The 57,671-nt window shown below is 53.1% G+C and carries 52 protein-coding genes (2 of these 52 running past the window's edge); 25 read left to right on the plus strand and 27 right to left on the minus strand.

Annotated features, from left to right (window positions below; all coding sequences use genetic code 11):
* The 5 genes from rpoN to npr form a co-directional block, all read left to right on the plus strand.
* Positions 1–664, plus strand: the end of a protein-coding gene (gene rpoN / locus IMQ48_RS12990; protein ID WP_196209413.1) for an RNA polymerase factor sigma-54. 770 nt of this gene lie to the left of the window's left edge; 664 of the gene's 1,434 nt are visible here — the last part of the coding sequence; its start codon lies off the left edge, out of view; it ends in the stop codon at positions 662–664.
* Positions 665–686: 22 nt separating this feature from the next.
* Positions 687–974 carry a ribosome hibernation promoting factor gene (hpf, locus tag IMQ48_RS12995; protein ID WP_003025078.1) on the plus strand — a complete coding sequence of 96 codons (288 nt, stop codon included), beginning with the start codon at positions 687–689 and terminating at the stop codon, positions 972–974.
* An 83-nt stretch (positions 975–1,057) separates the two neighbouring features.
* Positions 1,058–1,549: a PTS IIA-like nitrogen regulatory protein PtsN gene (ptsN, locus tag IMQ48_RS13000; protein WP_196209368.1), complete on the plus strand. Its 492-nt coding sequence runs from the start codon at positions 1,058–1,060 to the stop codon at positions 1,547–1,549.
* A 45-nt stretch (positions 1,550–1,594) separates the two neighbouring features.
* Positions 1,595–2,449 carry an RNase adapter RapZ gene (gene rapZ / locus IMQ48_RS13005; RefSeq protein WP_096755499.1) on the plus strand — a complete coding sequence of 285 codons (855 nt, stop codon included), beginning with the start codon at positions 1,595–1,597 and terminating at the stop codon, positions 2,447–2,449.
* A complete protein-coding gene (gene npr, locus IMQ48_RS13010) occupies positions 2,446–2,718 on the plus strand; it encodes a PTS phosphocarrier protein NPr (RefSeq protein WP_196209369.1) in 273 nt (90 codons plus the stop codon). The genes rapZ and npr overlap by 4 nt, the downstream gene beginning before the upstream one ends.
* 137 nt (positions 2,719–2,855) lie before the next feature.
* On the opposite strand, the gene mtgA is transcribed toward npr, so the two are convergent.
* From mtgA to IMQ48_RS13030, 4 genes are all read right to left on the minus strand, one after another.
* Complete coding sequence (gene mtgA, locus IMQ48_RS13015; protein ID WP_196209370.1) at positions 2,856–3,575, minus strand: monofunctional biosynthetic peptidoglycan transglycosylase; 720 nt, start codon at positions 3,573–3,575, stop codon at positions 2,856–2,858.
* Positions 3,572–4,225: an isoprenoid biosynthesis glyoxalase ElbB gene (gene elbB, locus IMQ48_RS13020; protein ID WP_196209371.1), complete on the minus strand. Its 654-nt coding sequence runs from the start codon at positions 4,223–4,225 to the stop codon at positions 3,572–3,574. The genes mtgA and elbB overlap by 4 nt, the downstream gene beginning before the upstream one ends.
* Before the next feature lie 229 nt (positions 4,226–4,454).
* Complete coding sequence (gene arcB / locus IMQ48_RS13025) at positions 4,455–6,791, minus strand: aerobic respiration two-component sensor histidine kinase ArcB (RefSeq protein ID WP_196209372.1); 2,337 nt, start codon at positions 6,789–6,791, stop codon at positions 4,455–4,457.
* 195 nt (positions 6,792–6,986) lie between these two features.
* On the minus strand, positions 6,987–7,916 hold the full coding sequence (locus IMQ48_RS13030; protein WP_196209373.1) for a TIGR01212 family radical SAM protein: 930 nt from the start codon (positions 7,914–7,916) through the stop codon (positions 6,987–6,989).
* 686 nt (positions 7,917–8,602) lie between these two features.
* On the opposite strand from IMQ48_RS13030, the gene gltB reads away from it, so the two are divergent.
* From gltB to IMQ48_RS13050, 4 genes are all read left to right on the plus strand, one after another.
* Entirely contained in the window at positions 8,603–13,063 is a 4,461-nt protein-coding gene (gene gltB, locus IMQ48_RS13035) for a glutamate synthase large subunit (RefSeq protein ID WP_196209374.1), read from the plus strand.
* Between the two features lie 12 nt (positions 13,064–13,075).
* Complete coding sequence (locus IMQ48_RS13040) at positions 13,076–14,494, plus strand: glutamate synthase small subunit (RefSeq protein ID WP_196209375.1); 1,419 nt, start codon at positions 13,076–13,078, stop codon at positions 14,492–14,494.
* Between the two features lie 197 nt (positions 14,495–14,691).
* The gene (gene codB / locus IMQ48_RS13045; protein WP_196209376.1) at positions 14,692–15,942 is read left to right on the plus strand and encodes a cytosine permease; all 1,251 of its coding nucleotides are present in this window, start codon (positions 14,692–14,694) and stop codon (positions 15,940–15,942) included.
* Positions 15,932–17,212 (plus strand): cytosine deaminase, encoded by a 1,281-nt coding sequence (locus IMQ48_RS13050; RefSeq protein ID WP_196209377.1) that lies wholly within the window; start codon positions 15,932–15,934, stop codon positions 17,210–17,212. Before codB ends, IMQ48_RS13050 begins: the two co-directional genes overlap by 11 nt.
* Positions 17,213–17,277: 65 nt before the next feature.
* Here the strand turns inward: IMQ48_RS13050 and nanQ are convergent, their stop codons facing one another.
* From nanQ to nanR, 5 genes are all read right to left on the minus strand, one after another.
* Positions 17,278–17,745, minus strand: a complete 468-nt coding sequence (gene nanQ, locus IMQ48_RS13055; RefSeq protein ID WP_196209378.1) for an N-acetylneuraminate anomerase — start codon at positions 17,743–17,745, stop codon at positions 17,278–17,280.
* Complete coding sequence (locus IMQ48_RS13060; protein ID WP_196209379.1) at positions 17,742–18,617, minus strand: N-acetylmannosamine kinase; 876 nt, start codon at positions 18,615–18,617, stop codon at positions 17,742–17,744. The genes nanQ and IMQ48_RS13060 overlap by 4 nt, the downstream gene beginning before the upstream one ends.
* A gap of 88 nt (positions 18,618–18,705) precedes the next feature.
* Positions 18,706–20,196 (minus strand): sialic acid transporter NanT, encoded by a 1,491-nt coding sequence (nanT, locus tag IMQ48_RS13065; RefSeq protein ID WP_196209380.1) that lies wholly within the window; start codon positions 20,194–20,196, stop codon positions 18,706–18,708.
* 110 nt (positions 20,197–20,306) lie between these two features.
* Positions 20,307–21,200, minus strand: a complete 894-nt coding sequence (gene nanA / locus IMQ48_RS13070; RefSeq protein WP_196209381.1) for an N-acetylneuraminate lyase — start codon at positions 21,198–21,200, stop codon at positions 20,307–20,309.
* 167 nt (positions 21,201–21,367) lie between these two features.
* Positions 21,368–22,159, minus strand: coding sequence for a transcriptional regulator NanR (nanR, locus tag IMQ48_RS13075; protein WP_196209382.1), 792 nt, complete (start codon positions 22,157–22,159; stop codon positions 21,368–21,370).
* Between the two features lie 359 nt (positions 22,160–22,518).
* On the opposite strand from nanR, the gene dcuC reads away from it, so the two are divergent.
* Positions 22,519–23,886: an anaerobic C4-dicarboxylate transporter DcuC gene (dcuC, locus tag IMQ48_RS13080; protein WP_196209383.1), complete on the plus strand. Its 1,368-nt coding sequence runs from the start codon at positions 22,519–22,521 to the stop codon at positions 23,884–23,886.
* Between the two features lie 46 nt (positions 23,887–23,932).
* Here dcuC and sspB read toward each other — a convergent pair whose 3' ends face one another.
* The 5 genes from sspB to zapE all read right to left on the minus strand — a co-directional run bounded on the left by sspB (position 23,933) and on the right by zapE (position 27,579).
* The gene (gene sspB, locus IMQ48_RS13085) at positions 23,933–24,436 is read right to left on the minus strand and encodes a ClpXP protease specificity-enhancing factor (RefSeq protein WP_196209384.1); all 504 of its coding nucleotides are present in this window, start codon (positions 24,434–24,436) and stop codon (positions 23,933–23,935) included.
* Between the two features lie 5 nt (positions 24,437–24,441).
* A complete protein-coding gene (gene sspA / locus IMQ48_RS13090; protein WP_135324142.1) occupies positions 24,442–25,080 on the minus strand; it encodes a stringent starvation protein SspA in 639 nt (212 codons plus the stop codon).
* Positions 25,081–25,396: 316 nt separating this feature from the next.
* Complete coding sequence (rpsI, locus tag IMQ48_RS13095) at positions 25,397–25,789, minus strand: 30S ribosomal protein S9 (protein ID WP_062774136.1); 393 nt, start codon at positions 25,787–25,789, stop codon at positions 25,397–25,399.
* 15 nt (positions 25,790–25,804) lie between these two features.
* Positions 25,805–26,233 (minus strand): 50S ribosomal protein L13, encoded by a 429-nt coding sequence (rplM, locus tag IMQ48_RS13100; protein ID WP_052284015.1) that lies wholly within the window; start codon positions 26,231–26,233, stop codon positions 25,805–25,807.
* 218 nt (positions 26,234–26,451) lie between these two features.
* Complete coding sequence (gene zapE, locus IMQ48_RS13105; RefSeq protein ID WP_196209385.1) at positions 26,452–27,579, minus strand: cell division protein ZapE; 1,128 nt, start codon at positions 27,577–27,579, stop codon at positions 26,452–26,454.
* Between the two features lie 192 nt (positions 27,580–27,771).
* Here zapE and zapG point away from each other — a divergent pair, with 192 nt between their 5' ends.
* The 3 genes from zapG to degS all read left to right on the plus strand — a co-directional run bounded on the left by zapG (position 27,772) and on the right by degS (position 30,863).
* Positions 27,772–28,170 (plus strand): Z-ring associated protein ZapG, encoded by a 399-nt coding sequence (gene zapG / locus IMQ48_RS13110; RefSeq protein ID WP_045448139.1) that lies wholly within the window; start codon positions 27,772–27,774, stop codon positions 28,168–28,170.
* A 168-nt stretch (positions 28,171–28,338) separates the two neighbouring features.
* Positions 28,339–29,706 carry a serine endoprotease DegQ gene (gene degQ / locus IMQ48_RS13115; protein WP_196209386.1) on the plus strand — a complete coding sequence of 456 codons (1,368 nt, stop codon included), beginning with the start codon at positions 28,339–28,341 and terminating at the stop codon, positions 29,704–29,706.
* An 89-nt stretch (positions 29,707–29,795) separates the two neighbouring features.
* Positions 29,796–30,863: an outer membrane-stress sensor serine endopeptidase DegS gene (degS, locus tag IMQ48_RS13120; protein WP_196209387.1), complete on the plus strand. Its 1,068-nt coding sequence runs from the start codon at positions 29,796–29,798 to the stop codon at positions 30,861–30,863.
* Between the two features lie 189 nt (positions 30,864–31,052).
* Here degS and mdh read toward each other — a convergent pair whose 3' ends face one another.
* A complete protein-coding gene (gene mdh, locus IMQ48_RS13125; RefSeq protein ID WP_115257361.1) occupies positions 31,053–31,988 on the minus strand; it encodes a malate dehydrogenase in 936 nt (311 codons plus the stop codon).
* A 436-nt stretch (positions 31,989–32,424) separates the two neighbouring features.
* On the opposite strand from mdh, the gene argR reads away from it, so the two are divergent.
* Positions 32,425–32,895, plus strand: a complete 471-nt coding sequence (gene argR, locus IMQ48_RS13130) for a transcriptional regulator ArgR (protein WP_096755477.1) — start codon at positions 32,425–32,427, stop codon at positions 32,893–32,895.
* A 376-nt stretch (positions 32,896–33,271) separates the two neighbouring features.
* Complete coding sequence (yhcN-B, locus tag IMQ48_RS13135) at positions 33,272–33,538, plus strand: DUF1471 family stress response protein YhcN-B (RefSeq protein ID WP_096755476.1); 267 nt, start codon at positions 33,272–33,274, stop codon at positions 33,536–33,538.
* A gap of 58 nt (positions 33,539–33,596) precedes the next feature.
* Here the strand turns inward: yhcN-B and IMQ48_RS13140 are convergent, their stop codons facing one another.
* The 4 genes from IMQ48_RS13140 to aaeX form a co-directional block, all read right to left on the minus strand.
* On the minus strand, positions 33,597–33,875 hold the full coding sequence (locus tag IMQ48_RS13140) for a hypothetical protein (protein ID WP_196209388.1): 279 nt from the start codon (positions 33,873–33,875) through the stop codon (positions 33,597–33,599).
* A gap of 116 nt (positions 33,876–33,991) precedes the next feature.
* The gene (gene aaeB / locus IMQ48_RS13145) at positions 33,992–35,959 is read right to left on the minus strand and encodes a p-hydroxybenzoic acid efflux pump subunit AaeB (RefSeq protein ID WP_196209389.1); all 1,968 of its coding nucleotides are present in this window, start codon (positions 35,957–35,959) and stop codon (positions 33,992–33,994) included.
* Between the two features lie 5 nt (positions 35,960–35,964).
* Positions 35,965–36,897 (minus strand): p-hydroxybenzoic acid efflux pump subunit AaeA, encoded by a 933-nt coding sequence (gene aaeA, locus IMQ48_RS13150; RefSeq protein WP_196209390.1) that lies wholly within the window; start codon positions 36,895–36,897, stop codon positions 35,965–35,967.
* 7 nt (positions 36,898–36,904) lie between these two features.
* Positions 36,905–37,108: a p-hydroxybenzoic acid efflux pump operon protein AaeX gene (aaeX, locus tag IMQ48_RS13155; protein ID WP_003025177.1), complete on the minus strand. Its 204-nt coding sequence runs from the start codon at positions 37,106–37,108 to the stop codon at positions 36,905–36,907.
* Positions 37,109–37,292: 184 nt separating this feature from the next.
* On the opposite strand from aaeX, the gene aaeR reads away from it, so the two are divergent.
* Positions 37,293–38,222 (plus strand): HTH-type transcriptional activator AaeR, encoded by a 930-nt coding sequence (aaeR, locus tag IMQ48_RS13160; protein WP_196209391.1) that lies wholly within the window; start codon positions 37,293–37,295, stop codon positions 38,220–38,222.
* A 96-nt stretch (positions 38,223–38,318) separates the two neighbouring features.
* Here aaeR and tldD read toward each other — a convergent pair whose 3' ends face one another.
* The 7 genes from tldD to mreB all read right to left on the minus strand — a co-directional run bounded on the left by tldD (position 38,319) and on the right by mreB (position 48,437).
* A complete protein-coding gene (gene tldD / locus IMQ48_RS13165; protein WP_196209414.1) occupies positions 38,319–39,764 on the minus strand; it encodes a metalloprotease TldD in 1,446 nt (481 codons plus the stop codon).
* 88 nt (positions 39,765–39,852) lie between these two features.
* Entirely contained in the window at positions 39,853–43,653 is a 3,801-nt protein-coding gene (gene yhdP, locus IMQ48_RS13170) for an AsmA2 domain-containing protein YhdP (protein WP_196209392.1), read from the minus strand.
* Between the two features lie 105 nt (positions 43,654–43,758).
* Entirely contained in the window at positions 43,759–45,228 is a 1,470-nt protein-coding gene (gene rng, locus IMQ48_RS13175) for a ribonuclease G (protein ID WP_096755470.1), read from the minus strand.
* Positions 45,218–45,811 (minus strand): nucleoside triphosphate pyrophosphatase, encoded by a 594-nt coding sequence (locus IMQ48_RS13180; protein WP_196209393.1) that lies wholly within the window; start codon positions 45,809–45,811, stop codon positions 45,218–45,220. The genes rng and IMQ48_RS13180 overlap by 11 nt, the downstream gene beginning before the upstream one ends.
* 7 nt (positions 45,812–45,818) lie before the next feature.
* Positions 45,819–46,307, minus strand: coding sequence for a rod shape-determining protein MreD (gene mreD / locus IMQ48_RS13185; protein ID WP_103928680.1), 489 nt, complete (start codon positions 46,305–46,307; stop codon positions 45,819–45,821).
* Positions 46,308–47,330 carry a rod shape-determining protein MreC gene (mreC, locus tag IMQ48_RS13190; RefSeq protein ID WP_196209394.1) on the minus strand — a complete coding sequence of 341 codons (1,023 nt, stop codon included), beginning with the start codon at positions 47,328–47,330 and terminating at the stop codon, positions 46,308–46,310. It lies immediately after the preceding gene.
* Between the two features lie 63 nt (positions 47,331–47,393).
* Complete coding sequence (gene mreB, locus IMQ48_RS13195) at positions 47,394–48,437, minus strand: rod shape-determining protein MreB (RefSeq protein WP_000913396.1); 1,044 nt, start codon at positions 48,435–48,437, stop codon at positions 47,394–47,396.
* Between mreB and IMQ48_RS13200 the strand changes: the two genes are divergently transcribed.
* Positions 48,415–48,735: a hypothetical protein gene (locus IMQ48_RS13200; protein ID WP_153880057.1), complete on the plus strand. Its 321-nt coding sequence runs from the start codon at positions 48,415–48,417 to the stop codon at positions 48,733–48,735. The two genes, mreB and IMQ48_RS13200, sit on opposite strands and share 23 nt — an antisense overlap.
* Before the next feature lie 8 nt (positions 48,736–48,743).
* On the opposite strand, the gene csrD is transcribed toward IMQ48_RS13200, so the two are convergent.
* Positions 48,744–50,684: an RNase E specificity factor CsrD gene (gene csrD, locus IMQ48_RS13205; protein WP_196209395.1), complete on the minus strand. Its 1,941-nt coding sequence runs from the start codon at positions 50,682–50,684 to the stop codon at positions 48,744–48,746.
* 225 nt (positions 50,685–50,909) lie between these two features.
* Here csrD and IMQ48_RS13210 point away from each other — a divergent pair, with 225 nt between their 5' ends.
* From IMQ48_RS13210 to prmA, 8 genes are all read left to right on the plus strand, one after another.
* Positions 50,910–51,884 carry an MDR family oxidoreductase gene (locus tag IMQ48_RS13210; RefSeq protein ID WP_196209396.1) on the plus strand — a complete coding sequence of 325 codons (975 nt, stop codon included), beginning with the start codon at positions 50,910–50,912 and terminating at the stop codon, positions 51,882–51,884.
* A gap of 77 nt (positions 51,885–51,961) precedes the next feature.
* Positions 51,962–52,963, plus strand: coding sequence for a protein-methionine-sulfoxide reductase catalytic subunit MsrP (msrP, locus tag IMQ48_RS13215; RefSeq protein ID WP_196209397.1), 1,002 nt, complete (start codon positions 51,962–51,964; stop codon positions 52,961–52,963).
* The gene (gene msrQ / locus IMQ48_RS13220; protein WP_196209398.1) at positions 52,964–53,563 is read left to right on the plus strand and encodes a protein-methionine-sulfoxide reductase heme-binding subunit MsrQ; all 600 of its coding nucleotides are present in this window, start codon (positions 52,964–52,966) and stop codon (positions 53,561–53,563) included. It begins immediately after the preceding gene.
* A gap of 392 nt (positions 53,564–53,955) precedes the next feature.
* On the plus strand, positions 53,956–54,426 hold the full coding sequence (gene accB, locus IMQ48_RS13225) for an acetyl-CoA carboxylase biotin carboxyl carrier protein (protein ID WP_196209399.1): 471 nt from the start codon (positions 53,956–53,958) through the stop codon (positions 54,424–54,426).
* 10 nt (positions 54,427–54,436) lie between these two features.
* A complete protein-coding gene (accC, locus tag IMQ48_RS13230; RefSeq protein ID WP_196209400.1) occupies positions 54,437–55,786 on the plus strand; it encodes an acetyl-CoA carboxylase biotin carboxylase subunit in 1,350 nt (449 codons plus the stop codon).
* A gap of 107 nt (positions 55,787–55,893) precedes the next feature.
* A complete protein-coding gene (locus IMQ48_RS13235) occupies positions 55,894–56,136 on the plus strand; it encodes a YhdT family protein (protein WP_096755460.1) in 243 nt (80 codons plus the stop codon).
* The gene (panF, locus tag IMQ48_RS13240; protein ID WP_196209401.1) at positions 56,126–57,577 is read left to right on the plus strand and encodes a sodium/pantothenate symporter; all 1,452 of its coding nucleotides are present in this window, start codon (positions 56,126–56,128) and stop codon (positions 57,575–57,577) included. The genes IMQ48_RS13235 and panF overlap by 11 nt, the downstream gene beginning before the upstream one ends.
* An 11-nt stretch (positions 57,578–57,588) precedes the next feature.
* Positions 57,589–57,671, plus strand: partial view of a 50S ribosomal protein L11 methyltransferase gene (gene prmA / locus IMQ48_RS13245; protein ID WP_196209402.1) — the start only. The gene runs 799 nt beyond the window's last position; 83 of the gene's 882 nt are visible here — the first part of the coding sequence; it begins with the start codon at positions 57,589–57,591; its stop codon lies beyond the right edge, outside the window.

The following is a 57,671-nucleotide window of genomic DNA, read 5'->3' on the forward strand; positions in this document are numbered from 1 at the left end:
TCCAAGACCCGGGCAGTCGATCCAAACCGGTGAGCCGGAATACGTGATCCCGGATGTGCTGGTACGTAAGCATAACGATCGTTGGATCGTCGAACTGAACAGCGATAGCATTCCACGCTTACAGATTAATCAGCACTATGCCGCCATGTGTAATGGTGCACGCAACGATGCCGACAGCCAGTTTATTCGTACGAATTTACAGGATGCGAAATGGCTGATTAAAAGTCTGGAAAGCCGCAACGACACGCTGTTGCGCGTCAGTCGCTGTATCGTTGAGCAGCAACAGGCCTTCTTTGAGCAAGGCGAAGAATTTATGAAACCGATGGTGCTGGCAGATATCGCCCAGGCCGTCGAGATGCACGAATCGACCATTTCCCGAGTGACCACGCAAAAGTATCTGCACAGTCCGCGCGGCATTTTTGAACTCAAGTATTTCTTTTCCAGCCATGTTAATACTGAAGGCGGAGGCGAAGCCTCTTCTACAGCGATACGCGCGCTGGTGAAGAAATTAATTGCGGCCGAGAACCCTGCGAAACCGCTGAGTGACAGCAAGTTAACCTCTATGCTGTCAGAACAAGGTATCATGGTGGCACGCCGCACCGTTGCGAAGTACCGAGAGTCTTTATCCATTCCGCCGTCTAACCAGCGCAAACAACTGGTCTGACCCAACCGATAAGGAAGACACTATGCAGCTCAACATCACTGGAAACAACGTCGAAATTACTGAAGCACTGCGTGACTTTGTGAACACAAAGTTCGCCAAACTTGAGCAATATTTCGACCGGATTAATCAGGTCTATATTGTGTTGAAAGTGGAGAAGGTGACACACATCTCGGATGCAACACTGCATGTGAACGGTGGCGAAATTCATGCCAGCGCGGAAGGTCAGGATATGTACGCCGCCATTGACGGTTTAATTGATAAACTGGCTCGGCAGTTAACAAAACATAAAGATAAACTGAAACAGCACTAACTTGTCCGGGCAGTTAGCGGGTGCAGGACGGCCTGTTGTGAAGCACAACAGGCCATTTGTACAGTTAGCGCTTAGGTGAAATTATGACAAATAACGATACGACTCTACAACTGAGCACTGTTCTTAACCAGGAATGTACGCGTGCGGCCGTTCACTGCCAAAGCAAAAAACGCGCATTGGAAATCATTAGTGAACTGGCAGCAAAGCAGCTGAGCTTGCCTTCTCAGGTGGTGTTTGAAGCCATTCTGACGCGTGAAAAAATGGGTAGTACCGGCATCGGCAATGGTATTGCCATTCCGCACGGAAAGCTGGAAGAAGACACGCTACGCGCGGTCGGCGTGTTTGTGCAACTCGAAACGCCTATTGCGTTCGACGCCATTGATAATCAACCGGTCGATTTGTTGTTCGCTCTGCTGGTTCCCGCCGATCAAACCAAGACGCACTTGCACACCTTGTCACTGGTTGCAAAACGGCTGGCAGATAAAACCATCTGTCGTCGCCTGCGCGCCGCGCAGAGCGATCAGGAGTTGTATCAAATCATCACGGACACCGAAGGTGGACAGGATGAAGCATAACAACCCAATGGCATCCTTTTTTGTCGTTGTGAGGAGAAACAGTACATGGTACTGATGATCGTCAGCGGTCGTTCAGGGTCAGGCAAATCTGTCGCCCTACGTGCGCTGGAAGATATGGGTTTTTACTGCGTGGATAACCTTCCCGTGGTGCTGTTGCCCGATCTGGCCCGTACATTGGCCGATAGCCAAATTTCTGCGGCCGTCAGCATTGATGTGCGCAACATGCCTGAGTCGCCAGAAATTTTCGAGCAGGCAATGAATAACCTGCCTGAAGGTTTCTCGCCGCAGTTGCTGTTCCTTGATGCTGACCGTAACACGCTGATCCGCCGCTACAGTGATACCCGTCGACTGCACCCACTCTCCAGCAAAAATCTGTCGCTGGAAAGCGCAATTGATAAAGAAAGCGACTTGCTGGAGCCGCTGCGTTCCCGCGCGGACCTGATCGTCGACACCTCTGAAATGTCCGTGCACGAACTGGCAGAAATGTTGCGTACCCGACTGCTGGGCAAGCGTGAACGTGAACTGACCATGGTGTTTGAGTCCTTCGGCTTCAAGCACGGCATCCCGATTGACGCGGATTACGTCTTTGACGTGCGCTTCCTGCCGAACCCACACTGGGATCCCAAACTGCGTCCAATGACCGGTCTGGACAGGCCCGTCGCCGCGTTTCTCGACCGTCACACAGAAGTACACAATTTTATCTACCAAACTCGCAGCTATCTTGAGCTATGGTTACCCATGCTGGAGACCAACAACCGCAGCTACCTCACCGTAGCCATCGGCTGTACCGGCGGGAAACACCGTTCGGTGTATATTGCAGAGCAGCTGGCAGACTACTTCCGCTCACGCGGTAAAAACGTACAGTCACGCCATCGTACGCTGGAAAAACGCAAATCATGACCGTGAAGCAGACTGTTGAAATCACCAATAAGCTGGGCATGCACGCCCGGCCAGCAATGAAGCTGTTTGAATTAATGCAGGGTTTTGAAGCGGAAGTACTGTTACGTAACGACGAAGGCACAGAGGCAGAAGCGAACAGCGTCATTGCCCTGCTGATGTTGGATTCCGCCAAAGGTCGCCAGATAGAGGTTGAAGCCTCTGGTCCACAGGAAGCAGAAGCCCTGGCAGCGGTGATTGCGCTGTTTAATTCGGGGTTTGACGAGGATTAGTCAGTACAGCACTACCATTTCAGTACGTAGCGAGTAGGTCGGATAAGGCGTTTACGCCGCATCCGGCAATGTCGTTGTGTCGTATTCTGCCTGATGCGCTGCGCTTATCAGGCCTACAAAAACAGCGTCAGCATCGACTAATACAGCTTATTTTCCCGCATAAACGACTCACCGCCTAACTGGCGCATTTGCCGCATGATCCAAGCCTGACGGTTACGTACATAGCCTGACGGAGCATTCGCCTTAAAACGCAGAGGATTGGGCAGCACCGCCGCCAGCAATGCGGCTTCTGACTGACTCAAGCGACTGGCCGGTTTATGAAAATAACGTTGTGATGCCGCTTCCACGCCAAATACGCCGTCGCCAAACTCGGCGATGTTCAGATAAATGGTCAGAATACGTTTCTTGCTCCACACCGTTTCCATACCCAGCGTGATTCCGGCTTCCAGGCCTTTACGCACCCAACTGCGTCCGTCCCACAGAAAGAGATTTTTTGCCGTCTGCTGCGAGAGCGTCGACGCCCCACGAATACGGCTTTCATTGCGCTCATTATGCGCCAGCGCTTTTTCTATTGCCGAGACATCAAACCCCCAGTGCTGAGGGAATTTTTGGTCTTCTGCGGCAATGACCGCCAGCCCCATCCACGGCGAGATCTCATCCATGCTGACCCAGTCAGAATGCGCCACATAGCCAAAATCACCGTGCAGCCAGGCACTAATTTGTCGTTCAGCCATCACCGCAGAAAAGGGAACCGGCAGCACGCTGAAGAGGGCTATGCCCCCGCCCCAAAACACAGCGAGGACAATGACTGCCCGCAGAAAAAACCGCCGCAAAAAGGCAGTCACCCCTTTTTTCATTCAGCTAGCACCAGCACACGTGATACCAGCTTGTCGATCCCGCTCGCGGCCTGGGCAATATCTTGCGCCAGCATATAAGCTGGCGTGGTCACGATTTTGTGGTCTTCATCGACCACAATATCATCGACCGGACACGGCACATGCTCTGCCCCCATATCTTCCAGCACTTCCGCAGTATCAATATCGGTGCCAATCGTCAGACGCAGCGGAAAATCGAATATTTTAGGCAACATCGCCGGGGCAATGCACATGAACCCCAACGGCTTACCGGATTGATGCATGGAGACTGCCAGCGCGGCTAAGTCGCTATCCACCCGACATTCGCTGCCCTGGCTAGCGAAATTACTCAGATTCTTCGCCGCACCGAATCCACCGGGTACAATCAGCGCATCCAGTTCAGCAGAGACCGCCTGGGCAAGCGGGCGAATATCACCACGGGTTATACGTGCAGCCTCGATCAGGACATTGCGGGTGTCCTGCATGGGCTCGCCGGTCAGATGATTAATCACATCTGTTTGTTGTTTATCCGGCGCAAAGCAGATGGCCTGAGCCCCATTACGGGCAATAGCCAGCAGCGTTAACACAGCTTCATGGATCTCTGAGCCGTCATACACGCCGCATCCGCCGAGCACTACGCCAATTTTTTTCATCGTGATACTCCTTTCGCAACTGGCTGTAGCATATTAATAATTCTTATTAAAATGCTACGCTTCACACATTTAACTGATTCATGTAACAAATTATTTAAGATTTGCTATCTTAACTGCGTGCGGCCTGAAAATTAGGGCTGTGCCCTTGTAAACAATGATAATAATTTACGGCGCAGCAACGATTTCCCTGGTGTTGGCGCAGTATTCGCGCACCCCGGCTAAGCCGGGGTCATTTTTTTTCAACACTCGCCACCCAGGCTCTTAATACTGCCACGTCGTGCTGCCACTCTTGCTTCATCTCTTCAATCCATTCCGCCACGTTATCTTCCCAGGCAGGAAGGTCCGGGGATTGAATTTGCTGACCCAACTGTTGCAGATGGCGCAGACCGACCGATCCCGCGGCACCTTTGATTTTGTGGCCCTCCTCAACAACGCCCTTTTTATCACGCGCGGTCAGATTGGACTCCAGCACGCTCAAATATCCCGGCATCATCTTCTCAAATACCGCCAATCCGTCGGTAATTAACTTCGGTCCCACCAGCTCGAGGTATTGTTCCAACATGGGAATATCTAACAGCGCTTGCGATTTACTGCTTTCTTCAGATGTCACAGTGCTCTCCTCTTTGTTTCGGCTATCCCAGTATTTTTTGATCATGGCGGTTAATGCCGGCACCGACAGCGGCTTACTCAGCACGTCATCCATACCTGCATCCAGATATTCTTTTTTATCTTTCAAAACATTGGCGGTAAGCGCTACCAGCGGCGGCAGATCTTCCCGCGCATATTTTTGCGTCAACTCTCTGGAGATATCCAGGCCCGTCATATCCGGCAGCTGGATATCCAACAGCACGAGGTCATACTCACCCGGTTGGAACATTTCCAGCGCGGCTTTCCCGGTCATAGCGACATCCACGCTGTTGCCCAGTTTTTCCAGCACCGAACGGGCAACAATCACGTTCAGTTCAATGTCTTCCACCAGCAGCACATTCAGCGCAGGCAACGGCATGTCGTCTTCTTCGAAGGCGTCTTCTATCTCTTCCGCAACGGCAGGGGCGTGAACGGTAAGGGTAAAGACAGAGCCTTTCCCCGGCTGGCTGGAAACCGTAATATCGCCGCCCATGTTTTTTGCCAGACGACGAGACACCGCCAGGCCAATCCCGGTCCCGGTTGCTGGTTTACCGCCATTACTATCCTTCACCTGATAATACATGGCGAAGATTTTATCCTGCTCATCCTGCGGAATACCGATACCGGAATCTTCCACTTCAAAATGCAGCATGCTTCCTTTGTCATAGCGCGCCCGCACGGTAACCTGCCCTTGCTGGGTAAACTTCACGGCATTGCTGATCAGATTCCACAGGATTTGACGCAGACGCGTCCCATCGGTAATGACCTTATGCGGCAGGGGCAATGTCGGATCAAGCACAAAGCGCAGCCCTTTTTGCTGCGCCTGAAGACCAGAGAGGTTTTCCAGATCTGCCATAAAGCTGGTGAAATCTATCGGCTGGTTATCGAGCTGAACTTTACGCCGCTCCATCTTATCCATGTCGATAATATCGTTGAAAATATTCCCCAGCGTAACGGCAGAAACATGGATGGTTTTCAGGTATTTTTCCTGCTCGGCGGTCAGATCCGTATCCAGCAGGATCCGACTTAAACCGACAATGCCGTTCAGCGGTGTACGTAGTTCGTGACTGATCGTCGAAATGAAAGTGGTCTTGTCGCGACTGGCCCGTTCGAGCGCATCCTGGTAGCGCTTACGCTCGGTAATATCGCGGCCAAAGCCCATCAAACCGTGTCGTTTACCAACGCGGTCGTAATAAGGCACTTTACGAATTTCAAAGCAGGCTTTACGTCCGTCCGGGTAATCCAGCCATTGTTCATAGGTTAACGAGACATTATGGCGGAACACTTTCTCGTCAGTCTCGATAACTTTTTCAGCCGCCTCTGGCGAGTAAACTTCAATCGGCTTTAAATTCACCAGCTGCTTTTCGCTCTTGCCGGTCAGTAATTCCATGGCGCGGTTACAGCCAGAGAACTCTTTATCTTCATTGCGATAAAACACCAGATCCGGCGAGGCATCGAGAAAAGATCGCAGAAAAGAGGACTGTTGCTCCAGCTGGATCTGCGCCTCTTCACGTTCTTTAATTTCGACTTTGAGCTGTTCAAACGTTTCCTGGCGCTCCGCCTCCGCCTTTTCACGTTCGACAATTTCCTGGTTAAGCTGCGAAATATTGTCCTTCAACTGCACGTTAAGCTTGAGATCGCGCTCACGCATCTCTTCCAGCTTCTGTACCAGCCGTGACAGGCGTTGCCGGGACTCCTCCAGTTGCTCCACGACTACCGACAGGAAATAGACCGCCCAGGGGGTAATTAACAGACCAAAAAAGATGGAGCGAATAACATCAATACTTTCTACCTGGCCATGCAGCACCATGGTGACAGCCATTTGCACCACAATCGCCAACACAACCAAAGCCAGCGCCAATAGCAGCGAAAAACGCACCAGACCTAACTTCATCATCAGGTCGACATAATACTGCGCCAGCATTCGAATTTGCTTCATAGAGGGTTCCTTCACGACAACTTGGCACAATAATACTCAATTCTCGGCGTGACGTTTGAGATTGTGCAATAAATGCGGGGGCTATCGGTGAAATGACTCAGGAGAGGTCATCGTAGGCCTGATAAGCGAAGCGCCATCAGGCAAGCAGGCGCAGAATGCCGGATGTCGGCTTTGCCTTATCCGGCCTACAGATGGTTAGCTCCCCGGCAAAAACCACGGCGTTCCAAGAGCCGAGCCTTGTACACCATGTTCATTGAGATAACGATCCAGTTCAACCATCCCCGTCCAGCGATTTTCACACCACAGCGGCGCCAGCAACGTCGGGCGACGGGCGCTGGCGGAAATACGATGATAGATGACCTCTGGCGGGGTATGGCGAATCATCTCACCCGCCGTTACCGTATAATCAGCCAGCTCAATACCACTCAGACGCCCTGCTTCCCAGGCCTTCGCCATAATGCTGCCCTGTACGATATGCAGCGGATGCAGCTTAATACCATCAACACCAGTCTCCACCACGCGATCCAGCGTTTGCAGGCATTCAACTTGCCCTTCTCCCGGTAGACCAACAATCAGGTGAGAGCACACTTTCAGCCCGCGCTCACGTGCCAATTGCGTGGTGCGCTGATAGCAGGCAAAGTCATGCCCACGGTTAATACGGTGCAGCGTTTTATCATGGGCGGTTTGTAGCCCCAACTCCAGCCACACTTCGTAGCCCTGGTCTTTATATTCGCACAGCAGATCGAGCACCGCCTCCGGCACGCAGTCAGGGCGTGTCCCGACACACAGCCCGACAATATTGGCCTGGCTGACCGCCTGCTGATACATCGAGCGCAGCACCTGAACTTCGGCAAACGTGCTGGTGTAGGCCTGAAAATAGGCCAGATAGCGTTTGGCGCGATTCACCAATTGCGCCTGATGCTCAAGCTGCTCGGCAATGGAATGATGCTGCTGCGCCTCATCAGCAAAGGATGCGACATTACAGAAGGTACAACCGCCACGTCCAATGGTGCCATCGCGATTTGGGCAGCTAAATCCACCGTGCAACGTGAGCTTATGAACCTTTTGCCCATAACGGCGAGAAAGATCCCCACCAAACATATTGACTAATTTCTGTAACTGCATAATCTGATAGACCGCGCCTTGAAAAGAGGCCAAAGCCTGCCATTTTTAGCCCCCGTCGGCGATGACCTGGATCAATCGCCCTGGCATGCCTTTACTTATTGCATAATCAAGCAAAATTACCGAAATTTCATTCAATAAAAATGTGATTACTTTTCCTTATGTTCGGTAATTTTTTTTATCTTCTGACGGCTCATGGATAAAAACAGTATCTTTAAGACGCGTAAACTCTACAAACCAGCATAAAATACCAAATATCGCGATAAACAAAGGGAGGACAAGCGATAACAGACCTCTCTGACAGTGAGACAGATCACACTTCCCCCTCCATTCACTGTGCGTTAAATCAATGTAAAAAAGTCATTATTTTCAATGGATTCATTTAGTTAATCGACCTATAGCACATTTTTGTATAAATAAGATTGCCATTTGACCTGTGTGTGGATTCCCGATAACGTGGAAATCCGCTGGAAGCTTTCTGGATGAGCAGCCTGCTCATCATATTTATGCAGTAATTGAGATTCCCTCTGAAGCAAGTCCTCAAACTTGTTTGACCTATGCGAAAAGGATTAAAGAGGGCGAATGCGAGGTGAGCGTTAACGCGCAACCCCCGTCGCCATGCTCTTGCTGTGCCTGTGCGCAAACGGTATCGGAGAGGCGTCCCGCAGAGCCTGGGGAGGTTCACTAATATGTTGTACGATAAATCCCTTGAGAAGGATAACTGTGGTTTCGGCCTGATCGCCCACATAGAAGGCGAACCTAGCCACAAGGTAGTGCGTACCGCCATACACGCACTGGCTCGTATGCAGCACCGTGGTGCCATCCTCGCTGACGGTAAAACCGGCGACGGCTGCGGCCTGTTATTACAAAAACCCGATCGTTTTTTTCGCATCGTTGCCGAAGAACGCGGCTGGCGTTTAGCCAAAAACTACGCGGTCGGCATGATCTTTTTAAATAAAGACCCTGAACTGGCGGCGGCATCTCGTCGCATCGTCGAAGAAGAGTTACAGCAGGAAACCCTGTCGATTGTGGGCTGGCGCGACGTGCCAACCAACGACGGTGTTCTCGGTGAAATCGCCCTCTCCTCCCTGCCCCGTATTGAGCAAATTTTTGTTAACGCCCCTGCGGGCTGGCGTCCACGCGATATGGAACGCCGTCTTTTCATCGCGCGTCGCCGCATCGAAAAACGTTTGCAGGACGATAAAGACTTCTACGTTTGTAGCTTGTCCAATCTGGTCAACATCTATAAAGGTCTGTGTATGCCGGCGGATCTGCCGCGCTTTTACCTGGACCTCGCAGACCTGCGTCTGGAATCAGCGATCTGCCTGTTCCACCAGCGCTTCTCCACCAATACCGTGCCACGCTGGCCGCTGGCCCAGCCGTTCCGCTATCTGGCGCACAACGGCGAAATCAACACCATTACTGGTAACCGCCAGTGGGCGCGCGCCCGTACCTATAAGTTCCAGACGCCGCTGATCCCGGATCTCCACGATGCCGCGCCGTTTGTCAACGAAACCGGCTCTGACTCCAGTTCGATGGATAACATGCTCGAACTGCTGCTGGCTGGCGGGATGGACATCATCCGCGCGATGCGCCTGCTGGTACCACCGGCCTGGCAGAACAACCCGGATATGGACCCGGAGCTGCGCGCATTCTTTGACTTTAACTCCATGCACATGGAACCGTGGGATGGCCCGGCCGGTATCGTCATGTCCGACGGTCGCTTTGCCGCCTGTAACCTTGACCGTAACGGCCTGCGCCCGGCGCGCTACGTCATAACCAAAGACAAGCTCATCACCTGCGCCTCTGAAGTCGGCATCTGGGACTACCAGCCTGATGAAGTGGTCGAGAAAGGTCGTGTCGGTCCGGGCGAATTGATGGTTATCGACACCCGAGGTGGACGTATTCTGCACTCGGCGGAAACCGATGATGACCTGAAAAGCCGCCATCCGTACAAAGAGTGGATGGAGAAGAACGTCCGCCGCCTGGTACCGTTTGAAGACCTGGCTGATGATCAAGTCGGCAGCCGTGAGCTGGACGATGACACCCTTGCCAGCTTCCAGAAACAATTTAACTACAGCGCCGAAGAACTGGATTCCGTAATCCGTGTGCTGGGCGAAAATGGCCAGGAAGCGGTCGGTTCAATGGGCGATGATACCCCATTTGCCGTGCTTTCCAGCCAGCCACGCATCATTTATGACTACTTCCGTCAGCAGTTCGCGCAGGTGACCAACCCACCTATCGATCCGCTGCGTGAGGCGCACGTGATGTCGCTGGCCACCAGCATTGGTCGTGAGATGAACGTCTTCTGTGAAGCCGAAGGCCAGGCGCATCGCCTGAGCTTTAAATCGCCGATCCTGCTGTACTCTGATTTCACCCAGCTCACCACCATGAAAGAGGAACATTATCGCGCCGACCGGCTCGATATCACTTTCGACGTGAGCGAAACCACGCTGGAAGAGACCGTCAAGGCGCTGTGCGATAAAGCCGAACAAATGGTGCGTAACGGCACGGTATTACTGGTGCTCTCTGACCGCAACATCGCCAAAAATCGCCTGCCGGTCCCGGCACCGATGGCGGTGGGCGCGGTGCAAACGCGTCTGGTGGAACAGAATCTGCGCTGCGACGCTAACATCATCGTCGAAACTGCCAGTACCCGCGATCCGCATCACTTCGCGGTACTCCTCGGCTTTGGTGCCACAGCCATCTATCCGTACCTGGCCTATGAAACGTTGGGGCGTCTGATCGACACTCAAGCGATTGCCAAAGATTACCGGACCGTGATGCTGAACTACCGTAACGGCATCAATAAAGGTCTGTACAAAATCATGTCCAAAATGGGCATTTCGACCATCGCCTCTTACCGTTGTTCGAAGCTGTTTGAAGCCGTTGGCCTGCACGATGACGTAGTTGCATTGTGCTTCCAGGGTGTGGTCAGTCGCATCAGCGGAGCGGGCTTTGCTGACTTCCAACAAGATCTGTTAAACCTCTCTAAACATGCCTGGCTGGCGCGCAAACCGATTAACCAGGGTGGCCTGCTGAAGTACGTCCACGGGGGTGAATACCACGCTTACAACCCGGACGTGGTACGCACGCTGCAACAGGCAGTACAAAGCGGCGAATACAGTGACTACCAGCAATACGCGAAGTTGGTCAACGAGCGTCCGGCGGCCACGCTGCGCGATCTGCTGGCTATCGCACCTGGTGATGAAGCGGTAAGTATTGGCGACGTCGAACCGGCAACTGAGTTGTTTAAACGTTTTGATACCGCAGCTATGTCCATCGGTGCGTTAAGCCCGGAAGCGCACGAGGCGCTGGCCGAAGCGATGAACAGCATTGGCGGCAACTCCAACTCCGGCGAAGGCGGTGAAGACCCTGCACGCTACGGCACGAATAAAGTGTCACGCATCAAGCAGGTAGCGTCCGGTCGCTTCGGCGTCACCCCGGCGTATCTGGTGAACGCTGACGTCATTCAGATTAAAGTCGCACAGGGTGCGAAGCCCGGCGAAGGCGGCCAGTTGCCAGGGGATAAAGTTACCCCATACATCGCCAAACTGCGTTATTCAGTACCGGGCGTGACGCTGATCTCCCCGCCACCGCACCACGATATTTACTCTATCGAGGACTTAGCGCAGCTGATTTTCGACTTAAAACAGGTTAACCCGAAGGCGATGATCTCTGTGAAGCTGGTTTCCGAACCGGGCGTCGGTACCATCGCCACCGGCGTGGCAAAAGCCTACGCGGATCTGATAACCATTGCCGGTTACGACGGCGGCACCGGCGCCAGCCCGCTCTCTTCGGTGAAATACGCAGGCTGTCCGTGGGAACTGGGGCTGGTAGAAACTCAGCAGGCGCTGGTGGCTAACGGTCTGCGCCATAAGATCCGTTTACAAGTTGATGGCGGTCTGAAAACCGGCGTCGACATCATCAAAGCAGCCATTCTCGGCGCGGAAAGCTTCGGCTTTGGTACCGGCCCGATGGTCGCGCTGGGCTGTAAATACCTGCGTATTTGCCACCTGAACAATTGCGCAACCGGTGTAGCAACCCAGGACGAAAAGCTGCGTAAGAACCACTACCACGGCCTGCCGTTCAAAGTGACCAACTACTTTGAGTTTGTCGCCCGTGAAACCCGCGAGCTGATGGCATCGCTTGGTGTAACACGTCTGGTGGATCTGATTGGCCGTACCGACCTGCTCAAAGAGCTGGACGGGTATACCGCCAAGCAGCAAAAGTTGGAGCTGTCTCACCTGCTGGAAACCGCACAACCTCACCCAGGCAAAGCGGTGTACTGTACTGAGAACAACCCACCGTTCGACAACGGCGTACTCAACGCGCAGTTGCTGCAACAGGCCAAACCATTTGTTGATGAGCGCCAGAGTAAAACTTTCTGGTTCGATATCCGCAACACTGACCGTTCCGTCGGCGCATCACTGTCGGGTTATATCGCTCAGACGCACGGCGATCAGGGGCTGGCTTCCGACCCGATCAAGGCGCATTTCAGCGGTACGGCGGGCCAGAGCTTTGGCGTGTGGAACGCGGGCGGCGTGGAGCTGTATCTGACCGGCGATGCCAACGACTATGTCGGTAAAGGCATGGCGGGCGGTCTGCTGGCGGTACGTCCTCCGGTCGGTTCTGCCTTCCGCAGCCATGAAGCGAGTATCATCGGCAACACCTGCCTGTATGGCGCAACCGGCGGTCGTCTGTTTGCCGCAGGCCGCGCGGGAGAACGCTTTGGGGTACGTAACTCAGGTGCCATCACCGTGGTCGAAGGCATCGGTGACAACGGCTGTGAATATATGACCGGCGGCATCGTCTGTATTCTCGGTAAAACAGGCGTCAACTTCGGCGCTGGCATGACGGGCGGGTTCGCCTACGTGCTGGACGAAGACGGCGAATTCCGCAAACGCGTGAATCCGGAGCTGGTCGAAGTCCTGAGCGTGGACTCGCTGGCTATCCACGAAGAGCATTTGCGTGGGCTGATCACCGAGCACGTACAGCATACCGGTTCGTCACGCGGAGAAGAGATCCTGGCTAACTGGCCGGCATTCTCGGCGAAATTCGCACTGGTTAAACCGAAGTCCAGTGATGTGAAAGCACTGTTGGGTCACCGTAGTCGTAGCGCAGCTGAGCTGCGCGTGCAGGCGCAGTAAGGGGTAGCAGCAATGAGCCAGAACGTATACCAATTTATCGACCTGCAGCGCGTTGATCCGCCGAAGAAACCGCTGAAGATCCGCAAGATCGAGTTTATCGAGATTTACGAGCCGTTTTCCGAAGGCCAGGCTAAGGCGCAGGCAGATCGCTGCCTGTCCTGCGGCAACCCGTACTGTGAGTGGAAATGCCCGGTGCACAACTACATCCCGAACTGGCTGAAGCTGGCTAACGAAGGGCGTATTTTTGAAGCAGCCGAGCTGTCGCACCAGACCAACACGCTGCCGGAAGTCTGTGGTCGAGTGTGTCCGCAGGACCGTCTGTGTGAGGGTTCTTGCACGCTGAACGATGAGTTCGGCGCGGTAACCATCGGCAATATTGAGCGCTATATCAACGATAAAGCGTTTGAGATGGGCTGGCGTCCGGATATGACCGGCGTACGCCAGACCGATAAACGCGTCGCCATTATCGGTGCCGGTCCGGCAGGGCTGGCCTGTGCCGACGTACTCACCCGTAACGGCGTGAAGGCGGTGGTGTTTGACCGTCATCCGGAGATTGGCGGTCTGCTGACCTTCGGTATTCCGGCCTTCAAACTGGAGAAAGAGGTGATGACCCGCCGTCGTGAAATCTTCACCGGCATGGGCATTGAATTCAAACTCAACGTCGAAATTGGTCGCGATGTACAGCTCGACGAACTGCTGAAAGATTATGACGCCGTGTTCCTCGGCGTCGGGACCTATCAGTCGATGCGCGGTGGACTGGAAAATGAAGATGCCGATGGCGTGTTCGATGCGCTGCCGTTCCTGATTGCCAATACCAAACAGTTGATGGGCTTTGGCGAAAGCAGCGACGAGCCGTACATCAGCATGGAAGGCAAACGCGTAGTGGTGCTGGGTGGTGGTGATACCGCGATGGACTGCGTACGTACTTCTGTTCGTCAGAACGCCTCACACGTGATTTGCGCCTATCGTCGCGACGAAGAAAACATGCCGGGCTCGAAACGCGAAGTAAAAAACGCGCGTGAAGAAGGTGTGGAGTTCCAGTTCAACGTGCAGCCGCTGGGCGTGGAAATTAACGCCAACGGCAAAGTGTGCGGTGTGAAAATGGCGCATACTGAAATGGGTGCACCGGACGCACAAGGCCGCCGCCGCGCGGAGATCGTGCCCGGTTCTGAACACGTGGTGCCCGCCGATGCCGTGGTGATGGCGTTCGGTTTCCGTCCACACAGCATGGAATGGCTGGCAAAGCACAGCGTCGAGCTGGATTCGCAGGGCCGCATTATCGCCCCGGAACGCAGCGACAACGCGTTCCAGACCAGCAACCCGAAAATTTTCGCCGGTGGCGACATCGTGCGCGGTTCGGATCTGGTAGTGACGGCAATTGCCGAAGGCCGTAAAGCCGCTGACGGGATCCTGAATTACCTGGAAGTGTAAACATACCTTTTCTGGCATCTCATCCGTACATATGGATGAGATGCCAAATATCTGTCTTCTTTCCTAAAAATACATAGTTGCTACACAGCATAAATTTGCAACCAACCAGCTGAAAACCCCAGTACGTAAACGTTTGCATTCTTCTGAAAAGTGTATATTATGCGGCGGATTTTTTGGGCAAAATTCATGGAGGCATTGTGTCGCAAGATAACAATTATAGCCAGGGCCCCGTCCCTCTGGCGGCGCGGAAAGGCGTGGTTCCACTGACGTTTGTGATGTTGGGATTAACGTTTTTTTCCGCCAGTATGTGGACCGGTGGCACACTCGGTACCGGTCTTTCCTATGATGATTTCTTCCTGGCAGTTCTCTTCGGTAATCTTCTCCTCGGTATTTACACTGCATTTCTCGGTTTCATCGGCGCAAAAACAGGACTCTCTACCCACCTCCTGGCGCGTTACTCATTTGGCGTAAAAGGTTCATGGCTTCCCTCGTTGCTATTAGGTGGCACGCAGGTAGGCTGGTTTGGTGTTGGCGTGGCGATGTTCGCTATCCCGGTCAGTAAAGCGACGGGAATCGACGTTAATATCCTGATTGCAGTGTCTGGTCTGTTGATGACCATGACCATCTTTTTTGGCATCTCGGCGCTAACGGTTTTATCGATTATCGCCGTACCCGCTATCGTTATTCTTGGCAGCTACTCCGTCTGGCTGGCAGTGTCCGACGTGGGCGGTTTAGATCATTTAAAAACGATTGTGCCACAGACGCCGCTGGATTTTTCAACCGCTCTGGCACTGGTCGTGGGATCGTTTGTCAGCGCAGGTACCTTGACGGCAGACTTCGTTCGCTTTGGCCGTAATGCCAAAGCTGCGGTGCTGATTGCCATGGTGGCTTTTTTCCTCGGCAACTCTCTGATGTTTATCTTCGGTGCTGCTGGCGCTGCCGCTGTAGGACAGGCGGACATCTCCGACGTGATGATTGCCCAGGGACTGCTGCTGCCCGCAATTGTGGTTCTCGGCCTGAATATCTGGACAACCAACGACAACGCGCTGTATGCGTCGGGTCTGGGATTTGCCAATATTACCGGTTTTTCCAGCCGTACGTTGTCGGTGGTTAACGGTATTATTGGCACGCTGTGCGCGCTGTGGCTGTACAATAACTTTGTCGGCTGGCTGACATTTCTGTCGGCCGCAATCCCACCTATTGGCGGGGTGATTATCGCCGACTATCTGTTAAACCACCGCCGGTACGCCGATTTCAACAACGCACAATTTATACCTGTGAACTGGATAGCTATTCTGTCCGTTGCACTGGGCATCGCCGCCGGCCACTATATTCCCGGTATTGTGCCCGTCAACGCCGTACTCGGCGGCGTATTCAGCTATATCCTGCTGAATCCACTTTTTAATCGCAGTCTTGCTCAGTCCACGGAGGTCAGCCATGCAGACTAATACCATCACCATTCGTCAGGCACGTTTACAGGGACGCGAAGGGTTATGGCAACTCACGATTGAAAACGGGTGTTTTAGCCGTATTGAATCTCAGGAAGCCGCACCTTTACCGCTGGGTGAGGTCCTGGACGCTGAAGGTGGACTCGCCATCCCGCCATTCGTCGAGCCGCATATCCATCTGGACACCACGCAAACGGCAGGCGAGCCAAACTGGAATCAGTCGGGTACGCTGTTTGAAGGTATTGAGCGCTGGGCTGAACGTAAAGCGATGCTGACCCACGAAGACGTGAAGACGCGTGCCATGCAGACCCTGAAATGGCAGATGGCCAACGGCATCCAGTATGTCCGTACGCACGTTGACGTTTCCGATCCCACGTTAACGGCACTGAAAGCGATGCTGGAAGTGAAGCAAGAAATCGCGCCATGGGTGGATCTGCAAATTGTGGCGTTCCCACAAGAAGGAATTCTTTCTTACCCAAACGGTGAGGCGCTGTTAGAAGAAGCGATGCGTCTGGGGGCCGACGTCATTGGTGCGATTCCCCACTTTGAATTTACGCGTGAATATGGCGTGGAGTCGCTGCATAAAATTTTCGCCCTGGCCCAGAAGTACGACAGGCTTATCGACGTGCACTGTGACGAAATTGATGATGAGCAATCACGCTTTGTTGAAACCGTTGCAGCACTAGCGCATCGCGACGGAATGGGCGGGCGCGTCACTGGCAGTCATACCACAGCGATGCACTCCTATAATGGCGCGTATGCCTCCCGCCTTTTCCGTCTGCTAAAAATGTCAGGCATTAACTTTGTCGCTAATCCCCTGGTGAACATTCACCTGCAGGGACGTTTTGACACCTATCCCAAGCGTCGCGGTGTCACCCGCGTCAAAGAGATGCTGGAGGCGGACATCAACGTCTGCTTTGGCCATGATGATGTCTTTGATCCGTGGTATCCGCTGGGAACCGCGAATATGCTGCAGGTGCTGCATATGGGATTACACGTGTGCCAACTGATGGGATACGGGCAGATTAATGATGGTCTGAACCTGATAACCACTCACAGCGCAAAAACCCTGCACTTGCAAGACTACGGCCTGAGTGTTGGAAATTCCGCTAACCTGGTAATTTTACCGGCAGAAAATGGGTTTGACGCAGTGCGTCGCCAGACACCTGCCCGTTATTCCATTCGCCACGGACGGGTCATTGCCGAGACAGTTCCGAGCCAAACAACGCTGCATCTGTCGCAGCCAGAAACTGTGACATTTAAGCGGTAGGTTGTCTTTTGGATCATTGCCGCAGACACGCAGCTGCGGCAATGACCATGTTGGAGTATTTCCTGTCAGGCGTGTAGCAAGCTGGCACGTACCTTCACCACCACTTTCTTAATTTCCCCAGGCACACTCACCACACAGCCCGGTTTATGCGGCTCGCCAGGCATAAACACCGCGAACATCCCCGGTTTCAGGGTAACAACCTGTTCATCGACAATCTCGCTGCACAGCTGATAATCCTCTTCAACATGCACGTCTTCGCACTGACGTGCGGAACCTGCCAAACCGAAAAAAATACGCTCTTCACCTGCCAGCAGCAATTGGATATCAATATAACATTCATGCAGCTCCGCCTTTTTTTCTTGTGGCAGTTGCGTGGCGAACTGCATCACGTTCATAAACAGATCGTCGCCTTTCAGTACATAGCGTCCCGGCGCGTTATTCTGCACGTCTGCCGCCAGCGCAAGGGTCAGCGCATCAAGCAGAACAGGGGGTAATCCCGCAGAGGATAACGACTGTAACTCGCCTAATATCATGATAACTCTCCTTGTGCTAACAATGCTGCGCCCAGCAACCCGGCGTCATGTCGGTAATGTGCGGCGCGCAGTGGGACGTGATACACCGACGGTTCCTGCGCCAGTAACGTGCAGACCTGCGCCAGATACCCTTCCGCCAGCCCGACGCTGCCCCCAATAACCACACTCTGGCAGTCGGTAGATGCTTTGACGTCAGCAATCAGTCGCGCCAGCACCTGTGCAGAATGTGCAATCAACCGCGTGGCCTGCTCATGCCCTTGCACCGCACGCGTAAACACCGTTCTGGCATCGCAACCGGCAAGGTCGCCCTGTGCTGCGGCGGCAATTCCGCGACCAGATGCAATAGCCTCCACGCAGCCGGTTCGACCACAGCCGCAGACTGGTCCATTAGGGTCAGCCAACGTATGCCCTAAATGCCCCGCCAGACCACCAGACCCGGTGAGTAACTTGCCGTTGCTGACCACGCCGCCACCTACGCCGGTCGATACGGTGATAAACACCATGTCGCTTATCTCGTCAGCCATTACGTGGTATTCCGCCCAGGCCGCCGCCTGTGCATCATTGACCGCCATGGTCGGCAAGCCGGTCAACTCTCTTAAGGTTTGTACCAGCGGGAAGTGCATCAGCCCGCCAAGATTGAGCGGATTAATCGCCAGTAGTGTGCCCTCGCGGATAATACCGGTGGAGGCAATAGCGACGCGCTCTGCATGCGCCTGCAGCGGCTCAATGAGCGTTTGTAACGCGGCCCGCAGGGCATCCGGCGTTTTACTGGCAGGTGTCGGCAGTTCACGGCGTTCGCGGATCTGTAAATCGCGGTCTACCAGTGCAGCGGCCAGTTTGGTGCCGCCAATATCAATCGCCAGCGTGGTCATAGCACGACCTTTTTCAGCGTCAGTTGCTCAAGTAACGACATACTAATTCCCTTACCAAAATAGCCCGGTGCAGGACCGGGCAATCGGATTAACTTTTTGATTTCACCAGTGCGCTTTTATCGCTGCCAAACGGCACGGCTCCGCTAAACGGTTTACCATCGATGGCATCATGAGTACGCAGTGCTTCCGGACGCAGCCAGCGCTGCACGCGGGACGGCATATCAAGGCCAATCAACAGGATCACCACAAAGGTCAGGCTGAACGACAGCGATCCCAGCGCCGTACCCAGATCCAGACGCTGTGCAATCAACGCCCCGATGATCGGTGCCAGTGCCCCGCCCAGTGCACCCACGTTGTAGGTAAAACCCAGACCCGCTGCACGCTGGTCGGTATCGAAATAGCCGCCGATCAGTTTGGGTAAGATCCCAGAGATCCCCTGCCCGAGCATTTGCTGGAAAAACAGCAGCAATCCCAGTACCCAGACGTTGGCACCGCCAATCGCAAACACGGGAATAATCAGCAACTGTGAGGCCAGCAGGCTGTAGACATAGGCTTTGCGCGTACCCAGCCAATCACCCAGAAAACCACCGACACAACAGCCTACCGCCGCCCCAAAGCCGCTAAAGAACAGTACTCTGGCAACCGTCGACGGGTCATACATCAGTTCAGTTTTCAGGTAAGTCGGCAGCAGCGCCTGAATTGGCCACGAATAAAGGAAGGCGAACAGCACCACCACCATCAGCATCACGCCCGTTGGCCAGCGTTTACCGCTGCTTTGCACCATAAAGCTAATGAAGATAAACGCGCAGACCAGCCCGAGGGCAGCCACGATGGCCGCGTTTTGCAGGTTGCCAGCAAAACAGAACCACAGCGCGGTTGCGGCGGCGAGCGTCATCAGAATATTAATGACCCGATGTTCACCCCGATAGAGAATATCCACCATAGTGCGCACCGGCGCTTTGCCTTCGTGTTTTTCTTTCCAGTCTTCGGCTTCCGGAATATTTTTACGCAGCCAGAGGGCGAAGATAATCGGCACAATGCCGATGAAAAACAGCGCTCGCCACCCCCACACCGGTACCACCAGACTGTAGACCTGGGCGGCGATCACCGCGCCCACGGAGAAGCCCGAAATCAGGAAACCACTGGCTTTATTGCGCAACTGTTTAGGCCAACTTTCAATCACATAGGTCGCACTCGAACCGTACTCACCCGCCATCCCCATACCGATAACCAGGCGGGCGATAAACATTGTGGTGTAGCCCGGCGCAAAGCCGCAGGCCAGCGTCCCTAGCGAGAACAAAATGATGCTGGTGACCATTGCCAGGCGACGCCCATAGCGATCGCCCATCGCCCCCAGCATCAACCCGCCGAACCAGCGAGAAATAAAGGCGGCCGAGATCAGGCTGGCGGCCTGCACCGTCGTCAACCCGAACTCACCTTGTACTTCCGTCAGTACAAGGGCAATCAAGACAAAATCAAAACCATCCAGCAAATATCCCAGCCAGGCGGCGGAGAATGCGCGCCATTGTGCCCGGTTGAGATGGCGGTACCACGGAATGCTCTGGGTAGAAGTACTCATGTGACTCTCCCGACGATTTTCATTGTTGTACTGGTGGGCGACTGTGCCTCATCCGGCCTACGGTCTGCCTGTGTAGGCCGGGCAAGCGAAGCCCCCCCGGCAATCCGCTGTTACGCCTTTTCTGCCAGCAGTTGGTTAGCCAGCGCTTTCAGTTCTGGCAGATACTTTTCGTCAACAGGTGCAAATGGCTTACGGCACAGTGGGACGGAAACCACGTCCATATAGTGCAGAACCGTTTTCAGTCCACGGAACACGCCGACTTTAATCAGCAGGTCGATAACCTTATTGCACTCAGTTTGCAGTTTTTGTGCCGTCTGGATGTCGCCTTCTTTGAGTGCTTTCACTATTCCCTGATAGCGCCAGCCCATGATGTTGTAGGTGCTGCCGATACCACCGTCTGCCCCAGCCAGCAGACCAGACGCGAAAATTTCGTCATAACCGTTGTACAGCACCAAATCCGGATGGGCGCGGCGGATCTGCTCCATCTGATAGAGATCCCCAGAAGTCTGCTTCAGTGCGCCAACCCCAGGCAGCGTCACCAGCGTGTTGATCTGATCCAGCGTCAGTTTTACGCCGCTCAGCGCCGGGATGTTATAGACCACCATTGGCAAGCCATCAGAGGAATCAATAATTGCACGGTAGTGATCGCAGTGCTCTTCAAAGCTGAACGGATAGTAAAACGGTGTGACGGCGGAGACGGCATCAAAGCCGTAGCGGTGAGCTGCGCTCGCCAACTGCTGGCTCTCTTCGGTGCTCACCGTGCCCACATGCGCGATAAGCGTGATTTTACCCTTCGCTTCTTCCGCCACGATCTCCAGTACCTGCTCTCTTTCAGCCCGGTTCTGGACAAACGCTTCACCCGTTGAGCCACCGACGTACAGGCCATCAACACCCTGCCCAATGTTGAAACGTACCAGACGACGTAGGCTCTCAATGTCCAGTCGCTGTTGGTTGTCGAATGGGGTTAACAACGCTGGCATTACGCCTCTTAAATCTCTTGCCATAACTACCTCTGTCGATGATTAGTGTTGCCTAACTGCATACCTTTATACCTGTTATACCAGATCAAATAAGCAGCAATACAATACAGAACGCTTATATTGCGATCTGCCTCACTAAACACTTCATCCTGCAAGTCGCCTCTGTGTTTAAACGATCGTCAGGATCGGGATTATTTACGCAATTTTTTATTTTTACCGAAGGCGTGCCAGGTAGCGGAAACGCTGTTGAGATGTTGTTGTAGTGCGCGGTCTGCTTCATCAGGATCGTGCTGACGAATGGCGTCGACAATAGCAATATGCTGCTGATAACTCACGCTATTGTGTTCGTATAACTCACGTTCGGCGACGGTCGGACGTGCAGCAATCAACCAGTCCAGCAGCGCGACGTGGATCGCCATAAAGATGGGGTTGCCGGGGATCTCCGCCAGCACACGGTGAAAATCCACGTCCGAACGGATGAACAGTGCGTTGTCATCCAGCGACTGGCTGTTGATCTCCAGCGCCCTGGACAGCCTGTCAATTTGCTCGTCGGTTGCATGCTCAGCGGCGTAACGTACCAGGCTTGATTCAAAGAACAGCCGCAACTGTTCGAAGTGAGCGATGCCACCAGGATGCGAGAGAAAGTCTTTCGCCATACCCGACAGCTCGCCAATGATGGTGTCCGCAGACGGACGCGAAACGCGGGCACGTTCGCCATTGTTGATTTGGACCAGGCCTTTACGTTTTAACGCCGCCAGGGCTTCTCGCACGGAAGGACGGCCGACATTAAAGAAGGCCATCAGCTCCCGCTCGGACGGCAGCTGTTCACCCTCGCCAAATTCCCGGCGGCGAATCATCTGTTCCAGTTCTTCTTCAACCATTTCAGACAGTTTTTTACGTGCCAAAGGGCGGTTACGTAAACTACGGCCAATGGTGGATGGAGAGTCTTCAGCTTGCGAATCAAATGCGTTCATAGGGTCCATTCAGCTAAGTCGTGGTGAAAAACAACAGCAGGTTCATCGTAACACAGGATCGAAAGCAGGGTGAAATGGAGGTCAATCAGGTGAGCCGACTTATTGATAATATATGAAATACAAATATCTTTTCGCTCACAAATGACCTGATGAATTTTAATTTTCTGGCATTACGTCGCATTGATGAAATCTGCGAACATGATCGTGAAAAATAATCATAACCTACTATTTTAAAACAAAAAATAATTTTAACTTGATTTAAAAAATACGATATTCACTCCATAAAAAACGTATAAAAAAATATAACATCCGATTTTATAACCACGTTATTACCGGATTTATCTTCTTTCCTGGCATGGAGTGAAAAAATGTTCGGCATTATACTTTCCGTCATCGTTTTATTAACGATGGGTTACCTGATCCTCAAAAACTACAAACCTCAGGTGGTACTGGCGGCAGCCGGGATCTTCTTAATGATCTGCGGCGTCTGGTTGGGCTACGGAGCACTGGTCGCGCCCGAGAAAAGCAGCGGCTATCTGCTGGTCGATATTTATAACGAAATTCTGCGTATGCTCTCAAGCCGCGCAGCTGGGCTGGGATTGTCGATCATGGCCGTTGGTGGCTATGCCCGCTATATGGACAGGATGGGAGCCAGCCGGGCGATGGTAAGCCTGCTGAGCCGTCCGCTAAAGCTAATCCGCTCACCGTATATCGTGCTTGCCGCCACCTATGTGATCGGTCAGATCATGGCGCAGTTCATTACCAGCGCCTCCGGGTTAGGGATGCTGCTGATGGTCACCCTCTTCCCTACGCTGGTCAGCCTTGGCGTAAGTCGTTTGTCGGCGGTTGCGGTCATTGCCACGTCAATGTCGATTGAATGGGGCATTCTGGAAACTAACTCAATTTTTGCCGCACAGGTGGCGGGAATGAAGATTGCCACCTACTTCTTTCATTACCAGCTACCTGTGGCCTCGTGCGTGATAATCGCTGTCGCGGTTGCACACTTTTTTGTACAGCGTCGGTTTGACCGCAAGTCGGCACCAGACAACATTGGCTTTGCCGAACAAAAATTGCTGGAAGATGTTCCGCCGCTCTATTACGCCATTTTACCGGTGATGCCACTGATTCTGATGCTAGGCTCTCTGTTCCTTGCGCATAGCGGGTTAATGAAAGCAGAGCTGAATCTGGTAGTGGTGATGTTGATGAGCATGACAGTTACCATGCTTGTCGAGTTCTTCCGGAAGCACAATCTGCGCGAAACCATGGATGATGTGCAGGCATTTTTTGACGGTATGGGCACCCAGTTCGCCAATGTCGTTACGCTGGTCGTCGCCGGTGAGATCTTTGCCAAAGGCTTAACCACCATCGGCACCGTCGACGCGGTGATTAGGGGTGCGGAGCATTCCGGGCTTGGCGGTATCGGCGTGATGATCATCATGGCTGTAGTCATCGCGGCCTGCGCCATTGTAATGGGTTCCGGCAATGCACCATTTATGTCTTTCGCCAGCCTGATCCCGGATATCGCCGCAGGACTGCATATTCCGGCGGTGGTGATGATTATGCCAATGCACTTCGCCACCACGCTGGCCCGCGCGGTTTCACCGATTACTGCGGTTATTGTGGTGACCTCTGGTATTGCTGGCGTATCGCCTTTTGAAGTGGTTAAACGTACGGCGATCCCGATGGCGGTAGGATTTGTGGTGAATATGATAGCCACGATCGTGCTGTTTTATTGATGCCTGGCACAGAAAGCAAAACAGGCCCGAAAGGGCCTGTTTGATTTTACTTCACTACGCGTAGCGCCGGACGCCCACCACGCGGAGGTGGCGGCGTGTCATCCGGGTCGTTGTCATCACTGTGATCGGGCTTATCGCCATCAATAACTGACATGACCGTTTCACTTTCAAAGCCGGACGCATCGTTGTCGTCATCATTTAAGCTGGCGACATCTTCGTCGTAGGCTGCTTCTGGCTCGAACATGGTACCTGCGCCGTTTTCACGAGCATAGATAGCCAAAACCGCAGCCAGCGGCACAGAAACCTGACGCGGTATACCGCCAAAGCGCGCATTAAAACGTACTTCGTCGTTAGCCAGTTCCAGGTTGCCCACCGCACGTGGAGCAATATTCAGAACAATTTGCCCGTCACGCGCATATTCCATAGGAACCTGCACATCCGGAAGCGTCACATCCACCACCAGGTGCGGCGTGAGCTGGTTGTCTAACAACCACTCATAGAATGCGCGCAGCAGATACGGACGGCGCGGTGATAGCTGTGGCAAATCCATACAGATTAACCCCGGCCCAGACGCATTTCACGTTCAGGCTCAGTCAGAGAAGCCAGGAAAGAGTCACGTTCAAAGACGCGAGTCATATACCCTTTCAGCTCTTTCGAGCCTGCACCACTGAATTCAATACCTAACTGCGGTAAACGCCACAGCAGCGGTGCCAGGTAGCAGTCTACCAGGCTGAACTCATCGCTCAGGAAATACGGTTTCTGACCAAACACTGGCGCAATCGCCAGCAGCTCTTCGCGCAGTCGCTTGCGGGCGACGTCAGCTTCAGAAGCAGAACCGTTTACGATGACGTTCATCAGCGTATACCAGTCTTTTTCAATACGCTGCATGTACAGGCGGCTTTCACCACGCGCAACCGGGTAAACCGGCATCAGCGGCGGATGTGGGAAACGCTCATCCAGGTATTCCATAATGATGCGAGATTCCCATAGGGTCAGCTCACGATCCACCAGTGTCGGTACGCTCTGATTCGGGTTGAGGTCGATCAGATCCTGAGGTGGATTGTCTTTCTCCACATGCTCAATCTCGAAACTAACACCTTTCTCCGCCAGTACAATGCGGACCTGATGGCTATAGATGTCAGTAGGACCAGAAAACAGCGTCATTACCGAACGTTTGTTGGCAGCGACAGCCATGAAAACCTCCAGGTATATTCAGAATTTTTACTGCTACCAGCCACCAGGTGGCTAGCCAGAAGTGAAGTCACCCAGATTCGGAAAAGCCATTGCTGTTCAAAATACAAACAAAAAATGAACAATACCGGACATTTGGGCAGAAAATTGGATGATAGTTTACCAGATTTTGTGACCTTTGTGGTGAGTCGATTCTGGAAATGGGAAAAAAGAGGTGGCAATCAGCAGATTACCGTGCTTATTCGCGGGTAAAAACCCATAAAAAAACCCGCCGAGGCGGGCTTTTTCGCAAATTGCAATCTGCCGAAGCAGAAACCAATTAACGCTTGGAGAACTGAGGACGACGACGTGCTTTACGCAGGCCGACTTTCTTACGTTCAACTTCACGAGCATCACGAGTAACGAAGCCTGCTTTACGCAGTTCGCCACGCAGTGACTCGTCATATTCCATCAGTGCGCGAGTGATACCGTGACGGATAGCACCAGCTTGACCAGAAATACCACCACCTTTAACGGTGATGTACAGGTCCAGTTTACCAATCATGTCGACCAGTTCCAGCGGCTGACGAACTACCATGCGGGCAGTTTCACGACCGAAGTACTGTTCCAGAGAACGCTGATTGATAACGATTTTACCACTGCCCGGTTTGATGAAAACGCGAGCTGCAGAACTTTTGCGGCGACCAGTGCCGTAGTATTGATTTTCAGCCATTGCCTATAATCCCGATTAGATGTCAAGAACTTGCGGTTGCTGTGCCGCGTGGTTGTGCTCGTTACCTGCGTAAACTTTCAGTTTACGGTACATTGCACGACCCAGCGGGCCTTTTGGCAGCATGCCTTTAACCGCGATTTCAATCACACGCTCAGGATGGCGAGCAATCATCTCTTCAAAGGTCGCTTCTTTAAGACCACCGACGTAGCCAGTGTGACGGTAGTACACTTTGTCAGTACGCTTGTTGCCGGTTACAGCAACTTTGTCAGCGTTCAGAACGATGATGTAATCACCGGTATCTACGTGCGGAGTGTATTCCGCTTTATGCTTGCCGCGCAGGCGCAGAGCCAGTTCGGAAGCCAGACGGCCCAGAGTTTTACCGGTCGCGTCAACAACATACCAGTCGCGTTTTACGGTTTCTGGTTTAGCTGTAAAAGTTTTCATTAAAAGCTTACCCAAATAAATTAGTTACACGTTGGTGAACACCCAAACGTTTTGTCAGTTGAGGTTCACACGACATTGTCCAGCAAACCTACCCCTTCGAATAGCCTATGCCGGCACATAGAAAGTTTTGGGAAAAAAACTCTCTCGTAACGTGGGGTCGCAAGATTATAGAGAAGTCAGGGTCAAAGATCGACCCCTTTATGTGATTTGCGATGGGTTTAACCGGCTAAATGTTCGCGCTTCAGATACTCTTCGCTTTGCATCTCCTGCAAACGCGACAAACAACGCTGGAATTCAAACTTCAGACGCTCTCCCTGGTAGATCTCATATAAAGGAGAAGCTGCGCTCACCACCAGCTTGACATGGCGTTCGTAGAACTCATCTACCAGCGCGATAAAGCGCCGGGCTTCACTCTCCATCAACATTGTCATTACCGGGACATCCGACAGCAACACGGTGTGAAACAAGCGTGACAGCGCAATATAGTCGTGCTGGCTGCGGGCATCGACACACAGAGTGGTAAACGAGACGGCCAGCGTTTGGTTTTCAACGGCCAACGTCTGCATTGGACGATGATTTATCTCCAGCGTCGGCGCATGCGTGCTTTTGCTTCCCGCTAATGCCAGCCACAGCTTATCCATCTGACGCTGGTTTTCATCATTTAGCGGCGATAACCATAAATGCGCCTGAGTTAACGTACGCAGACGGTAATCAACTCCGGCATCCACATTCATGATGTCGCAATACTGTTTAATCGCCTCAATCGCAGGAAGGAAACGGGCGCGCTGCAAACCGTTGCGGTACAGGTCATCAGGCGGAATATTGGATGTCGCCACCAGCGTGATGCCGCGGGCAAACAGCGCTTTCATTAAGCCACCGAGCAGCATCGCATCGGTGATATCTGAGACAAAAAACTCATCAAAGCACAGCACGTCGGTTTCTGCCTTAAAGCGGTCGGCAATCACTTCCAGCGGGTCGCTTTGCCCTTGCAGGGCGGTCAACTCTTCATGTACACGCAGCATAAAACGGTGGAAGTGCAAACGCTGTTTACGCGTGCCCGGCAAGCTATGGTAGAAAAGATCCATCAGCCAGGTTTTCCCGCGCCCCACGCCGCCCCACATATATAAACCACGCACCGGCGGGTTTTCTGTCGGTTCCCGTTTACCCAGTAATTTACCCAAGCGGGCCATCAACCCACTCTCCTGCAACGCAGGACGGGCTGGGGCAGTCAGTTTCTGGAAAATAATATCCAGTCGATTCACTGCCTCTTGCTGTACGTTGTCGGGTTGATGACTGCCGTCGTTGAGTGCCTGCTGGTAACGCGATGTCGGGGAAAAGCTTTGCATGATGTTATTGTTATTCCTTGAAAATCGATGTGCCGTCGCTCACGGTTGACGAAAAAAAGGCCGTTCTACACTACGCGATATAAAGTCGGGATTCCACTTCTACGGGATTAGCGGTTATAGTGGCATAATCAGGCGCGGGCATGGAGCCTAAAGCCAACACCCTACGGAAACACAAGACAACGGGAGATGTTCATGACCTGGGAATATGCGCTAATTGGGTTAGTCGTCGGTATCATTATTGGTGCCGTAGCCATGCGTTTTGGTAATCGTAAATTACGCCAACAGCAGGCATTGCAGTACGAACTGGAAAAGAACAAAGCTGAGCTGGAAGAGTATCGTGAAGAGCTGGTAAGTCACTTTGCCCGCAGTGCGGAGCTACTGGATAACATGGCCGACGACTATCGCCAGATCTACCAGCATATGGCGAAGAGCTCCAGCAACCTGCTGCCAGGTATGTCACCGGAATCCAACCCATTCCGTAATCGTCTGGCAGAGTCTGAAGCAGGCAACGATCAGGCACCAGTTCAGATGCCACGTGACTATTCCGAAGGGGCCTCCGGTCTGCTGCGTAGTGGCGCAAAGCGCGACTAACTGCACAGCGTTAAGAAATTTATTGGGCGCAGCAATTGCGCCCTCCGCTTCTCTTCCCGTCCCAGCTATTATTTAGTCGTTAGCCGCATTGTGACCAAACCGAAAATTCAATAACATCAAACTGTTTTGAATCATCTTCCGTTTACTCAAGGTACGAGAGCAGGATCAATGAAAAAACAAACCCAGCTGTTGAGTGCATTAGCGTTAAGTGTCGGGTTAACTCTCTCGGCGCCGTTTCAAGCCATTGCGTCGATACCCGGCCAGGTTCCCGGTCAGGCGGCACTCCCCAGCCTCGCACCAATGCTGGAGAAGGTGTTACCTGCAGTCGTGAGCGTGAGAGTCGAAGGTACCGCCACTCAGGGGCAGAAAGTCCCGGAAGAATTCAAAAAGTTTTTTGGCGATGACCTACCCGATCAGCCATCACAACCGTTCGAAGGCCTGGGTTCAGGGGTCATCATCGACGCCGCCAAAGGCTACGTTCTGACCAATAACCACGTGATTAATCAGGCACAGAAGATCAGTATCCAGCTCAACGACGGTCGCGAGTTTGACGCCAAGCTGATTGGTAGCGACGATCAGAGCGATATCGCCCTGCTGCAAATCCAGCACCCCAGCAACCTGACACAAATTGCCATCGCCGACTCCGACAAACTCCGCGTGGGTGATTTCGCCGTGGCCGTCGGCAACCCGTTTGGGCTGGGGCAAACGGCGACCTCCGGCATCGTATCGGCATTGGGTCGCAGCGGCCTGAACCTGGAAGGCCTGGAAAACTTTATTCAGACCGACGCGTCCATTAACCGGGGCAACTCCGGCGGCGCACTACTTAACCTGAACGGTGAGCTGATCGGTATTAACACCGCCATTCTGGCACCGGGCGGCGGCAGCATCGGCATCGGCTTTGCCATTCCCAGCAACATGGCGCGTACACTGGCACAGCAGTTGATGCAATTTGGCGAAATCAAACGCGGCCTGCTGGGCATTAAAGGGACGGAAATGACCGCCGACATTGCCAAAGCGTTCAAGCTGGATGTGCAGCGCGGCGCGTTTGTCAGCGAAGTTCTGCCGAACTCTGGCTCCGCGAAAGCGGGCGTGAAATCCGGTGACGTCATTACCAGCCTCAACGGCAAGCCGTTGAACAGTTTCGCTGAACTACGTTCGCGCATTGCGACCACCGAGCCGGGTACCAAGGTCAAACTGGGCCTGCTGCGTAACGGTAAGCCGCTGGAAGTGGAAGTCACGCTGGATACCAGCACATCGTCGTCCGCCAGTGCGGAAATGATTGCCCCTGCGTTACAAGGGGCAACGCTTAGCGACGGTCAGTTAAAAGACGGCACTAAAGGCATCAAGATTGATAACGTCGAAAAAAGCAGCCCAGCCGCGCAAGCCGGTCTGCACAAAGATGACGTTATCATCGGTGTGAACCGCGATCGCGTGAGCTCTATTGCCGAAATGCGCAAAGTGCTGGAAGCGAAACCGTCGATCATTGCTTTGCAGGTGGTGCGCGGTAACGAGAATATTTATCTGCTCCTGCGTTAAGCGGGTATTCCGGACATCAGCCCGCCGTGTGATGTCCGGTAAACTCGTGATATGCTGCTGCCGTTCCCCTTTTTAATGACGCCGCTATCATGTTTGTGAAGCTTTTACGTTCGGTCGCGATTGGTTTAATCGTCGGCGCCATTCTGCTGGCCGCGATGCCCTCTCTGCGCAAAATCAATCCGCTTACAGCACCCCAGTTTGACAGTGCTGATGAAACGCCTGCCAGCTATAATCCGGCGGTTCGCCGTGCAGCACCCGCTGTTGTTAACGTATATAACCGCAGTATGAATAGCACGACGCATAACCAGTTGGAGATCCGCACACTCGGCTCGGGCGTTATCATGGATCAGCGCGGCTATATCATCACCAACAAACACGTGATTAATGATGCCGACCAAATCATCGTCGCCCTGCAGGATGGGCGCGTGTTTGAAGCACTGCTGGTCGGCTCCGACACCCTGACTGACCTGGCGGTGCTAAAAATCAACGCCTCTGGCGGGCTGCCCACGATCCCTATCAACAACAAACGGATTCCGCACATTGGCGACGTCGTTCTTGCTATCGGTAACCCGTACAACCTTGGGCAAACCATTACTCAGGGGATCATCAGCGCCACCGGTCGTATTGGCTTGAACCCCACGGGACGGCAAAACTTTCTGCAAACGGATGCCTCTATCAACCACGGTAACTCCGGGGGCGCGCTGGTTAACTCGCTGGGTGAGTTGATGGGCATTAACACGCTGTCGTTTGACAAGAGCAACGATGGCGAAACGCCGGAAGGGATTGGTTTTGCTATTCCTTTCCAGTTGGCTACAAAGATTATGGATAAGCTGATTCGTGATGGTCGCGTCATTCGCGGGTACATCGGGATTAGCGGTCGTGAAATTGCGCCACTGCACGCGCAGGGCGGCGGAATGGATCAGATTCAGGGGATTGTGGTTAACGAAGTCTCCCCGGATGGCCCGGCGGCACAGGCGGGTATTCAGGTTAACGACCTGATTATCTCGGTCAATAACAAACCGGCTGTCTCTGCGCTGGAAACCATGGATCAGGTAGCGGAAATTCGCCCAGGCTCGGTTATCTCCGTCGTCGTGATGCGTGATGATAAACAGTTAACGCTGCAGGTCACCATTCAGGAATACCCGGCCACTAATTAACATCACGCCTACCCCCCACTTACCATAAAAAACCGGAGCACAATTAGCTCCGGTTTTTATTAGGCGATATCGTAGGGAGTTGGCACGTAATGCCTGATGGCGCTACGCTTATCAGGCCTACAAATACATGCTGACCGTAGGCCGGATAAGGTGTTTACACCGCCATCCGGCATCCGGATCCTCTTCGCGTTACTTAACGAATTCTTCGCCCAGGGTAATATCTTTCTTCAGCGTGTCCAGCATGCCTTCCAGCGAGCTCTGTTCAAACGCGCTCAGTTTACCGATGGACTGACGTTCTTCTACACCATTTTTGCCCAGCAGCAGCGGCTGAGAGAAGAAGCGAGCGTACTGGCCATCACCTTCAACGTACGCGCATTCCACCACACCTTTTTCGCCGTTCAGTGCACGAACCAGCGACAGGCCGAAACGTGCCGCTGCCTGACCCATTGACAGGGTTGCAGAACCGCCACCGGCTTTTGCTTCGACAACTTCAGTACCCGCATTCTGGATACGTTTGGTCAGTTCAGCCGCTTCTTGCTCGGTGAAGCTCACACCAGGGATCTGTGACAGCAGTGGCAGAATGGTTACGCCAGAGTGTCCGCCGATAACCGGAACTTCAACGTCGGTCGGCTGCTTGCCTTTCAGTTCCGCAACAAAGGTGTTGGAGCGGATGATGTCCAGCGTAGTCACGCCAAACAGTTTGTTCTTGTCGTAAACACCTGCTTTTTTCAGCACTTCTGCAGCGATTGCAACGGTCGTGTTCACTGGGTTAGTGATGATACCGATACAGGCTTTCGGGCAGGTGGTAGCAACCTGCTGGACCAGATTCTTCACGATACCCGCGTTGACGTTAAACAGGTCGGAACGGTCCATACCTGGTTTACGCGCGACACCTGCAGAGATCAGCACCACATCAGCACCTTCCAGTGCCGGGGTCGCATCTTCGCCGCTGAAGCCTTTGATTTTCACAGCAGTAGGGATATGGCTCAAATCAACGGCCACACCAGGCGTTACTGGAGCGATGTCGTACAGGGAGAGTTCTGAACCTGAAGGCAGTTGGGTTTTTAACAGTAATGCTAGCGCCTGACCGATTCCACCAGCAGCGCCGAGGACTGCAACTTTCATCCTAAACTCCTTATTATATTGATAAGCAAAGTGTCTATTGCTCCGCGGCGGCGACCATAATTCACAAACTCAATGAATACAACAACCACGCGTCAAGAATGCGTAGTCACGCAAATTTGGCTTTTATGCATTTAATTTACGTAAAATAAAACCTAAGTTACGTAATTCAAAACGACCCGCACAGTAGAGCAACTTTCCAACAGGTGCAGACAATATACCTTACTGCCCCCTCAAAACAACATCAATTTGATAACAATTGATTTACTTTTAAGCTTATTTGCGCGGCGTGACACAGGCATGTTTCTTGATAACGAAATTTGATAAAATCCCGCTCTTTCATAACATTATTTCAGCCTTGAATGAGGCAGACCGTTTGCATAAAAATTCATCTGTATGCACAATAATGTTGTTTCTACCGCCATATTACGGGTGACTTATGCGAAGCTCGGCTAAACAAGAAGAATTAGTAAAGGCGTTTAAAGCGCTACTCAAAGAAGAGAAATTCAGCTCTCAGGGAGAAATCGTCCTCGCATTGCAGGATCAGGGCTTTGATAATATCAACCAGTCCAAGGTTTCACGCATGCTGACCAAGTTTGGCGCCGTGCGTACCCGCAATGCAAAAATGGAGATGGTGTACTGCCTTCCGGCGGAGTTGGGCGTACCGACAACCTCCAGTCCACTGAAAAATCTGGTGCTGGACATCGACTACAACGATGCCGTGGTGGTCATTCATACCAGCCCAGGTGCCGCACAACTGATTGCACGTCTGCTGGATTCACTGGGTAAAGCAGAAGGTATCCTCGGCACCATCGCGGGCGACGATACCATCTTCACCACTCCGGCTATGGGTTTTTCAGTAAAAGATCTGTACGAAGCCATTCTGGAACTGTTCGAACAAGAGCTGTGATCCTTTTCCCCGCCGCATCGTGTGGCGGGGAAAAACCTTCCTTTCTCATCCCCTATCCCTCTTTTCCACTACCTGGCATTTAACAAATAGTGCGTTTCACTGCCTGAAACCATTCACGCGGTGAATTATAAGCATAATAAACGCACAAATTGCTAAATTAGTTATTCTATTGAATTTACTGATTTTTTTGAGAAATAAAAGTTCAGAAATACGTTTTTAATTCCATTGAGTTATTAAAAAAACAATTCTTAACACCTAATAACGGAAGAAATCATTAGCGTGGTATTAATTTATCGAGTTATTAGTGTATACTTGATTTTGTGATGAGGGTCACGAAACGAAGACCCCAATAAAAGAATTCGACGAGGTAAATATCATGAAAATCAAAACAACTGTTGCAACATTAAGCCTTCTTTCCGTTCTCTCTTTTGGTGCCAGCGCGGCAGTTAATCAGGTGAACACACAAGAAGCACAGAATTTGCAATCCATGGGTACCATCTCCGTTTCTCAGATTGGCAGCTCACCGATGGATATGCGTCAGGAAATCGTCGCTAAAGCTGAAAAAGCTGGCGCCAGCAGCTACCGCGTGACCGAACTGCGTGAAGGCGCTCACTGGCACGCAACGGCTGAACTGTACAAATAAACCCTCGTCGTCTTGTCCGAGACGACTTGCCCCCGCCTGTCGGGGGCTTTTTTATGCCTTACATCGAATGACGAACGTTAAAGCGTAATTGCCCTTCCAGCTCTTCTTCTGCTTCATCAAACAGCAATATCAGCGCACCGTAGCGTCGTCGTTGTTTGTCTGGCAAATGGATAAACTCAATTTCCAGCGGCAGGGGTAGAATATCTCCCATCACCACTTCCCACAGCGAATCGAGATCGCTCACCTTTTCCCGAGCCAGACCGAATGTCCGCGTAAACTCACGGTAAAAATCCCCCAGCTCTTCAATCTCGTCAAAATCAAATGTATAGATCTTCATCTATAGCTACCATCCCGACGCCAGTCACTCGACAGACTACCTCTATGCAGAGACTTCCGCACGTCAGGTAAGTATAGCCATAAACAAACCGACGCTTCTGGCGTCGGTTTATCAGTTTAACTGCTGGTCAGCGCATGCTGGTATTTGTGGAGCATGCCGGTGAGTCGTTTTACCGGCTCCGTCACCTGAGGAGGTGCTTCCCAGAGGGCTAACTTCTCCTGATAGATATCAAGCTCTTCCAGCAACTGGCTAAAGTAGCGTCGGCGTTTGTCGTCGTTCCCTGCGGATATAATGTGATCGGCGGTGCGGCGCAGTTGACGGTGAAAGGCGGATAAATCCTCGTTTACCGGTACCGGCGCATCGCGCAGACGCTGGTGCGCGATAATCATCGTCAGCGCCAGGCGAAACTTCGCCAGGTCCCCGGGGAATTTGTTCATCAGCAAAAACAGCTGCTGATACAGCGCCGGGAGATGATTTTCTTTACGGCGAACCACGTTGGTGGTCATGGCCGAGACCGCCGCTGATACAAACTGATTGAGCAGCACACGACCGGTTCTGTCGCGCGAGTTATCTCGCACCAGTAAGATCACCAGAAACGCCAACACGCATCCAACAATCTGCCCAAGCGCACTGTCAAGGAACTGGCTAAAGTGGAAAGTCATCGGGTTATCCAGCACAATGATGTTAATAGTACTGGCCAGGGCACCCATTGAACCCAAACGTCGCTTCTGAACCTCGATGCCCAGAAAGAACCCCAGCACCGCCAGGCTCAGGCACAGTAACAACATACTTTGCTGCGTATTGGGGATAATCACCAGAAAGTAGAGCGCGCCCAACGGTAACGCCGCCAGCGTGCCGTAGATAAAGTCGATCGCCACCATGCGCGGATTGGGTAAACGCATCGCCAGTGAGGTCACGACCGCAATCATCACCATTGCGCCGCTACCCGACGTCCAGCCGGTCCACAGCCAGAACAAGGTGCCCAGCACGCAAGACAGCGTGGTGCGCCAGAAGTTAACCATCGCATGATGTCGCTCAGCAGATTCCACCTTCACCAGTGGCTCGCCCTGCAAGATCTCTTCTTCCGTGGCGCTAATTTTTGTATTACTGACCACGCCGCGTTTCAGCAGCAGGTAGCGCGTTGCCGCACCGGCCCAGGTATAGATCGTGACCGGCGTGTCACGCTCACCGGTCCAGACCATTACCCGGCGCATGCGCTTCAACTGCTTATGCACATCCTGCACGCTTTCCACCGGCATATCGAACAGCTCGCGGAAGGTTTCTGTAATCAGTTCTGGTCGCGTGTTCTGGATAAGATAAGTTTCGCAAGATTGAGTAATCAGCGTCAGTGACAGCGTGTTCAGCGCTTTGAGCCTGCGGTTGGCACGCCCCCAGCGTGAGGACTCCATATTCAGGTTGCTGCGCATATCCTCCAGCGCCGCCGTCCGACGAACTAAATCGCCCCAGGCTTTGTCCACTTCCTCTCTGTCGCCATGTTTAATACACAGTTGCATAAGCCGGTACTGCGCCACCAGAAGGCTGTCCAGTTCGACGTCAATTTCCTGTTTCACCGAGCGGGGCGAAAAGAGCAGATCCGCCACTATCGCGCAGACAATACCGATCACAATCTCGCTACAGCGCTCGAGGGCAAATTGCGGCGTCAGCAGGGGCTCCGCCTGGATAGTAATGACGATAATCAGCGCCGTATAACCCGAAAGCCCCCAAGCATAGGAGTTCTCGATCTTCACCAGCGAAGAGATCCAGGTACAAAAACCAGCCCAGACACAGCACACCAGAATCATCAACAGCGGCGCACGGATCATGCTGATAATAATCACCAGCGCCGCAATACAGCCGATAAACGTCCCGATGATACGCAACATCCCGCGATAGCGGATCGCGCCCGAATAAGGTTCTCCGCCCGCCGCGAAAGCGGGGCCCGCAGCCACAATCGCCGCGGTCAACACCGCCCAGCGAGGGGTCTCAAGCTGAAAATGAAAGCCAACAAACAGCGCCAACACAATGGCGCATGCCAGTTTTAACGCAAAGCGGATGTGCTGATTGGCAATGGAGAAAATACCCATCGAGATTAACCAAACTCGCGCAGACGGTGCGCCATTTTACGAAAGAACGATTCCTGGCTGGCATCGCGATCTTGACTACCGGTAATGACCACGGTCGCCGTGGTACCAGCCGGCCACAGGGTTCCCTGCTGGTCATCAAGACGAATGCGCACCGGCACACGCTGAGCCAGTCGCACCCATTCAAGGTTGGAGTCAATGGTCGCCATGCCTTTTGCATCCTGCGTGCTGCTGGCATTCGTCACGCCCGCCGCCACGCTATCAACGGTACCTTTCAATACCTTGTTACTGCCAAGCGGCGTAATTTCAGCACGATACCCCGGGCGGACACCTTCCAGCTTGGTCTCTTCCATATAAGCCAGAACGTAAAAGGAGTGCTGTTTGACCAGCGCCACCGCCGTCGAACCACGGGTAATAAATTCACCAGAATAGACATTAAGATTAGTCACCCAGCCGTCGGCTGGCGCACGAATCACGGTACGTTCGAGATCGAGTTTTGCCAGATCGCGGGTCGCCTGCGCCTTCGCCAGCTGATGTAATACGGTTTGCAGCACGTTATTCGACTGGTCAATTTCCTCACGGGACATGGCCTGAACGCCAAGACGGTTACGACGCCCCGCCTCCTGGCGTTTTTCCTGCGCCAGGACCTGATAATAGGCGACGTCAGCTTCGGCTTGTTCGAGGGCTTTTTTATAACGCGGTTGGTCGATGGTAAACAGGACCTGATCCTTTTTCACCAGTTGGTTATCATGCACGTTAACGTGAGTAATCAGACCCGCGACGTCCGGGGCGATAGCGACAACCTCGGCACTAAAACGCGCGTCACGCGTCCACGGAGACTCGGTGTAATAGACCCATGCGCGGAAAATAGCGATAAAAGCCAGAATGACCAGTACGAGAGTCATGGCCGTACGGGAGAGTTTTCTTGTTAGTGTTTTCACTTCAACCTCAAACGAACAGGCGCGTTATTAGATAGAACAGACAGCAATACAGCGCGGTGTTAAACAGAGCCGGATGCCAGACAAAATCATAGATGCCTGTCGGAACCAGCACCCGGCGCACCAGCCAGAAAATCGCCAGTGACAAAAGTAACTCGAAAAAAATCGGTGGGAAGGAAAGACCAAACACCACGATAACGGGAAACAGACTCATGTTGACCTTGGTAGCTTAAGAGAGTGCAGGCGATCGTTTATTGAGCATATGTCACCGCAGAGAAGGGCAAGGATGAGCCAGGCGAGAGCGACATAGCTGTTATTTGAATAATAATATATTAACGTAACTGTTATGCTGTTATCTATATTATGTGATCTAAATCACTTTTAAGTCAGAGTGAACAATGGAACGATTAAAACGTATGTCGGTGTTCGCCAAAGTCGTCGAATTTGGCTCCTTCACTGCCGCAGCCAGACAGCTGCAAATGAGCGTTTCATCGATAAGCCAGACGGTATCAAAACTGGAAGATGAACTGCAGGTTAAGCTGCTAAACCGCAGTACACGCAGCATTGGGCTGACCGAGGCCGGAAAAATTTATTATCAGGGTTGCCGTCGCATGCTGCATGAAGTGCAGGACGTTCATGAGCAGCTTTACGCGTTTAACAACACGCCGATCGGTACGCTGCGGATCGGCTGTTCTTCAACCATGGCACAAAATGTCCTCGCAGGACTGACCGCAAAAATGCTGAAAGAGTACCCCGGACTGGCGGTCAATCTGGTCACCGGCATCCCGGCCCCGGACTTAATTGCCGACGGCCTGGACGTGGTTATCCGCGTGGGCGCACTCCAGGACTCCAGCCTTTTTTCACGCCGTCTTGGGACGATGCCAATGGTGGTCTGTGCCGCTAAAAGCTACCTCGCCCAATTTGGCGTCCCGGAAAAACCCGCCGATCTCAGCAACCATTCGTGGCTGGAATACAGCGTACGTCCGGATAATGAATTTGAGCTTATTGCCCCGGAGGGGATTTCGACTCGCCTGATCCCACAGGGACGCTTCGTGACCAACGATCCCATGACGTTGGTGCGCTGGTTGGCCGCAGGTGCAGGCATTGCCTATGTTCCGTTAATGTGGGTGATCAATGAGATCAACCGTGGCGAAGTGGAGATCCTGCTGCCCCGCTACCAATCAGATCCGCGTCCGGTTTATGCGCTGTATACCGAAAAAGACAAGCTACCGCTCAAGGTGCAGGTGGTGATTAACTCTCTCACAGATTATTTTGTCGACGTGGCGCAGTTGTTTCAGGGGATGTACGGCAGGGGTAAAGAGAAATAAAAATGCCCGGTGGCGCTTCGCTTACCGGGCCTACAGTTGGTGCCGATTTGTAAGCCGGATAAAACGCGAAGCGTTACCATCCGGCATGTACAACAATTACGCGGTACCGCCTACGGTAAGGCTATCTACCTTCAACGTCGGCTGACCCACGCCCACCGGCAGACTCTGCCCTTCTTTGCCGCAGACGCCGACACCGTTATCCAGTTTCAGGTCGTTACCCACCATCGAAACCTGCTGCATCGCTTCAATACCGGAGCCGATCAGCGTCGCGCCTTTCACCGGCTTGGTCACTTTACCGTTCTCAATCAGATAAGCTTCAGACGTTGAGAACACAAACTTTCCTGACGTGATGTCCACCTGACCGCCGCCGAAGTTCGGGGCATAAATACCGTATTCGACAGACTCGATGATTTCCTGCGGCGTAGATTTTCCTGGCAACATATAGGTGTTAGTCATACGTGGCATCGGCAAATGCGCATAAGACTCACGGCGTCCATTACCGGTCGGCGCTACTCCCATCAGACGCGCGTTCAGCTTGTCCTGCATGTAGCCCTTCAGAATACCGTTTTCAATCAGCACGTTGTACTGGCCAGGCGTACCTTCATCATCAATAGCCACTGAGCCACGGCGATCCGCCATCGTGCCGTCATCCACGATGGTACACAGCTCAGATGCCACCAACTCACCCATATGACCGCTAAAGACTGACGTCCCACGACGGTTGAAGTCACCTTCCAGGCCATGACCGACCGCTTCGTGCAGCAGCACGCCCGGCCAGCCTGCACCCAGCACGACCGGCAGCGCGCCTGCCGGTGCAGCTACCGCGGAGAGATTCACCAGCGCCATGCGCACGGCTTCTTTCGCCCATGCATCGGCACGGACTTCGCCGTCAAGGGAGGCGAGGAAATAGTCATAGCCAAAACGACCACCGCCGCCACTGGCGCCACGTTCACGCTTACCGTCGTCTTCTACCTGCACGCTGACGGACAAACGCACCAGAGGACGAACATCGGCCGCCAGCGTACCATCAGTTGCCGCAACCAAAATCAGTTCATAAACGCCGGTCAAGCTAGCGGTCACTTCCTGCACACGTTTGTCGGCGGCACGCGCGACCTTATCAACGCGGCGCAGAATATCCAGCTTCTCTTCACGGCTCATGCTCTGCAACGGATCAAGTGAGGTATAAAGCGCCTGATGCTCTACTGCACCCAGCGTTTTCACTTTGCCATCGCCGTTGTCGCGCACAATAGTACGGGCAGCGTGAGCGCTTTGCTCCAGCGCCAGCAGGCTTATCTGGTCTGCGTAGGCAAACCCGGTTTTTTCACCGCTGATAGCACGCACACCAACGCCCTGATCAATGTTGTAAGAACCATCTTTAATGATGCGGTCTTCTAAAACCCAGGATTCGTGATAGCTCGACTGAAAATAGAGATCGCCGTAATCAAGACGGCGTTCGGCCAGTTGGCCCAGAATGGCAAACAGATCCTGATGTTTCAGGCCATTCGCCGCTAGCAATTGTTCACTTACCAGGTTCAGACTCATCGTTTTGCTACTCATTAGTTGCCGCTGTAATACAGCGGTAAGAAGATCATATTTACTGAGATTGGGGCAATTACTCGCCCCCGTCAAATCATTGCTGGCTTTCTTTACGCGGCTGGCGCAGAACTTCGTTAATCTGCGGTTTATCGACCGGACCAGTGATGCGATAGCGCAGAATCGAGACTTTGCTCCACAGCGGCCCCAGAACTTTACTGGCGGCAAACACCGCAGCGCCGACAATCGGGTTAACGGCAAATGCGGCGGCCACCCCCACAGTAGCAGAAATTTCCGGTGCGACTACGGCTTCCATATTCAGTTCACGACGGACCAGATTGACCGAGCCTTTCATGGCGATATCAGCTTCCAGACCATCTACCAGCGTATCGTCAGTATGCATCACGCCATCCTTGATCCACGCCGTGCTGCGAATCGAGTCAAAATAGAAGCCTTCATTAAACGTATCGCTAAAATCGAAACGCAGTTTACGCAGCAGCGCATCAAAGCTCAGCAGGCGCAGCAGTTGTCCCGCATGCCCGGTGCTGAGTTCGGTAAGCTCACCTTTGCCCAGACGGGTACGCAAAATACCATTCAGCGACGCCTCATCAGGCTCCCAGGGCGGGTTACGCCAGTGCAGATCGTACTCAACGTTAAACGAAGAGTTGTGGATCGGGGTCGATACGCCAAAGAAACCGGCTGCGGAGTCAATTTTGTTGCCGTTCAGTTTTCCCTTCAGCGATGTACGCACATTACCCGGCGCGTTAACCCATTCACCATCGAGGGTCAGCCTGGCAAAGCCCGTATCCAGCAGTCCGTTATCCAGGGTCAGCGTATCACCCTTAATCGCGACGTCAGCATCAATGCGCCCGTATTTCTGCCCCCACATCCAGCACTCTTCACAGCGTAGCTGCACGTCTGGCCAGCCACGGAAGCTGATGTTGTTGATGGTGGAAAACGGCGAGGCAGGCGTGGCGTTCGACGCAGGTTTTGCTGCACTCGGGTTGTAATAGAGATACTTCACGTTTGCCAGCCACGGTGCGTTATTGCGCATCGCCAACGTCGCGTTGATCTCACGCCCCTGCGCCTGCACTTTACTGCCGTTCATCGAAGGCTCAGACACAATACTGAGATTGTTCCACTGCTGACCACCCAACGATAGCGACGACGTACGTACCGTTATACGCTGCGGGAAGTCGGCATTGGTACCCACGCTGTCCGCCGCGCCTTTGTTAAACAGTGCCAGCCATTGCGCACCGTCCATTGGCGGAAGATTAAGTTCAATACCCTGCTGATCGGGCAGGTCAGGCACCGTGCGACTTTCAGACGTCCAGATAGCGCGGTCAAGAGTCAGTTTCTGATTCAGCAGCCAGTGGCTGTTAAAGTGATTTTTATTCCCTGCGTTACCCGTCAAATCGAAGCTGCGCAGGTTGCCGTCCGCCTTCACGTTTAATGGCAGAGACTCACCGGCCGCTTTATTTAGCGGCGCAGGTAAGTGACTGCTTACATTCTTCAGGTCGCCTTTTAATTCGATGTTGTAGGTCGCCCCGGCATGGTACGGCAGATCGATACCCACTTTACCATTCCACGCCATGCTGCCGCTTAAAGCCTCGTTCACCTGCGTTGGCAGGATGCCCATGCGGGTTGGTTGCCAGTCGCCGTTCAAATTCACCGCTACCTGATAGGCTTTAGCGCCTTCGGTCGTGGAAAAGTCGACGTTCAGTGGCTGATTAAACCAGGTGGCCGTCATCGGCTCGCTCTTGAGTGAGCCGTTAATAAAGCTGAATTTACCGTTCAGGTTCTTTAATGTACTGTCGAGTGGCTTAATAAACAGGTTGTTATTACGCAGGTTGACATCACCTTTGGCGGTCACCAGCGAGCCATTCAGCGGGATATCCAGATGTAAGCGAGCATTCACATCGCCATCAATCTGGAGCTGCTCCAGCGTGCCACCCAGAGAATCCTTCAACGGTGTCTCGTCAAAATACGGTCCGACCGCCTTGCCAGGACCATTGATATCGGCATCAATCAGCAGCTTTTCTTTTGCGTAGTCGGGAATATTGGCCGTCAGGTTGCTGGCTCTCACCCCACCTAAATTGACACCGTCGGTCTTCATCCACAGGCCGTTATTAATGAAGTTCAGCTCAATGTTAAGATTGGTAAGCGCTGGCCAGTCAGGCTGGAAAGCAAATTTGGCATTGCGCAGCGGCACCAGTACCTGAAACTGACCTTCATTATGTGTATACGGGAACAAACGCGGATTCCCGCCGTACACCAGCGTGGCGTTATCTGCTTCACCGCCCTGAATCGCACCGCTAAGGTAATCGACCAGGTCTTTACCCATCAGGTTTTCCGGGAAATAACGCCAGGCCTGAGAACCGTCGTCAGTGCTGATCCCCGCCAGAATGCCCAGCCACGGCTCATCACCTGTCGGCTGTAGATAGCGAAACCCACCGCGCGCATGGACGGCTTTGGCTTTAACATCAATATTCCGCCCATCCAGTTGAAAACCTTTGTCGTTCTTCAGCCAGCTTAGCGTCGCAACGCCGTCTTCTATTTCCAGCGGCGCACGGAAGACGGTTTCATATGGCATTTTTGCCTGCTTCATCGAGACGGTAAGCGCACCGTTCTCCACGCTACCGGCAAGCGTACCAGAGAAATGCTCGGCGCCTGGTAACAGCTTCCACTGTTTCCAGGCCAGATCGGTCCACGAGGACTGGAAGCGCGTTTTTTCTGTCGCCTGTAATGGGATATCCAGCGCCAGCGTATCTATCTTGCCGCTCGGCTGCGTGGCCCGCCAGATGTCACCCAACGCAGGGGAGAGCTTTGCAGCCATGGGACGTAGCCCTTCCAGACCCGCCAGTTCGAGGTTACTGGCTCGAATGCGCAGCTCGTCGCTACGTTTGTTATTCTCGCCCCCGACTTCCTGCTCGGGGATCCAGGCCAGGGTGAGAGCACCGCTCGGCCAGGGTTTGTCATCCATCGTGATACGCGTATCTGGGATCGCGAACACCCAGCCAGGCTGTTCGCGGCTGATATGTGCGGTCAGGTTATCAACAGACAGCGTGTGCGTATTGTTGTCACCTTTCCAGCTTGCCCCGCCTTTCTTCAGCCAGACATCACCACTGGAAATTTCACCTTTGCTGAGCGTCATCCACCCTTCCAGGCTAAAGCGCGCCGTTTGCAGCGCGACGTTATCCTGCATCCATTTCCCTAGCCACGGTTTGACGTCGATATCGTCGGCCTGTAACCAGACGCGGCCATTGTTCAGTAGCCCTTCGTCATCACGCAGATCCATCCGCACCTGCATGATACCGTGCTGCCCGGTCAGGCTGGAAAGGCTAACCTGACCTTCGGCGCGGTGCCTGTTTTTTCCGTTCAGCCAGGTAAGCTGAGGGATCGCCAGCTCCGCACGCTGACCAGAGAGGGTCAAGAAACTGATTTGGCTGTCACGTAGATCGAAATGATCAAACTGACGCAGGAACAGATCGCTGACACGTCCGGGTTCAACGCCGTCATCATTGTCGCTGCGCTGGATAGGCGTATTCGTGCGTAAATGTAGTTGCCAGAAGGTGAGGTCACGAAACTGCCAGCGCATGTGCAGCAAACTTTGCCAGACATCCAGCGCCAGCGTGACGCGTTTGACCGAGAATTCGCCGCCGTCGCTAAGCTGAGTGTGGATATCGCGGGCTTCAAGAGTGGGGCCAAAATTCTGCCAGTTGGCGGAGAGCTGACTGGCAGAAACGGTCATGCCGGTGGCCGACTCAATCTTGCTGAGGATCGCAGGCCGCCAGCTATCGAGATGCGGCAACGCAAGGCGCAGACCACTGACCAGCAGCGCTGCGACGACGACGAGCGCGGCTCCAGTGAGCAGTAAAATCCCCGGCAATCGCCTCACGCATCTCTCCTTGTCTGCCAAAAAATGTGACTCACAAAACCGTTTTACCAGATGGCGGCGTGAACGCCTTATCCGGCCTGGAAGATATCGCCATCAGTTGGTTAACTACATCATAACGACGTCGAACTGTTCCTGGTTATAAAGCGGTTCAATTTGTACTTTAACCTGTTTACCAACAAAGATTTCCACTTCCGCCAGCGCATGTGACTCTTCACCTTTCAGGGCTTCCGCCACTGCCGGAGAAGCATAGACCAGGAAACGATCGGAGTCGTAAGCATGATGGACTCGCACAATTTCACGCATTATTTCATAGCATACCGTTTCGACCGTTTTCACCGTACCGCGTCCGTGGCAAGTCGGACACTCGTTGCACAGCACATGCTCCACGCTTTCGCGCGTACGCTTACGCGTCATCTCCACCAACCCAAGCTGTGAAAAGCCATTAATGCTGGTTTTGACACGATCTTTACTCAGCGCTTGCTCCAGAGAGTGCAGCACCCGGCGACGGTGATCTTCATTACTCATGTCGATAAAATCGATAATGATAATGCCGCCGAGGTTACGCAAACGTAGCTGACGCGCGATGGCCTGCGTGGCTTCAATATTGGTGTTAAAGATGGTGTCATCAAGATTACGATGCCCGACAAACGCACCGGTATTGATATCGACAGTGGTCATGGCTTCGGTTTGATCGATAATCAAATAGCCGCCGGATTTCAGCTCAACCTTGCGCTCCAGCGCACGCTGAATTTCATTTTCCACATCAAAGAGATCGAAAATGGGCTGTCGTCCACTGTAGTGTTCCAGCTTGCTGGTCATCTCAGGGATGTATTCTGCCGTAAACTCCAGCAATGCTTCGTAGGTCAGACGGGAGTCCACGCGGATCCTGTCAAGCTGGGCGTCAGCAAAATCACGCAACACACGCTGCGCCAGCGCCAGTTCGCCGTACATCTGGTAACGCGTTTGCGGGCGCTTTTTGCGCTCCATGACTTTGGTCCAGACTCGCTTAAGATATGCGGCATCTGAAGCCAGATCGTCTTCGCACACGCCTTCCGCCGCCGTACGAATAATAAACCCGCCCTGCTCATCACAGTAATCCGCCACCACTTTTTTCAGGCGTTCACGCTCGGTTTCACTTTCGATTCGCTGGGAAACCCCAACATGCGAAGCACCAGGCATAAAGACCAGATAACGGGATGGCAGCGTAATGTCAGTCGTCAGACGGGCTCCCTTGGTACCCAGTGGATCTTTGACCACCTGCACCATCAGGTCTTGACCCTGACGAACCAGTTCGGAGATGTCGCGCACGGTGAACTGCTTCTGTTCTTCACCCGCCACGCATTCAGTGTGCGGCATGATGTCTGAAGCGTGAAGAAATGCGGCTTTATCCAGCCCAATATCTACAAAAGCCGCCTGCATACCCGGAAGTACACGACTTACACGACCTTTGTAGATATTGCCTACGATTCCGCGTCGCGCCTCACGTTCAATATGAATTTCCTGCAGAATACCGCCATCAATGTACGCCACACGTGTTTCCGAGGGCGTTACGTTTACCAACAATTCAGCCGTCATGTTTATCCCTTTTTTCACGCAGTGCGTTAAAATTGCTCAGCAACTCATACGTTTCTACCAGCGGTAAGCCGACTACGGCGTGATAGCTGCCATTTATCTTCCTGACAAAACAGCCACCCAACCCTTGAATACCGTATGCACCTGCTTTATCCATGGGTTCACCGCTGGCAACATAGCCGGCGATGTCCTCATCTGTTAGTGCTCTGAACGTCACTTCCGTTACCACCAGGCAGTCCAGACTGTGCTGGCGATCGGCTAATGCTACCGCCGTCATCACCTGATGTGTTTTACCTGACAGTTTGCGCAGCATCGCGGCTGCATGCGTGGTGTCGTGTGGTTTTTCCAGCACTTCACCATCCAGGATGACAATGGTATCTGCACCCAGTACCGGCAAGTCTCGTGCAGCCAGCGCAACGCCTGCCTGCGCCTTCTCGCACGCGAGGCGAACAACATACTGCTGCGCGCTCTCTTGCGGATGCCGCTGCTCCTCAATCCCCGGAACCAGTCGCTCAAAGGTGACGCCTAGTTGGGTCAACAATTCCTGACGGCGGGGGGAACCTGAAGCCAGATACAGAGTATTCATATCAACCTTATTGCACCGCAAACTGCTGGCGGACTTTACGCATCAGTAAAAATAGCCATGGCCAAAGCACACCATTTACTACACTACTCCAGAACACTTCAGGTCTGAAAGAGACGTTGATCACTAAAAACTCGGCCCAGAAAACAATAATATCCACGACCAGTGATAGCAACATGACCACCAGCGCCTGTTGCCAGAGCGCCAGGTTACGGAATAGCTGGAATTTCAGCGCGACCAGATAGGCAATGATGCTCATCGACAGGGCCCGCACGCCAAGCGTGGAGCCGCTAATGAGATCCAGTATGGCACCCACCACAAATCCTGTGCCCACATTTACGCGATGCGGCAGCGCCAGGATCCAATATAACAAGATGAGCAGCACCCAGTTTGGCCGGTAAACAAGAATGTCGTCCGGCCAGGGCATGACTTGCAGTAAAAGAGCGATAAGAAACGAGAGCCAAATAACCCAACGCCCCTGACTACGATAACTTGCCACTTACTGCCCTCCCGGCTTACGCGGAGAAGGTGCTGGCGGCGTGGTCGTCGCAGGAGTAGGTGTTACGCCAGTCGCCGGTGCAGGAACGGGCGCAGGAGGTCCCATCGCGTCCGGTGCAGGCAGGACCTGCGGCATCATTTGCATCAGACGTTCATTGGCTACGCGATGTACCTCTTCCGGCGTCATCGGATTGGCGCCATTACGATCCGCGCCCCACAACAGCAGCAGATAACGCAAACGCTGTAACCCTGCCGTCGGACGCGCCTGAATCACGGTGTAAGCACGCTGAGTATCCAGTTTAACGGAAGAGACAACGGCAACCGGATAGCCTTCAGGGAAGCGCCCACCCAGACCGGAAGTCACCAGCACATCGCCAACGCGAATGTCGGTATTGGCAGGCAGATGCTCGAGCTGCAGATCGTCCGTACAGCCGTTTCCGGCAGCAATCACACGGATATCGTTACGTAATACCTGAATTGGCAACGCGTGGGTGGCGTCGCAAATCAGCAGCACGCGACTGGTCAGCTTCGCCACGGCAACGACCTGGCCGACTACGCCTTTATCGCTGATAACTGGCTGGCCTTCATAGACACCGTTCACGCTACCCTTGTCGATAACCACCTGATCGCTGTAAGGGTCATTAACCGTTGAGATGACCTGAGTGACCATCTTTTGTTCATCCTGGCGCAGCGGCGATCCCAGCAGTTCACGCAAGCGCGCGTTCTCCTGTTTATATTGCCCCAGCATCAGTAAGTCACTGTTTTTCAGCAGCAGTTCCTGACGCAGCGCCCGGTTTTCAAGTTCAAGTTGGTCACGCGAGGCCAGCGTTTGCGACACGCCGTCGAGTAATTCACGGGGACCATTAGAAATAAAGTAGAAAGGACTGACGGCGGTATCCATGTACGTTCGGATTTGACTAAACGTACCCAGGCGGCTGTCGGCAATAATAACGCCGAGCGCCACCAGCACCGCCAGAATAAGGCGAATCTGTAGCGACGGGCCACGGCTAAAAATTGGCTTCATAAGTTTGCGTATTCTCGTATCAGATGCGGCAGGGCATCGGATGTTAACCCTGCCGGAACCCGATTACTCTTCGCTGAACAGGTCGCCGCCGTGCATATCGATCATTTCCAGCGCTTTGCCACCGCCACGCGCCACACAGGTCAGCGGATCTTCAGCGACAACAACTGGAATACCGGTCTCTTCCATTAACAGACGATCAAGATTACGCAGCAGTGCACCACCACCGGTCAACACCATGCCGCGTTCGGAGATGTCAGACGCCAGTTCTGGCGGACATTGTTCCAGGGCAACCATTACCGCACTCACGATACCGGTCAGCGGTTCCTGCAGCGCTTCCAGGATCTCGTTAGAGTTCAGGGTAAAGCCACGTGGAACACCTTCGGCCAGGTTACGACCACGCACTTCGATCTCACGTACTTCGTCGCCAGGGTAAGCGGAACCGATTTCGTGTTTAATACGTTCAGCGGTCGCTTCACCGATCAGAGAACCATAGTTACGACGCACATAATTAATGATGGCTTCATCGAAACGGTCACCACCGATACGTACAGAGGAGGAGTAAACTACACCGTTCAGGGAGATAACGGCGACTTCAGTGGTACCACCACCGATATCCACAACCATAGAACCGGTTGCTTCGGAAACAGGCAGACCAGCACCGATCGCTGCCGCCATCGGCTCTTCGATCAGGAACACTTCACGCGCACCGGCGCCCTGAGCGGACTCACGGATAGCACGACGTTCAACCTGGGTTGCGCCAACCGGTACACACACCAGTACGCGCGGGCTTGGGCGCATAAAGCTATTGCTGTGCACTTGTTTGATAAAGTGCTGAAGCATTTTTTCAGTCACGAAGAAGTCGGCGATAACGCCGTCTTTCATTGGGCGAATTGCAGCAATATTGCCCGGCGTACGACCCAGCATCTGCTTCGCATCATGACCTACTGCAGCCACGCTTTTCGGCGAACCGGCACGATCCTGACGAATGGCCACAACGGAAGGCTCATTCAATACGATGCCTTGTCCTTTTACATAAATAAGGGTATTCGCGGTACCCAGGTCAATGGACAGGTCATTGGAAAACATGCCACGAAATTTTTTCAACATACTAAGGGATAATCCTGAAAGCTGGGGCGGAAAACAAAATCCGCTTACTTTACCAACCACACGCAGCAGCGACAAGGCGGAAAAATCATCTGCTACGGTGAAAATTAGTGCAGTTCGTTTCCTTTGTTACAAAACCGGCCTGAGTCCATCAGGGCTGAAAAAATCAGCAGCACTCCTCGCTTTTGTTTGCAACCTGTCAAAGGTCATTCACCTGCATGTTTGCTGTTACATTCTGGCGAGCAGACAAGCACACCCCCAGAAGGCACAGCGCGCGTTATTCTACGTGAAAACAAATTAAACGGCAGGTTAAACCGAGTATCTTTGCGAATATTTTTTCACGTTTGTGTCAAGTGGCTGTGATGCAGCAAAAAAATCGCCTTGCCCACCCGCAACTCCACGTTCTGTCAGCGTACGCCATTCGCTACGCGAACGGACGCCGGTGGCATAAACCTGCGTTGGCGTGCCTGAACAGGCCTCCACCAGGCTTTGAACCAACAGCTGGTTCTCCGTGCGCTTATCAATGTTCCGCACCAGGCTCGGATGAAGCTTCAACAATTCAACATTGAGCTCTTTAATCCAACTGGTACTTACCAACGTCAACCCTGCCTGCGTCACGGCAATACGAACACCCAGCGCATCCATCAAGCGGATGACCGGCTGTAGTCGGCTGATGTGTTGACAAACATCCGCCTCAGCAAGTTCAATAATTATGCGTTTACGCAGCGATTTTTCGCACTGCATCAAGGTATCACGCAACCAGCGCTGAAAACGCGGGCGAATAAGCGACTCGACCGTCGTCTGAATCGCCAGACTTTCCTGTGGCCAATAACCCAAAAGCAGGATCAGACGGCTAATCTGCAAACGATCGTACTCTTCCGCCAGGCCAAATTGCAGCACCATCGGCATATATTCCGCCGAGATCACCTCTTCGCTGCCATCAAAAATACGGCACATTAATTCCCGATGGTGTACTCGTCCTTCATGGGTGACTGCCGGTTTTTGATAAATCCGTGGGCCGCCCCGGCTGAGCATCTGTTCAATGAGCGTGCGCCAGCGTACATTACCCCGGCCTTTCTCTGGCAGCGAGTCGTCATAAACTGACCAACTGTTCCCGCCTTGTAAAACCGAATTACGGGTTGCCGCTTCAGCGTGCTCCATCACCTGTTCAGCTGACTGACCGCTGCGACAGACGCAAATGCCAATATGAATCATATCGGCACGATCGATTTTTTTGTTAGCCGGAAGTGCATCAACCGCTTTTAACAACTGTCCTGCAATGCTTTCCGCCTCTTTCAAGGTACGGTGCGGCAACAGGATAGCAAAATCGCTACGGTGGTAACGCGCCAGCAGCGCTCCGGGATAACGCGCAATAAAGGTCGATAATAAATTGATCAGCGCTGAGATTTGCTCTTCCGCAAGGTCGATCCCCCAGCTGTCGCGTAAAAGTGTAAAGTCCGGCAAGCGCACCATCATCACCACGCCGTGGGCGCCCACTTTTTCCTGATCTTCCAGCAGCGTCGCCAGCTGATTATCAAAGAACAGACGGTTGCTGAGCCCAGTTTTTGTATCCTGTGCCACATACGATCGAATCAGCGTATCCAGCCGGCTGCGCTGCTCGCGAGCGCTTTGAATTTCGGAGAGCAGCGTATCGAGCGCACTGCTGGTACGTGCAGGCCATTCATATACAGTTCCCCGCACGTTCGGACCACGTTCACCGTTAAGGATTCGCGTTGAACGGATCTCCAGCAGTTCCTGACCGGAAAGCTGACGCTGTAGCCAGCGCACCGACAAAAATAGCATCAGGATTATAAAACCAATCGACAGCGTGAGCGGTGCGGTGGTCATCAGCGAATGGAAATAGTTGCCCATCGGATCCTGATACACCAGGTGCAGCGACATCCCCGGGTGCTTGAGCAAAGGGACGGTGATTTCACGATACAGATTGTTTGTTCCCGCCGGGCGATAGCTGCTGACGCGGGAATGGCTATAAACCTTACTTTCCCCCTGTAGCAGCTCAACGCGAATGATATCAACCGACACCATCAGCTCATCTATTTGCGGTGTTAGGGTGACAAAATCTTTAGAGACCAGATGAGTATCGATCGCCGTCGCGACGGCCTGGACGCGACTGGTGAACTTATATTGGATCGCATTGTAGAAACTCAGCGAGCAGCCGATCAGCGTCACGAAGATCGTTAACCCTGTGAGCAAAGTCACAAAAGCTGAAAATTTCGTCGTTAATCGCATCCTTGTGTTAACTCCGACAGTTATGAATCAGGCATGAAAATAGAAAAGCGACACGAAAATGCAAAAATGAACGCGAAATCCGTCAATTTACATAAATAATGTGGGCATACTACCAAATCAGGTATATCTGGCAATTTATTGCGCAGAATCGGCATCACGTTTTGATTAGCGAGTATAGTCTTCATAATTAATTTTCCAATCCACTATATGAATTGAGGACAGGTTATGCAGGCTTTGATCTTAGAACAGCAGGACGGAAAAACCCTCGCATCCGTTCAACCCCTCGACGAAAATCAGCTACCAGAAGGCGATGTGACGGTGGATGTTCACTGGTCGAGCCTGAATTATAAAGACGCCCTGGCCATCACTGGCAAAGGAAAAATTATCCGTAATTTTCCGATGATTCCTGGTATCGATTTCGCCGGTACCGTACGCCGCAGTGAAGATCCCCGTTTTCACGCAGGCCAGGAGGTGTTACTGACCGGTTGGGGCGTAGGTGAAAACCATTGGGGCGGACTGTCCGAACGTGCACGCGTCAAAGGCGACTGGCTGGTTGCGCTGCCAAAAGGGCTGGATAGCCGCAAAGCAATGATCATCGGCACGGCCGGTTTTACCGCCATGTTGTGTGTGATGGCGCTTGAAGATGCCGGTATCCGCCCGCAGGACGGTGAGATTGTTGTCACCGGCGCCAGCGGTGGTGTGGGCAGCACTGCCGTTGCATTACTGCATAAGTTGGGGTATCAGGTTGCAGCGGTATCAGGTCGCGAAAGCACGCACGACTATCTGCGTAGTCTGGGCGCCAACCGAATCCTCGGTCGCGACGAGTTTGCTGAAACTCGCCCACTGGAAAAACAACTGTGGGCAGGCGCCATTGATACCGTTGGTGACAAAGTGCTGGCAAAAGTCCTCGCGCAGATGAATTACGGTGGCTGTGTTGCCGCCTGTGGTTTGGCTGGTGGTTTTGCGCTCCCTACTACGGTGATGCCGTTTATTCTGCGCAATGTGCGTTTACAGGGTGTCGATTCCGTCATGACGCCACCGGCGCGCCGCGCGCAAGCCTGGCAACGTCTGGTCACTGACCTGCCTGAATCCTTCTACGCCCAGGCCGCAACTGAAATTGCTCTCGCCGACGCACCGAAGTTTGCCGATGCCATCATCAATAACCAGGTGCAAGGCCGCACGCTGGTGAAGATCGTCTAATCTGCAATTTTTCGTGATAAATTCGCGATAAGCCTTTGCCTCCGTCATGCTTAGCAAAACGCATGACGGAGGATGATATGAAATCCAAAAAACTGACGGAAACCGATGTAACGGCAGAATCTGTATTTATGCTGCAACGTCGCCAGGTACTGAAAGCGCTGGGTATTAGTGCGACAGCCCTTTCCCTCTCTCCCACTGCCCAGGCTGATTTATTGGGGTGGTTCAAAGGTAATGACCGCCCGCCGGCACCAGCCGGAAAACCGCTTGATTTCACGAAACCCGCCGCCTGGCAAAATACATTACCGTTAACGCCGGAAGATAAAGTCACCGGCTACAACAACTTCTATGAATTCGGTCTCGACAAAGCAGACCCGGCAGCCAACGCGGGCAGTCTGAAAACCGATCCTTGGACGCTGAAAATTAGCGGCGAAGTGGCAAAGCCATTAACCCTCGATCACGATGCGTTGACCGCTCGTTTCCCGCTGGAAGAACGTATTTATCGCATGCGCTGCGTAGAAGCCTGGTCTATGGTTGTGCCGTGGATTGGCTTTCCTTTACATAAACTACTGGCACTGGTTGAACCCACCAGCAATGCGAAATATGTGGCGTTCGAAACGCTTTACGCACCGGATGATATGCCGGGGCAGAAAGATCGCTTTATTGGCGGGGGGCTGAAATATCCCTACGTTGAGGGATTACGCCTTGATGAAGCCATGCACCCGCTCACACTGCTCACCGTGGGCGTTTATGGCAAAGCGCTTCCCCCGCAGAATGGCGCCCCTATTCGATTAACCGTACCGTGGAAATACGGTTTTAAAGGAATTAAGTCGATAGTCAGCATTAAACTCACGCGCGATCGCCCACCAACCACCTGGAATATGGCCGCACCTAATGAGTATGGGTTTTATGCCAATGTGAATCCCGGCGTCGACCATCCTCGCTGGTCACAAGCTACTGAACGTTTTATTGGTGCAGGCGGTATCCTCGACGTACAGCGGCAACCTACTCTGCTGTTTAACGGCTATGCCGATGAGGTCGCTTCGCTTTACCGTGGCCTCAATCTGCGGGAGAATTTTTAAGTGCGCCTGACGGTAAAACACATCACCTGGCTGAAAGTTTGCCTGCATCTTGCCGGATTTTTACCTTTTGCCTGGCTCTTTTGGGCGATTAATAATGGTGGATTAAGTGCCGATCCGGTCAAAGACATCCAACACTTTACCGGTAGGACAGCTCTGAAATTCCTGTTGGCAACCTTGCTGGTCTCACCGCTGACGCGCTACGCTAAACAGCCACTATTAATACGTACCCGCCGCCTGTTAGGGCTCTGGTGTTTTGCCTGGGCGACCTTACATTTAACCAGCTATGCGTTGCTGGAGCTGGGCATTCACAATTTGGCTCTGTTGGGTCAAGAGCTAACGACGCGGCCTTATCTGATGCTGGGGATTATCAGTTGGCTCCTGCTATTTGCCCTCACACTCACCTCCACGCAGGCAGCGCAGCGGAAACTGGGCAAACGCTGGCAACTTTTACACAATTTCGTCTATCTTGTGGCGATCCTGGCACCTATTCATTACCTGTGGTCGGTGAAGATTTTATCCCCGCAACCGATCATTTATGCTGCGCTCGCCATCGTGCTTTTAGCCTGTCGTTATAAGAAGTTCCGCCAGTGGTGGCGCTAGCTTCACGATATGTGCAGTACGTTGCAAAACACAGATGAACCCACGTTCTTTACATGCAGGCGGTTGATTATCTTCCCTGATAAGACCAGTATTTAGCTGCCAATTGCTACGAAATGGTTATAATGTGCGACCTTGCTTTCCCTGGAGGCGTTTTTACAGCGCGGAAAGGGTGACAATCGGGTATTGAAGGTATATTTTGTCTTTTACCCGAAAATGGCAGAAGATAGCCACACAATGACTGGTAAGTTTTGATATCTCATTTAATGGCTGCGGCACGCAGTGCAACGCCAGAGATGGGTGATATCTTGTCACCAACAGTTATTCAAATGCTATACAGACGGCGATAAAACGCCTGTCACAATTTCACTAAACAAAGAGTACGGAACCCACTCATGGATATTCGTAAGATTAAAAAACTGATCGAGCTGGTTGAAGAATCAGGCATCTCCGAACTGGAAATTTCTGAAGGCGAAGAGTCTGTACGCATCAGCCGCGCAGCGCCAAATGCAGGTTTCCCGATGATGCAACAGGCTTATGCTGCACCAATGATGCAACAACCGGCTCTGTCTAACGCTGTCGCGCAGACTGCCGCTCCAAGCATGGAAGCTCCTGCCGCAGCGGAAATCAGTGGTCACATCGTACGTTCCCCGATGGTTGGTACTTTCTACCGCACCCCGGGCCCTGACGCCAAACCGTTTATCGAAGTGGGTCAGAAAGTGAATGCGGGCGATACCCTGTGCATCGTTGAAGCCATGAAAATGATGAACCAGATCGAAGCCGATAAATCCGGCGTGGTAAAAGCGATCCTGATCGAAAGTGGTCAACCGGTAGAATTTGACGAGCCGCTGGTCGTCATCGAGTAACGAGGCGAACATGTTGGATAAAATCGTTATCGCCAACCGTGGCGAGATTGCCCTGCGTATTCTTCGTGCCTGTAAAGAACTGGGCATCAAGACCGTCGCTGTGCACTCAAGTGCGGACCGCGATTTAAAACACGTATTACTGGCAGATGAAACGGTCTGTATTGGCCCGGCTCCGTCTGTTAAAAGCTATCTGAACATCCCGGCAATCATCAGCGCGGCTGAAATCACTGGCGCGGTGGCTATTCACCCTGGCTATGGCTTCCTGTCTGAGAACGCTAACTTTGCTGAGCAGGTAGAACGCTCTGGCTTTATCTTCATCGGTCCAAAAGCCGACACCATCCGCCTGATGGGTGACAAGGTGTCTGCAATCACCGCCATGAAGAAAGCGGGCGTCCCGACCGTTCCCGGTTCTGACGGCCCGCTGGGCGATGACATGGATGCTAACCGCGCCCATGCCAAACGCATCGGCTATCCGGTCATCATCAAAGCCTCCGGCGGCGGCGGCGGTCGCGGTATGCGCGTTGTGCGCAGCGACACCGATCTGGCGCAATCCATCGCGATGACCAAAGCTGAAGCGAAAGCCGCCTTCAGCAACGACATGGTATACATGGAGAAATACCTGGAAAATCCTCGTCACATCGAGATCCAGGTACTGGCTGACGGTCAAGGTAATGCAATCTATCTGGCAGAACGTGATTGCTCCATGCAACGTCGTCACCAGAAAGTGGTCGAAGAAGCGCCAGCACCGGGCATTACGCCTGAGCTGCGTCGTTACATCGGCGAACGTTGCGCCAAAGCCTGTGTAGATATTGGCTACCGTGGGGCAGGTACATTTGAGTTCCTGTTTGAAAACGGCGAGTTTTATTTCATTGAAATGAACACCCGTATCCAGGTAGAGCATCCGGTTACCGAAATGATCACCGGCGTTGACCTGATCAAAGAGCAGCTGCGTATCGCTGCGGGTCAGCCGCTGTCCATCACGCAGGATGAAGTTGTGGTTAAAGGCCATGCGGTAGAATGCCGTATCAACGCCGAAGACCCGAACACCTTCCTGCCAAGCCCGGGTAAAATCACGCGTTTCCACGCGCCGGGTGGCTTTGGCGTGCGCTGGGAGTCACATATTTACGCGGGCTACACCGTACCGCCGTACTACGACTCAATGATCGGCAAGCTGATTTGCTATGGCGAAAACCGTGACGTGGCCATTGCCCGTATGAAAAACGCCTTGCAGGAACTGATCATCGACGGTATCAAAACCAACGTCGATCTGCAGATCCGCATCATGAACGACGAGCATTTCCAGCGTGGTGGTTCCAATATCCACTACCTGGAGAAAAAACTCGGACTTCAGGAAAAGTAAGTACGCATAAACTGAAAAGGCCGGATCCTCCGGCCTTTTGTTTTTCTCCCCTCCGGCACGCCCCATAAGGTACAATCCCCGCTTTCTTTATCCACAAGGGACAAAAAATGGACGCTCGTTTTGTTCAGGCCCATAAAGAGGCGCGCTGGGCGCTGTGGCTGACCCTTTTCTATCTCGCTACATGGTTAGTGGCCGCTTACTTACCAGACTCTACGCTGGGCTTTACCGGCTTACCGCACTGGTTCGAAATGGCCTGTCTGCTGACACCGCTGGTTTTCATTGTACTGTGCTGGGCGATGGTGAAATTTATCTATCGCGATATTCCTCTGGAGGATGACGATGCAGCTTGAAGTGATTTTGCCGCTTGTCGCCTATCTTGTAGTGGTGTTTGGTCTCTCTGTGTACGCGATGAGAAAGAGAACGACCGGCACATTCCTGAACGAGTATTTCCTCGGCAGTCGCTCTATGGGCGGGGTCGTATTAGCCATGACGCTGACCGCAACGTACATCAGCGCAAGTTCGTTTATTGGCGGTCCTGGTGCCGCGTATAAATACGGGCTGGGATGGGTACTGTTGGCAATGATCCAACTGCCGGCCGTCTGGCTGTCGCTGGGCATCCTTGGCAAGAAATTCGCTATTCTGGCGCGACGCTATAACGCCGTCACTCTTAACGATATGTTGTATGCCCGCTATCAGAGCCGTTTGCTGGTCTGGCTGGCGAGCCTCAGCTTGTTGGTGGCTTTCGTTGGCGCAATGACCGTGCAATTCATCGGTGGCGCGCGTTTGCTGGAAACCGCAGCGGGGATCCCCTACGAAACTGGCCTGCTGATTTTTGGTATTAGCATCGCGTTATACACCGCCTTTGGCGGATTCCGCGCCAGCGTGCTCAACGACACGATGCAGGGCATGGTGATGCTAGTTGGGACGATTGTCCTGCTGGTCGGCGTTGTCCATGCGGCGGGCGGCCTTAGCAACGCAGTGGCGACGCTGCAAACCATCGATCCGAAGCTGGTGACCCCACAGGGCGCTGATGACATTCTGTCTCCGACCTTTATGACCTCATTCTGGGTATTGGTATGCTTTGGGGTGATTGGCCTACCGCATACCGCCGTGCGCTGCATCTCTTATAAAGACAGCAAGGCGGTCCATCGTGGGATTATTATTGGCACGATTGTCGTGGCGATCCTGATGTTTGGTATGCACCTGGCAGGCGCACTCGGACGCGCAGTGATCCCTGACCTGACGGTACCGGATCTGGTTATCCCTACCTTGATGGTGAAAGTTCTGCCACCGATTGCCGCCGGGATCTTTCTTGCCGCACCGATGGCTGCGATCATGTCAACGATCAATGCCCAATTGCTGCAAAGTTCCGCTACGATCATTAAAGATCTCTACCTGAATCTGCGCCCGGAACAGTTGAAAAATGAAACCCGGTTGAAACGCATGTCAGCCGTAATCACCCTGCTACTGGGCGCGTTACTGCTGCTAGCTGCCTGGAAGCCACCAGAGATGATCATCTGGCTCAACCTGCTGGCGTTTGGTGGGCTGGAGGCCGTCTTCCTGTGGCCGTTGGTACTGGGCCTGTACTGGGAGCGGGCGAACGCAGCAGGGGCATTAAGCGCCATGATTATCGGCGGAGTGCTGTACGCCATTCTCGCCACCTTTAACATTCAGTACCTGGGCTTTCATCCGATAGTGCCTTCGTTGCTGCTAAGTTTGCTGGCTTTCCTGGTCGGAAACCGTTTTGGTTCTGCCGCCCCGCAAGCCGCCATATTGACTACTGATAAATAAAGAGTTTTGCCATGCCATGGATCCAACTGAAACTGAACACCACCGGTGCTAATGCAGAAGAGCTGAGCGATGCGCTGATGGAAGCGGGTGCCGT

The sequence above is a fragment of the Citrobacter sp. Res13-Sevr-PEB04-36 genome (assembly GCF_015672735.1).
Lineage (GTDB): Bacteria > Pseudomonadota > Gammaproteobacteria > Enterobacterales > Enterobacteriaceae > Citrobacter.

Excerpts from the sequence above, each read along its gene's own strand:
- hpf (WP_003025078.1), top strand. The coding sequence starts at position 687 with ATGCAGCTCAACATCACTGGAAACAACGTCGAAATTACTGAAGCACTG.
- ptsN (WP_196209368.1), top strand. The coding sequence starts at position 1,058 with ATGACAAATAACGATACGACTCTACAACTGAGCACTGTTCTTAACCAG.
- rapZ (WP_096755499.1), top strand. The coding sequence starts at position 1,595 with ATGGTACTGATGATCGTCAGCGGTCGTTCAGGGTCAGGCAAATCTGTC.
- npr (WP_196209369.1), top strand. The coding sequence starts at position 2,446 with ATGACCGTGAAGCAGACTGTTGAAATCACCAATAAGCTGGGCATGCAC.
- mtgA (WP_196209370.1), bottom strand. The coding sequence starts at position 3,575 with ATGAAAAAAGGGGTGACTGCCTTTTTGCGGCGGTTTTTTCTGCGGGCA.
- elbB (WP_196209371.1), bottom strand. The coding sequence starts at position 4,225 with ATGAAAAAAATTGGCGTAGTGCTCGGCGGATGCGGCGTGTATGACGGC.
- arcB (WP_196209372.1), bottom strand. The coding sequence starts at position 6,791 with ATGAAGCAAATTCGAATGCTGGCGCAGTATTATGTCGACCTGATGATG.
- IMQ48_RS13030 (WP_196209373.1), bottom strand. The coding sequence starts at position 7,916 with ATGCAGTTACAGAAATTAGTCAATATGTTTGGTGGGGATCTTTCTCGC.
- gltB (WP_196209374.1), top strand. The coding sequence starts at position 8,603 with ATGTTGTACGATAAATCCCTTGAGAAGGATAACTGTGGTTTCGGCCTG.
- IMQ48_RS13040 (WP_196209375.1), top strand. The coding sequence starts at position 13,076 with ATGAGCCAGAACGTATACCAATTTATCGACCTGCAGCGCGTTGATCCG.
- IMQ48_RS13050 (WP_196209377.1), top strand. The coding sequence starts at position 15,932 with ATGCAGACTAATACCATCACCATTCGTCAGGCACGTTTACAGGGACGC.
- nanQ (WP_196209378.1), bottom strand. The coding sequence starts at position 17,745 with ATGATATTAGGCGAGTTACAGTCGTTATCCTCTGCGGGATTACCCCCT.
- IMQ48_RS13060 (WP_196209379.1), bottom strand. The coding sequence starts at position 18,617 with ATGACCACGCTGGCGATTGATATTGGCGGCACCAAACTGGCCGCTGCA.
- nanT (WP_196209380.1), bottom strand. The coding sequence starts at position 20,196 with ATGAGTACTTCTACCCAGAGCATTCCGTGGTACCGCCATCTCAACCGG.
- nanA (WP_196209381.1), bottom strand. The coding sequence starts at position 21,200 with ATGGCAAGAGATTTAAGAGGCGTAATGCCAGCGTTGTTAACCCCATTC.
- nanR (WP_196209382.1), bottom strand. The coding sequence starts at position 22,159 with ATGGACCCTATGAACGCATTTGATTCGCAAGCTGAAGACTCTCCATCC.
- dcuC (WP_196209383.1), top strand. The coding sequence starts at position 22,519 with ATGTTCGGCATTATACTTTCCGTCATCGTTTTATTAACGATGGGTTAC.
- sspB (WP_196209384.1), bottom strand. The coding sequence starts at position 24,436 with ATGGATTTGCCACAGCTATCACCGCGCCGTCCGTATCTGCTGCGCGCA.
- sspA (WP_135324142.1), bottom strand. The coding sequence starts at position 25,080 with ATGGCTGTCGCTGCCAACAAACGTTCGGTAATGACGCTGTTTTCTGGT.
- rpsI (WP_062774136.1), bottom strand. The coding sequence starts at position 25,789 with ATGGCTGAAAATCAATACTACGGCACTGGTCGCCGCAAAAGTTCTGCA.
- rplM (WP_052284015.1), bottom strand. The coding sequence starts at position 26,233 with ATGAAAACTTTTACAGCTAAACCAGAAACCGTAAAACGCGACTGGTAT.
- zapE (WP_196209385.1), bottom strand. The coding sequence starts at position 27,579 with ATGCAAAGCTTTTCCCCGACATCGCGTTACCAGCAGGCACTCAACGAC.
- zapG (WP_045448139.1), top strand. The coding sequence starts at position 27,772 with ATGACCTGGGAATATGCGCTAATTGGGTTAGTCGTCGGTATCATTATT.
- degQ (WP_196209386.1), top strand. The coding sequence starts at position 28,339 with ATGAAAAAACAAACCCAGCTGTTGAGTGCATTAGCGTTAAGTGTCGGG.
- degS (WP_196209387.1), top strand. The coding sequence starts at position 29,796 with ATGTTTGTGAAGCTTTTACGTTCGGTCGCGATTGGTTTAATCGTCGGC.
- mdh (WP_115257361.1), bottom strand. The coding sequence starts at position 31,988 with ATGAAAGTTGCAGTCCTCGGCGCTGCTGGTGGAATCGGTCAGGCGCTA.
- argR (WP_096755477.1), top strand. The coding sequence starts at position 32,425 with ATGCGAAGCTCGGCTAAACAAGAAGAATTAGTAAAGGCGTTTAAAGCG.
- yhcN-B (WP_096755476.1), top strand. The coding sequence starts at position 33,272 with ATGAAAATCAAAACAACTGTTGCAACATTAAGCCTTCTTTCCGTTCTC.
- IMQ48_RS13140 (WP_196209388.1), bottom strand. The coding sequence starts at position 33,875 with ATGAAGATCTATACATTTGATTTTGACGAGATTGAAGAGCTGGGGGAT.
- aaeB (WP_196209389.1), bottom strand. The coding sequence starts at position 35,959 with ATGGGTATTTTCTCCATTGCCAATCAGCACATCCGCTTTGCGTTAAAA.
- aaeX (WP_003025177.1), bottom strand. The coding sequence starts at position 37,108 with ATGAGTCTGTTTCCCGTTATCGTGGTGTTTGGTCTTTCCTTCCCACCG.
- aaeR (WP_196209391.1), top strand. The coding sequence starts at position 37,293 with ATGGAACGATTAAAACGTATGTCGGTGTTCGCCAAAGTCGTCGAATTT.
- tldD (WP_196209414.1), bottom strand. The coding sequence starts at position 39,764 with ATGAGTCTGAACCTGGTAAGTGAACAATTGCTAGCGGCGAATGGCCTG.
- rng (WP_096755470.1), bottom strand. The coding sequence starts at position 45,228 with ATGACGGCTGAATTGTTGGTAAACGTAACGCCCTCGGAAACACGTGTG.
- IMQ48_RS13180 (WP_196209393.1), bottom strand. The coding sequence starts at position 45,811 with ATGAATACTCTGTATCTGGCTTCAGGTTCCCCCCGCCGTCAGGAATTG.
- mreC (WP_196209394.1), bottom strand. The coding sequence starts at position 47,330 with ATGAAGCCAATTTTTAGCCGTGGCCCGTCGCTACAGATTCGCCTTATT.
- IMQ48_RS13200 (WP_153880057.1), top strand. The coding sequence starts at position 48,415 with ATGCCACGAAATTTTTTCAACATACTAAGGGATAATCCTGAAAGCTGG.
- mreB (WP_000913396.1), bottom strand. The coding sequence starts at position 48,437 with ATGTTGAAAAAATTTCGTGGCATGTTTTCCAATGACCTGTCCATTGAC.
- csrD (WP_196209395.1), bottom strand. The coding sequence starts at position 50,684 with ATGCGATTAACGACGAAATTTTCAGCTTTTGTGACTTTGCTCACAGGG.
- IMQ48_RS13210 (WP_196209396.1), top strand. The coding sequence starts at position 50,910 with ATGCAGGCTTTGATCTTAGAACAGCAGGACGGAAAAACCCTCGCATCC.
- msrP (WP_196209397.1), top strand. The coding sequence starts at position 51,962 with ATGAAATCCAAAAAACTGACGGAAACCGATGTAACGGCAGAATCTGTA.
- accB (WP_196209399.1), top strand. The coding sequence starts at position 53,956 with ATGGATATTCGTAAGATTAAAAAACTGATCGAGCTGGTTGAAGAATCA.
- accC (WP_196209400.1), top strand. The coding sequence starts at position 54,437 with ATGTTGGATAAAATCGTTATCGCCAACCGTGGCGAGATTGCCCTGCGT.
- IMQ48_RS13235 (WP_096755460.1), top strand. The coding sequence starts at position 55,894 with ATGGACGCTCGTTTTGTTCAGGCCCATAAAGAGGCGCGCTGGGCGCTG.
- panF (WP_196209401.1), top strand. The coding sequence starts at position 56,126 with ATGCAGCTTGAAGTGATTTTGCCGCTTGTCGCCTATCTTGTAGTGGTG.